Source organism: Croceicoccus bisphenolivorans (genome assembly GCF_001634625.1).
GTDB classification, from domain to species: domain Bacteria; phylum Pseudomonadota; class Alphaproteobacteria; order Sphingomonadales; family Sphingomonadaceae; genus Croceicoccus; species Croceicoccus bisphenolivorans.
On sequence record NZ_LRSE01000007.1, the window covers coordinates 1 to 55,457 of the forward strand.

General features: G+C 62.4%; 59 protein-coding genes and 1 tRNA gene (1 of these 60 running past the window's edge). 31 read left to right on the plus strand and 29 right to left on the minus strand.

All coding sequences use genetic code 11. The annotated features are described in order from the left end of the window. Positions 1–26: 26 nt before the first annotated feature. The gene (locus tag A7A77_RS09130) at positions 27–863 is read right to left on the minus strand and encodes an IS110 family transposase (protein WP_066556606.1); all 837 of its coding nucleotides are present in this window, start codon (positions 861–863) and stop codon (positions 27–29) included. A gap of 119 nt (positions 864–982) precedes the next feature. Here A7A77_RS09130 and A7A77_RS09135 point away from each other — a divergent pair, with 119 nt between their 5' ends. Beyond that, positions 983–1,594: a S24 family peptidase gene (locus A7A77_RS09135; protein ID WP_066556608.1), complete on the plus strand. Its 612-nt coding sequence runs from the start codon at positions 983–985 to the stop codon at positions 1,592–1,594. A 380-nt stretch (positions 1,595–1,974) separates the two neighbouring features. On the opposite strand, the gene cueR is transcribed toward A7A77_RS09135, so the two are convergent. The 5 genes from cueR to copC all read right to left on the minus strand — a co-directional run bounded on the left by cueR (position 1,975) and on the right by copC (position 6,291). Then, positions 1,975–2,364 carry a Cu(I)-responsive transcriptional regulator gene (cueR, locus tag A7A77_RS09140; protein ID WP_011445792.1) on the minus strand — a complete coding sequence of 130 codons (390 nt, stop codon included), beginning with the start codon at positions 2,362–2,364 and terminating at the stop codon, positions 1,975–1,977. Further along, entirely contained in the window at positions 2,361–2,564 is a 204-nt protein-coding gene (locus A7A77_RS09145) for a DUF2933 domain-containing protein (protein WP_066556611.1), read from the minus strand. The genes cueR and A7A77_RS09145 overlap by 4 nt, the downstream gene beginning before the upstream one ends. After that, on the minus strand, positions 2,561–4,906 hold the full coding sequence (locus tag A7A77_RS09150) for a heavy metal translocating P-type ATPase (RefSeq protein WP_066556612.1): 2,346 nt from the start codon (positions 4,904–4,906) through the stop codon (positions 2,561–2,563). The genes A7A77_RS09145 and A7A77_RS09150 overlap by 4 nt, the downstream gene beginning before the upstream one ends. A gap of 64 nt (positions 4,907–4,970) precedes the next feature. Continuing rightward, the gene (gene copD, locus A7A77_RS09155; RefSeq protein ID WP_066556613.1) at positions 4,971–5,903 is read right to left on the minus strand and encodes a copper homeostasis membrane protein CopD; all 933 of its coding nucleotides are present in this window, start codon (positions 5,901–5,903) and stop codon (positions 4,971–4,973) included. 4 nt (positions 5,904–5,907) lie between these two features. Next, positions 5,908–6,291, minus strand: coding sequence for a copper homeostasis periplasmic binding protein CopC (gene copC / locus A7A77_RS09160; RefSeq protein WP_066556615.1), 384 nt, complete (start codon positions 6,289–6,291; stop codon positions 5,908–5,910). A gap of 138 nt (positions 6,292–6,429) precedes the next feature. Between copC and A7A77_RS09165 the strand changes: the two genes are divergently transcribed. The 8 genes from A7A77_RS09165 (at position 6,430) to A7A77_RS09195 (ending at position 11,754) form a co-directional block, all read left to right on the plus strand. Continuing rightward, positions 6,430–6,708 (plus strand): hypothetical protein, encoded by a 279-nt coding sequence (locus tag A7A77_RS09165; protein ID WP_066556616.1) that lies wholly within the window; start codon positions 6,430–6,432, stop codon positions 6,706–6,708. Further along, positions 6,705–7,145, plus strand: coding sequence for a periplasmic heavy metal sensor (locus A7A77_RS09170; RefSeq protein ID WP_066556618.1), 441 nt, complete (start codon positions 6,705–6,707; stop codon positions 7,143–7,145). The genes A7A77_RS09165 and A7A77_RS09170 overlap by 4 nt, the downstream gene beginning before the upstream one ends. Beyond that, positions 7,142–7,711: an RNA polymerase sigma factor gene (locus A7A77_RS09175; protein WP_066556621.1), complete on the plus strand. Its 570-nt coding sequence runs from the start codon at positions 7,142–7,144 to the stop codon at positions 7,709–7,711. Before A7A77_RS09170 ends, A7A77_RS09175 begins: the two co-directional genes overlap by 4 nt. A 61-nt stretch (positions 7,712–7,772) precedes the next feature. Next, positions 7,773–9,527 (plus strand): copper resistance system multicopper oxidase, encoded by a 1,755-nt coding sequence (locus A7A77_RS09180; RefSeq protein WP_066556623.1) that lies wholly within the window; start codon positions 7,773–7,775, stop codon positions 9,525–9,527. Continuing rightward, a complete protein-coding gene (locus A7A77_RS09185) occupies positions 9,524–10,579 on the plus strand; it encodes a copper resistance protein B (RefSeq protein WP_066556625.1) in 1,056 nt (351 codons plus the stop codon). Before A7A77_RS09180 ends, A7A77_RS09185 begins: the two co-directional genes overlap by 4 nt. A gap of 66 nt (positions 10,580–10,645) precedes the next feature. Continuing rightward, the gene (locus A7A77_RS17820; protein WP_144901092.1) at positions 10,646–11,002 is read left to right on the plus strand and encodes a hypothetical protein; all 357 of its coding nucleotides are present in this window, start codon (positions 10,646–10,648) and stop codon (positions 11,000–11,002) included. After that, on the plus strand, positions 10,999–11,199 hold the full coding sequence (locus A7A77_RS09190) for a hypothetical protein (RefSeq protein ID WP_066556628.1): 201 nt from the start codon (positions 10,999–11,001) through the stop codon (positions 11,197–11,199). The genes A7A77_RS17820 and A7A77_RS09190 overlap by 4 nt, the downstream gene beginning before the upstream one ends. Before the next feature lie 126 nt (positions 11,200–11,325). Beyond that, positions 11,326–11,754, plus strand: coding sequence for a DUF411 domain-containing protein (locus A7A77_RS09195; RefSeq protein WP_066556631.1), 429 nt, complete (start codon positions 11,326–11,328; stop codon positions 11,752–11,754). 216 nt (positions 11,755–11,970) lie between these two features. Here A7A77_RS09195 and A7A77_RS09200 read toward each other — a convergent pair whose 3' ends face one another. Together A7A77_RS09200 and A7A77_RS09205 are read right to left on the minus strand one after the other, a co-directional pair. Next, a complete protein-coding gene (locus A7A77_RS09200; RefSeq protein WP_066556635.1) occupies positions 11,971–12,321 on the minus strand; it encodes a DUF3147 family protein in 351 nt (116 codons plus the stop codon). Continuing rightward, positions 12,318–12,731, minus strand: a complete 414-nt coding sequence (locus A7A77_RS09205; RefSeq protein ID WP_066556650.1) for a MerR family transcriptional regulator — start codon at positions 12,729–12,731, stop codon at positions 12,318–12,320. Before A7A77_RS09205 ends, A7A77_RS09200 begins: the two co-directional genes overlap by 4 nt. Positions 12,732–12,800: 69 nt before the next feature. Here A7A77_RS09205 and A7A77_RS09210 point away from each other — a divergent pair, with 69 nt between their 5' ends. From A7A77_RS09210 to A7A77_RS09245, 8 genes are all read left to right on the plus strand, one after another. Beyond that, a complete protein-coding gene (locus tag A7A77_RS09210) occupies positions 12,801–13,433 on the plus strand; it encodes a cation efflux transmembrane domain-containing protein (RefSeq protein WP_027443900.1) in 633 nt (210 codons plus the stop codon). Next, positions 13,430–13,780 (plus strand): DUF3703 domain-containing protein, encoded by a 351-nt coding sequence (locus A7A77_RS09215; RefSeq protein WP_066556653.1) that lies wholly within the window; start codon positions 13,430–13,432, stop codon positions 13,778–13,780. Before A7A77_RS09210 ends, A7A77_RS09215 begins: the two co-directional genes overlap by 4 nt. 40 nt (positions 13,781–13,820) lie before the next feature. Further along, a complete protein-coding gene (locus A7A77_RS09220; protein WP_066556655.1) occupies positions 13,821–14,153 on the plus strand; it encodes a hypothetical protein in 333 nt (110 codons plus the stop codon). A 65-nt stretch (positions 14,154–14,218) separates the two neighbouring features. Continuing rightward, a complete protein-coding gene (locus A7A77_RS09225) occupies positions 14,219–14,677 on the plus strand; it encodes a hypothetical protein (protein WP_144901090.1) in 459 nt (152 codons plus the stop codon). Between the two features lie 162 nt (positions 14,678–14,839). Beyond that, positions 14,840–16,075: a TolC family protein gene (locus A7A77_RS09230; RefSeq protein WP_066556660.1), complete on the plus strand. Its 1,236-nt coding sequence runs from the start codon at positions 14,840–14,842 to the stop codon at positions 16,073–16,075. Beyond that, positions 16,072–17,310 carry an efflux RND transporter periplasmic adaptor subunit gene (locus tag A7A77_RS09235; protein WP_066556664.1) on the plus strand — a complete coding sequence of 413 codons (1,239 nt, stop codon included), beginning with the start codon at positions 16,072–16,074 and terminating at the stop codon, positions 17,308–17,310. The genes A7A77_RS09230 and A7A77_RS09235 overlap by 4 nt, the downstream gene beginning before the upstream one ends. A gap of 17 nt (positions 17,311–17,327) precedes the next feature. After that, the gene (locus tag A7A77_RS09240; protein ID WP_066556667.1) at positions 17,328–20,489 is read left to right on the plus strand and encodes an efflux RND transporter permease subunit; all 3,162 of its coding nucleotides are present in this window, start codon (positions 17,328–17,330) and stop codon (positions 20,487–20,489) included. A gap of 183 nt (positions 20,490–20,672) precedes the next feature. Further along, positions 20,673–21,110 (plus strand): DUF302 domain-containing protein, encoded by a 438-nt coding sequence (locus A7A77_RS09245; RefSeq protein ID WP_245638441.1) that lies wholly within the window; start codon positions 20,673–20,675, stop codon positions 21,108–21,110. 79 nt (positions 21,111–21,189) lie between these two features. On the opposite strand, the gene trxC is transcribed toward A7A77_RS09245, so the two are convergent. The 7 genes from trxC to A7A77_RS09280 form a co-directional block, all read right to left on the minus strand. Further along, positions 21,190–21,636 carry a thioredoxin TrxC gene (trxC, locus tag A7A77_RS09250; RefSeq protein ID WP_066557096.1) on the minus strand — a complete coding sequence of 149 codons (447 nt, stop codon included), beginning with the start codon at positions 21,634–21,636 and terminating at the stop codon, positions 21,190–21,192. A gap of 264 nt (positions 21,637–21,900) precedes the next feature. Next, a tRNA-Lys gene (locus A7A77_RS09255) sits at positions 21,901–21,976 on the minus strand. A gap of 100 nt (positions 21,977–22,076) precedes the next feature. Further along, positions 22,077–23,198 carry a rod shape-determining protein RodA gene (gene rodA, locus A7A77_RS09260; RefSeq protein ID WP_425388562.1) on the minus strand — a complete coding sequence of 374 codons (1,122 nt, stop codon included), beginning with the start codon at positions 23,196–23,198 and terminating at the stop codon, positions 22,077–22,079. 2 nt (positions 23,199–23,200) lie between these two features. Then, the gene (gene mrdA / locus A7A77_RS09265; RefSeq protein WP_066556678.1) at positions 23,201–25,324 is read right to left on the minus strand and encodes a penicillin-binding protein 2; all 2,124 of its coding nucleotides are present in this window, start codon (positions 25,322–25,324) and stop codon (positions 23,201–23,203) included. Next, a complete protein-coding gene (gene mreD, locus A7A77_RS09270) occupies positions 25,324–25,881 on the minus strand; it encodes a rod shape-determining protein MreD (protein ID WP_066556679.1) in 558 nt (185 codons plus the stop codon). The genes mrdA and mreD overlap by 1 nt, the downstream gene beginning before the upstream one ends. 10 nt (positions 25,882–25,891) lie before the next feature. Next, complete coding sequence (gene mreC / locus A7A77_RS09275) at positions 25,892–26,785, minus strand: rod shape-determining protein MreC (RefSeq protein ID WP_066556680.1); 894 nt, start codon at positions 26,783–26,785, stop codon at positions 25,892–25,894. Positions 26,786–26,817: 32 nt separating this feature from the next. Further along, a complete protein-coding gene (locus A7A77_RS09280; protein ID WP_066556681.1) occupies positions 26,818–27,864 on the minus strand; it encodes a rod shape-determining protein in 1,047 nt (348 codons plus the stop codon). A 168-nt stretch (positions 27,865–28,032) separates the two neighbouring features. Here A7A77_RS09280 and mutL point away from each other — a divergent pair, with 168 nt between their 5' ends. Next, a complete protein-coding gene (gene mutL / locus A7A77_RS09285) occupies positions 28,033–29,883 on the plus strand; it encodes a DNA mismatch repair endonuclease MutL (protein WP_066557099.1) in 1,851 nt (616 codons plus the stop codon). A 19-nt stretch (positions 29,884–29,902) separates the two neighbouring features. Next, positions 29,903–30,412 carry a hypothetical protein gene (locus A7A77_RS09290; protein ID WP_066556682.1) on the plus strand — a complete coding sequence of 170 codons (510 nt, stop codon included), beginning with the start codon at positions 29,903–29,905 and terminating at the stop codon, positions 30,410–30,412. 10 nt (positions 30,413–30,422) lie between these two features. Here the strand turns inward: A7A77_RS09290 and A7A77_RS09295 are convergent, their stop codons facing one another. From A7A77_RS09295 to A7A77_RS09305, 3 genes are all read right to left on the minus strand, one after another. Then, a complete protein-coding gene (locus tag A7A77_RS09295) occupies positions 30,423–30,881 on the minus strand; it encodes a MaoC family dehydratase (protein WP_066556687.1) in 459 nt (152 codons plus the stop codon). 46 nt (positions 30,882–30,927) lie between these two features. Then, complete coding sequence (locus A7A77_RS09300) at positions 30,928–31,728, minus strand: DUF1206 domain-containing protein (RefSeq protein ID WP_066556690.1); 801 nt, start codon at positions 31,726–31,728, stop codon at positions 30,928–30,930. 62 nt (positions 31,729–31,790) lie between these two features. Continuing rightward, a complete protein-coding gene (locus A7A77_RS09305; protein ID WP_066556692.1) occupies positions 31,791–32,543 on the minus strand; it encodes a MauE/DoxX family redox-associated membrane protein in 753 nt (250 codons plus the stop codon). A 24-nt stretch (positions 32,544–32,567) separates the two neighbouring features. Between A7A77_RS09305 and A7A77_RS09310 the strand changes: the two genes are divergently transcribed. Next, positions 32,568–32,993, plus strand: coding sequence for a MerR family transcriptional regulator (locus A7A77_RS09310; protein ID WP_066556694.1), 426 nt, complete (start codon positions 32,568–32,570; stop codon positions 32,991–32,993). Between the two features lie 21 nt (positions 32,994–33,014). On the opposite strand, the gene ychF is transcribed toward A7A77_RS09310, so the two are convergent. Then, positions 33,015–34,115, minus strand: a complete 1,101-nt coding sequence (gene ychF, locus A7A77_RS09315; RefSeq protein WP_066556697.1) for a redox-regulated ATPase YchF — start codon at positions 34,113–34,115, stop codon at positions 33,015–33,017. A gap of 238 nt (positions 34,116–34,353) precedes the next feature. On the opposite strand from ychF, the gene A7A77_RS09320 reads away from it, so the two are divergent. Both A7A77_RS09320 and A7A77_RS09325 read left to right on the plus strand, forming a co-directional pair. Beyond that, a complete protein-coding gene (locus A7A77_RS09320) occupies positions 34,354–34,878 on the plus strand; it encodes a helix-turn-helix domain-containing protein (protein ID WP_066556701.1) in 525 nt (174 codons plus the stop codon). A 273-nt stretch (positions 34,879–35,151) separates the two neighbouring features. Then, positions 35,152–35,724 carry a hypothetical protein gene (locus A7A77_RS09325; protein WP_066556702.1) on the plus strand — a complete coding sequence of 191 codons (573 nt, stop codon included), beginning with the start codon at positions 35,152–35,154 and terminating at the stop codon, positions 35,722–35,724. 238 nt (positions 35,725–35,962) lie between these two features. Here A7A77_RS09325 and pth read toward each other — a convergent pair whose 3' ends face one another. The 4 genes from pth to A7A77_RS09345 form a co-directional block, all read right to left on the minus strand. Then, positions 35,963–36,532 carry an aminoacyl-tRNA hydrolase gene (pth, locus tag A7A77_RS09330; RefSeq protein WP_066556705.1) on the minus strand — a complete coding sequence of 190 codons (570 nt, stop codon included), beginning with the start codon at positions 36,530–36,532 and terminating at the stop codon, positions 35,963–35,965. A 110-nt stretch (positions 36,533–36,642) separates the two neighbouring features. Then, entirely contained in the window at positions 36,643–37,284 is a 642-nt protein-coding gene (locus A7A77_RS09335; protein ID WP_066556708.1) for a 50S ribosomal protein L25/general stress protein Ctc, read from the minus strand. Positions 37,285–37,407: 123 nt separating this feature from the next. After that, a complete protein-coding gene (locus tag A7A77_RS09340) occupies positions 37,408–38,283 on the minus strand; it encodes a TraB/GumN family protein (RefSeq protein ID WP_066556718.1) in 876 nt (291 codons plus the stop codon). A 13-nt stretch (positions 38,284–38,296) separates the two neighbouring features. Then, complete coding sequence (locus A7A77_RS09345; protein ID WP_066556722.1) at positions 38,297–39,202, minus strand: TraB/GumN family protein; 906 nt, start codon at positions 39,200–39,202, stop codon at positions 38,297–38,299. Between the two features lie 161 nt (positions 39,203–39,363). On the opposite strand from A7A77_RS09345, the gene A7A77_RS09350 reads away from it, so the two are divergent. The 3 genes from A7A77_RS09350 (at position 39,364) to ppdK (ending at position 45,327) form a co-directional block, all read left to right on the plus strand. Continuing rightward, positions 39,364–40,284: a glycine--tRNA ligase subunit alpha gene (locus A7A77_RS09350; RefSeq protein WP_066556725.1), complete on the plus strand. Its 921-nt coding sequence runs from the start codon at positions 39,364–39,366 to the stop codon at positions 40,282–40,284. Further along, complete coding sequence (gene glyS / locus A7A77_RS09355; protein WP_066557102.1) at positions 40,281–42,554, plus strand: glycine--tRNA ligase subunit beta; 2,274 nt, start codon at positions 40,281–40,283, stop codon at positions 42,552–42,554. Before A7A77_RS09350 ends, glyS begins: the two co-directional genes overlap by 4 nt. Positions 42,555–42,660: 106 nt before the next feature. Then, complete coding sequence (ppdK, locus tag A7A77_RS09360) at positions 42,661–45,327, plus strand: pyruvate, phosphate dikinase (protein ID WP_066557105.1); 2,667 nt, start codon at positions 42,661–42,663, stop codon at positions 45,325–45,327. 2 nt (positions 45,328–45,329) lie between these two features. Here the strand turns inward: ppdK and A7A77_RS09365 are convergent, their stop codons facing one another. Further along, on the minus strand, positions 45,330–46,127 hold the full coding sequence (locus A7A77_RS09365; protein WP_066556729.1) for a methyltransferase domain-containing protein: 798 nt from the start codon (positions 46,125–46,127) through the stop codon (positions 45,330–45,332). A gap of 74 nt (positions 46,128–46,201) precedes the next feature. Between A7A77_RS09365 and A7A77_RS09370 the strand changes: the two genes are divergently transcribed. The 4 genes from A7A77_RS09370 to A7A77_RS09385 all read left to right on the plus strand — a co-directional run bounded on the left by A7A77_RS09370 (position 46,202) and on the right by A7A77_RS09385 (position 49,958). After that, a complete protein-coding gene (locus tag A7A77_RS09370; protein WP_066556732.1) occupies positions 46,202–46,978 on the plus strand; it encodes a ComF family protein in 777 nt (258 codons plus the stop codon). A 358-nt stretch (positions 46,979–47,336) separates the two neighbouring features. Next, positions 47,337–47,702, plus strand: a complete 366-nt coding sequence (gene hisI, locus A7A77_RS09375; protein ID WP_066556734.1) for a phosphoribosyl-AMP cyclohydrolase — start codon at positions 47,337–47,339, stop codon at positions 47,700–47,702. A 32-nt stretch (positions 47,703–47,734) separates the two neighbouring features. Further along, the gene (locus A7A77_RS09380) at positions 47,735–48,151 is read left to right on the plus strand and encodes a MerR family transcriptional regulator (protein ID WP_066556737.1); all 417 of its coding nucleotides are present in this window, start codon (positions 47,735–47,737) and stop codon (positions 48,149–48,151) included. A 1-nt stretch (position 48,152) separates the two neighbouring features. Then, positions 48,153–49,958 (plus strand): acyl-CoA dehydrogenase C-terminal domain-containing protein, encoded by a 1,806-nt coding sequence (locus tag A7A77_RS09385; protein ID WP_066556743.1) that lies wholly within the window; start codon positions 48,153–48,155, stop codon positions 49,956–49,958. A gap of 4 nt (positions 49,959–49,962) precedes the next feature. Here the strand turns inward: A7A77_RS09385 and A7A77_RS09390 are convergent, their stop codons facing one another. From A7A77_RS09390 to A7A77_RS09405, 4 genes are read right to left on the minus strand one after another with little or no spacing between them, the layout of a single operon-like run. Further along, on the minus strand, positions 49,963–50,670 hold the full coding sequence (locus A7A77_RS09390) for a dienelactone hydrolase family protein (RefSeq protein WP_066556746.1): 708 nt from the start codon (positions 50,668–50,670) through the stop codon (positions 49,963–49,965). Beyond that, the gene (cysK, locus tag A7A77_RS09395; protein WP_066556748.1) at positions 50,667–51,584 is read right to left on the minus strand and encodes a cysteine synthase A; all 918 of its coding nucleotides are present in this window, start codon (positions 51,582–51,584) and stop codon (positions 50,667–50,669) included. Before cysK ends, A7A77_RS09390 begins: the two co-directional genes overlap by 4 nt. Before the next feature lie 24 nt (positions 51,585–51,608). Continuing rightward, positions 51,609–52,892 (minus strand): MFS transporter, encoded by a 1,284-nt coding sequence (locus A7A77_RS09400; protein ID WP_066556751.1) that lies wholly within the window; start codon positions 52,890–52,892, stop codon positions 51,609–51,611. Positions 52,893–52,902: 10 nt separating this feature from the next. Next, positions 52,903–53,553 carry a carbonic anhydrase gene (locus A7A77_RS09405; RefSeq protein WP_066556753.1) on the minus strand — a complete coding sequence of 217 codons (651 nt, stop codon included), beginning with the start codon at positions 53,551–53,553 and terminating at the stop codon, positions 52,903–52,905. Positions 53,554–53,611: 58 nt separating this feature from the next. Here A7A77_RS09405 and lipA point away from each other — a divergent pair, with 58 nt between their 5' ends. Both lipA and A7A77_RS09415 read left to right on the plus strand, forming a co-directional pair. After that, entirely contained in the window at positions 53,612–54,562 is a 951-nt protein-coding gene (lipA, locus tag A7A77_RS09410) for a lipoyl synthase (protein ID WP_066556755.1), read from the plus strand. Between the two features lie 13 nt (positions 54,563–54,575). Then, the gene (locus tag A7A77_RS09415) at positions 54,576–55,016 is read left to right on the plus strand and encodes a type II toxin-antitoxin system RatA family toxin (protein WP_066556757.1); all 441 of its coding nucleotides are present in this window, start codon (positions 54,576–54,578) and stop codon (positions 55,014–55,016) included. Here A7A77_RS09415 and A7A77_RS09420 read toward each other — a convergent pair whose 3' ends face one another. After that, positions 55,017–55,457, minus strand: partial view of a CinA family protein gene (locus A7A77_RS09420; RefSeq protein ID WP_066556760.1) — the 3' portion only. 81 nt of this gene lie beyond the right edge of the window; only the last 441 of its 522 coding nucleotides appear in the window; its start codon lies off the right edge, out of view; its stop codon occupies positions 55,017–55,019.

Consider the following 55,457-nt stretch of genomic DNA (forward strand, 5'->3'; position numbering starts at 1 on the left):
CGTGGTCTAATTTTGCACCGCCGTTCTCAGATCCGGCCGCGGCGCGCGGTGACGCCGGACTGATAGAGAGTTGGCGTGAGGCCGAGATAAGGCCCAACATCCCTGTTGTGCTTGAAACGGTATGGGTCTCCGACAGCGCTGTAAAACGACAGCGACGTGATTGGACCAACGCCGGGAATTGTCTGAAATACAGCGCATGCGGGGATTGTAGCGGCCATCGTGCGCATCTCGCGGTCCATATCCGCAATATGTGATCGCAGGGTTTCGCCCATGCTGACCAAGGATTCCAGGTCGATACCAATGGTCACACCACTCATGCGTAAGAGCCTCTGTTGGTTCGCGACCTCAGCCGCGAGCGAGCCTCGTCCGTTCAGCAGCTTGAGGCTGCCGCCATGTAATCTGAATATGGACTGGAGCAGGGCATCTATCTTGGCTCGGTGCTTCAGCAGGGTTCGACGGATGTTGATCATGATCCGAATGTCCTGATGCTCGATCGGCTTGACGTAAACCTGAGTGCCAGTTGCTTGGGCCAGTCGGCCAAGGTCAGCGAGACCTTTGGCGTCATTTGCATCAGTCTTCTGCCGTCGGATCGCAAGGAACTTGCTTGATTTGCGTACGTCCACGACTTGAACAGGAAAGCCGTACGAACGGAGATCCCGAACCATCTGAGTGCCGACACCGGCCTCAATTGTAACGGACTGGACTGGCTCGACGCCAAACCGCCGAAGGATATCCCGGATAGGAGCGGCGCGGGTTTCAGTCTTAGCCTCGAAGAAGGCGTGGCCATCGGAATTAACAAGGCAGATGGCGGTCTCGAGGTGTCCGGCGTCGAGGCCGACCCAGTAGCGCTGGTACCGAGGCATTCTATTCCAATGCGACTTTCGTTTCTCTCGTTACTCGTAATGAGCTTCCGTGCGCTGGCCGACTAGGAATCGTCCTCAGGGCCGTGATAGACAGGTAGGAAATCGCAGGAGATGATAGGATGGAGCCGCGTGAGGCGTTGGATGGCTTGATTGTCGAGCGAGGCGAGACCTACGCGTCGATTTCGCGTCTTCTCGGAAGAAACTCGGCATACATCCAACAGTTCATCAAACGAGGCTCACCGGCCCGCCTTGACCAAAGTGATATAGCTCTGCTGGCATTGCATTTCGACGTTCCCCCGGAAGTGCTGGGTGGAAAGGAAGGGCCGACAGTCGGGCAGCGCTCCATCGTCAAAGTCCCTATGCTGGACGGGACGGGCAGTGGCTCACGCCCATCGTGGCGCCTAGTCGATGCGGCTTGGTTAGCTCAGTTAAGTGATCAACCAGCCAGCGTCGCAATCCTTCCAATCGTCGGCGAGGCTATGGAGCCCGCTCTCTGCAATGGTGACGAGGTGATGATTGGACGAATGCGCAACCAGGAGGGCTTGCGTGAAGGTCTTTATGCCATCCGTGGCTCCTCTGAAATCTTCGTGAGGCGAATAGCGATCGACCCGATGAAGAACCGTCTGACCGTTCTCACCGACCACCCGGCATATCCGAACTGGCCCGGCATCCAGCGTAAGAGCGTCGACATCGTCGGTCGGGTGATCTGGATCGGAGCTCGAGTGCCCTAGCGGCTCCTACACACCTTCGAAGCCAGCAGCTGGTGTGGAGGAAAGTGGAATTAGCCGTCGCAATGGTCGGCAGGTCTGGCCACGACTCGCTTAAGACCTGACGTCCTCCTCGTTCGTCCGCGTGGCGGCTCCTGAATCGCCAGAGCGTAGCGCTTGACCATGCTCGATGGTGGGTTCGCGTGCTGCTACCTAGAGAGCTACCTAGCACGCGCATGCCTGGATCCGCCAAACTTTGCGATCTTTGTAACGCATTGAAAAATGGGGAGAAAGTGGTGGACGCACTAGGGCTCGAACCTAGGACCCGCTGATTAAGAGCAATCTTTCCGTCCGGATGTGTTCGCGAGCGACCGCATCGATGTGCAGGTGTCCAGAGGATCTGGTCAACTGACTGCGATCCCGTCGAGGATCGGACAATCGGGTCTGCTGTCGCCGCTGCACCCTTCGGCCAGTTCCAGCAAGGCGCGCCGCATGGCTTCAAGTGCTGCGGCCTTGCGACCAAGGTCATCGGCATGCGCCAGGGCAACGGCCTTCACTTCACTGCTCGTCCGCTCGCGGTTGTCCCATAGGCCGAGGAGAGTGGTGATCTCCTCAAGCGAGAAGCCAAGGCCGCGGGCGTTGGCAATGAAGCGCAGGCGCTCGATCGATTGCGGCGAATAATCCCTGTAACCATTGTCGCGTCGGTCAGGGGGCGGCATCAACCCTACGCGCTCATAGTGCCGGATCATCCGCTCCGACACGCCAGTGGTCTTCGATGCCTGTCCGATGTTCATGGCCGCTGTTCGCCGAACTTCGGGTAGCGTCCTTGGTGGTGGCCGCCATGGAAGAAGTGCAGCAGCGGGCAGGCGAACAGGAATGCGTAAGGGATCAGCCCGAAGAAGTGCTGCCGGTGTTCCGGATAGAGCAGGAAAGCGGCGATCAGCGCGCCCGATGCCGCGGCCAGCAACCACGCGCGCTTGCTGGAAAGGCTCATAGCGCAATCCTCCTGAGACGCAGCGAATTACCGATGACGCTGACCGAGGAAAGCGCCATTGCCGCCGCTGCGATGATCGGTGAAAGCATGATGCCGAACAGTGGGTAGAGCGCGCCTGCAGCCACCGGGATACCAGCGACGTTGTAGGCAAAGGCGAAGAACAGGTTCTGCCGGATGTTGGTCATGGTTGCATGACTGAGGTGCCGGGCACGCGCTATCCCCGTCAAATCGCCCTTGAGCAGGGTGATCCCTGCGCTTTCAATCGCAACGTCTGTGCCGGTGCCCATGGCGATGCCGACATCGGCAGCGGCAAGCGCAGGGGCGTCGTTCACACCGTCGCCTGCCATCGCCACGATCCTGCCTTCGTCCCTCAAGCGCTTCACGATCGCGCTCTTCTGGTCGGGCAGGACATCGGCTTCGATGTCGTCGATACCAAGGCGCCGGGCGATGGCGTCTGCCGTGACGCGGTTGTCTCCGGTCAACATGATGACATGGATGCCCGCTTCGGCCAGTGCCTTGAGCGCGCCAGGCGTAGTCTGCTTAACCGGATCGGCAATGCCGATAGCACCCGCAACACGGCCATCGATGCCAAGGAAAATTGCGGTCGCCCCGTCAGCGCGCAGGGCGTCGGCACGTTGCGCCAGTTGGGCAGTCGAGATCCCTTGCTCCTCAAGAAAGCGGGCATTGCCAGCAACAAGCCGATGTCCATCGACGATTCCGGTGATGCCTTTGCCGACTGGCTGATCGACGTCGCCCGGTTCGCTGATTGCCAGTCCTTTGGCTTCGGCATCCCTGACAATGGCGAGAGCCAGCGGATGCTCGCTGCTGCGTTCGAGGCTGGCGGCAAGGCGCAACACCTCGCGGCTGTCGAACCCCTCGGCCGTCTCAATCGCGACCACCGCAGGCTTGCCTTCCGTAAGCGTGCCGGTCTTGTCCACGACAAGCGTATCGACCTTCTCCATGCGTTCGAGCGCCTCGGCATTCTTGATGAGAATACCGGCCTGGGCACCGCGTCCGACCCCCACCATGATCGACATCGGGGTTGCGAGGCCAAGCGCACAGGGGCAGGCGATGATCAGCACGGCCACCGCGGCAATCAGGCCATAGCCCATTGCCGGCGATGGGCCGACCAGGGACCAGACGACGAACGCGATCGCTGAGACCGCGATCACCGCCGGCACGAACCAGCCCGACACGGTGTCGGCAAGCCGCTGGATCGGCGCACGACTGCGCTGGGCTTCTGCTACCATCTGGACGATGCGCGCCAGCATGGTATCGCGCCCGATCTTCTCGGCGCGCATCACGAGGCCGCCGGTCTGGTTTATCGTGCCACCGATCAGCTTCGACGATGCCTCCTTGGTCACCGGCATGGACTCGCCAGTCACCATCGATTCATCGACGGTGCCGCGGCCCTCCAGCACCACGCCATCAACCGGAACTTTCTCGCCAGGGCGAACGCGTAGCGTGTCGCCGACCAGAACCTGGTCGAGTGTGATCTCCTCGTCACTACCATCGGGACGAACCCGGCGGGCGAGCTTGGGCGAAAGGTCGAGCAATGCGCGGATCGCACCGCTGGTTGTTTCCCGGGCACGCAGTTCAAGCAGTTGGCCAAGCAAGACCAGCACGGTAATGACCGCCGCTGCCTCGAAATAGACCGCGACTGAGCCGTCTATTGCGCGAAACGCGGCCGGGAAAATGCCGGGCGCGAGCGTCGCCGCCATGCTGTAGATCCAGGCGACGCCCGTTCCCATTGCGATCAGGGTGAACATGTTGAGGTGACCGCTTTTCACCGAGGCCCAGCCGCGTTCGAAAAATGGCCAACCCGCCCACAGGACCACCGGCGTCGCCAGAACCATCTGGATCAGGTTGGCGATGTTTCCATCCAGATAATGGCGCAGTCCAGTCAGATGCCCGCCCATTTCGAGTGCAACCACCGGCAAAGCGAGGATGAGGCCGATTACAAAGCGCCGCTTCATGTCGGCATATTCGGGCGACGGTCCATCGTTGAGCGTCGGCGTCATCGGTTCCAAGGCCATGCCGCAGATCGGGCAGCTTCCCGGCCCGGACTGCTGGACCTCCGGATGCATCGGGCAGGTCCAGATCGCGCCTTCTGGCACCGGTTCTGTCGGGCGCGGCGCATCGCTCATATAGCGCTCTGGATCAGCCCTGAACTTGGTTAGACAGGCAGCGCTGCAAAAGTAGTGATGGACGCCGCCGTGGGTCGTGACATGCGGCGTGGTCGCCGGGTCGACGCTCATTCCGCAAACGGGGTCGATAGCCGTTCCCGGGGTTTCCGGTCCGGAATGGGCGCAATGCGCGTGGTTGTGTTGCGACTCGGTCATGCCTCATGCTCCTCTGGTCGCCAGCTTCATCAACCCTGACATCATGTCAGGGTCAAGCAGTAATTCATCCTTTCGCGATGGCAAGCTCCAGCGTACCCAGCCAGGCCACCAAGGCGAGGATCGTAAGGGCAGCAGACGACTCCAGAACCAGGCTTTGCCGAAGACCGCGTAACGCGTGGGCGAGGTCGTCTTGTTCGATTGCTGCACCTAGTGTGGGCGTTAGGCGCCAACAGTTGGCACTCGCCAACACCAGCATGGCAGCGAACAGTCCGAGCTTGATGAGCAGGAGTTTTCCGTAGCGCGAAGCGAACAAGGTGTCCGGATGAGGCAAGCCCATCAGGCTCAGGCTGTTGATGAGGCCCGTGAGAACGATCAACCCGACCGCAAGCGTCCCAACCCGCGAAAATTGTTCAAGAGCCCGATGCGCTATCCTGATCTGCGCATCGGATTGGTGCGCCATTGGCTGAAAGAGCAGCCAGGCGAACGCGGCAATTCCGCCGATCCAAACAGCCGCCGCCAGCATGTGGACGATGTCGCTCAGCCGGTGGAGAGTTCCGGTCCACCCTTCGGTTGCGCCGGCATGGCCCGTCCAGACCAGCGTGGCGATAGCCACCGCCGTCGAAGCAAGCAGCCAGTATCTTGCAAGGTGTGGGCTTCGGCCAAGCGCGAGGGCGGCAACCAAGGCAATTGCAACTGCCACCATACGCACGACCCAGGCGCTGCCAATGGCGCTCTGTGTGACGATTTCCCCGATGACCGAGGCATCGGCTGCCCAGAGGCTTGTCCCCATCATGGCTGCGACAAGCGCAATCATGCCGGCGCCAGACAGCAGCAGTCCGAGCAGCGAAAGGATGAGGGCAGGTTTGGCCAGCGGCAGCAAGGCAGTGCCTCGCTCCTCGGGTTTCAGCGCGTAAAGCGTGAAGGCCGTCACACCTGCCAGCACCATCAGATCGGCGTAAAGCGCGAACCGGATGGCGATGACAGGCAGGTTGTCCATGTCTTCAGCGCACGGTGAAGCTGAAGTTGCCGCCCATGCGATGTGTGTCGGCTCCGGCCGCGCTCCAGGTCACGCGGTAAGTCCCGCTGGCCAGCGGCCGACGGAGCAGCAAAGTCATCGATTTCCTGTCATTGCCGAGCCGGGCGGTGAAACCCGTGATCGGCATCGGCGCATGGTTTGGCATACCCGGCATTCCGGTCATTGCGATCTCGGCCCTTGCCGTTGCGCCGATCACGGCCTCATTGAAGCGCAGTTCGACCTTTGTCGGCGCTGCGACCGTGGCATTGGCTGTCGGGGTCGAAGACACGAGCTGCGTATGCGCGCTGGCAACCTGCGGCACGATGAGCCCCAGAGTCGCAACGGCAAAGGCAAGGCTGGGCAAACGCATCAGTTATCTCCTTGGAAATGGCTATCAGGTTGAGATACGCGGCCCGGAACAGCATCCCTCAAATTGGGCTGGTTCAATTTTTCTGAGGGATCGGGGATATGGCTGCGTATAGGATCACAAGACCTCGGGAGACCCACCATGTCCGACCTTGATCAGGCGCTCCGCCGCCTGGGCACACTTCCGGCTCCTTCGGGGCTGGCGACTATCGACGATGCTGTGCTTGCCGGACTGGCTGCGAGCCGCCGTGAGGCTGCGGCTGGGTCGCGGCTGATGGGTTTTGCCGCAGCCCTGGCGCTGGTGGTCGGCGTAGCCGGTGGCGGACTAGCGGGCGGCGAACCCGCCACGGCTCAGCCCATCTCTCCCTTTGCGCCTGACAATCCCCTCGCACCTTCGACCTTGCTGGATGTCCACCCGTGAATTGGACCACGCGGCTGATCCTGATCGCGCTTGTCGCATTTGCAGCGGCGCTGGGCGGCACTTATGCTGGCCGCGTCCTGTTCGCACCGGAAAGGCAGAGCGAGACCGAACTCCACGCCTTGCTGCACAGCGAGCTCGAACTCGATGCCGCACAGGAAGCAAAGATCGAGGCAATCGAGCAGCGTTTTGCCACACGCCGCAAGGCGCTCGAACTCGAGATGCGGGCCGCCAATGCCCATCTGGCCGAAGCGATGGAATTGGAGCACGGCTATGGTCCGCAAGTCACCACCGCCATCGACCACACCCACAAGGTCATGGGTGAAATGCAGAAGGAAACGCTTGAGCATCTCTTTGCCATGCGCGCCGTCCTGAGGCCTGATCAGGCGGCCAAATTCGACAGGTCGGTTACCAGAGCCCTTACCCCAGAAGTGCGGTGAGCCTTCCGCTGTCCGAGGGGAGCGACGGCGAGCTCGCGGCACTGGCGCTCGCGGGCCGGCAGGACGCTTATCGCGAATTGCTGGCGCGCCACCGTGACGCTGTGTTTCGCTTGGTGCGAGCGTCAGTCGGCGATCCGCACGAGGCCATCGACGTCACCCAGGAAACCTTCATTGCCGCGTTCTCGGCCCTTGGGCGTTACGACCATGGGCGACCGTTTCTGGCATGGCTCAAGCACATTGCGCTCAACAAGTGCCGGGACTGGGGACGAAGGCGCAAGGTGCGCGCCTTCTTCACGCGCGCAGTGCCGCTCGAGATGGCTTTCGATGTTTCAGACGATGCCATTCCCGCCGATGTGCAAGCGGCAGACCGGGCCGAGCTGGCGCGCGTGACCACTGCCATATCCCGCTTGCCATCCCGTCTGCGCGAGGCCCTGGTCCTCCGCACGATCGATGGCCTCGGCCAGGCCGAAGCTGCCGAGGTGCTCGGTGTCAGCGAGAAGACGGTCGAGACCCGCCTCTACCGGGCCAGGGCGAAATTAAAGGCGATGATTGGCGACCAGATCTGAGGGCTAGGGAAAGCGGCTGCGTAAAGGACGATGAAGCCGTCAATCTTACCGGATACCACTCATGCATTCTTTTGCGCTCGATCGCCGTACCCTCATTCGTTCGGCTGCTTTGGGGGGCGGGGGCCTCGCGCTTTCGGCAGCGCTCCCCGCGTGGGCGCGCAGTGGAACTCCTGGCCTCGCAGGCCCGATGTCCGTGGTGTCCGGGGAGCAAATCGCACTATCCATCGGTCATGCCTCGCTCCGGGTCGGCGGACGTGATGGGCATGCCATCGGCATCAACGGTGCGACACCGGGCCCGGTCATCCGGTTAAAGGAGGGCCAGAAGGTTCGCCTCGCGGTGAACAACACGCTGAACGAGGAAACCTCAATTCATTGGCACGGGCTGCTCGTGCCCTTCCAGATGGACGGCGTGCCGGGGGTGAGCTTTCCGGGGATCAAGGTCGGCCAGACCTTCGTGTACGAGTTCCCCGTCAAGCAGTCTGGCACCTATTGGTATCACAGCCACTCCGGCATGCAGGAAGCGATGGGCATGTATGGCGCGATCGTCATCGATCCCGCCGCGCCCGATCCGGTCGCCTATGACCGTGAACATGTAATCATGCTCGCCGACTGGAGCTTCATGCATCCGCATACCCAGCTGCGGAAGCTGAAGGCGCAGCCTGGCTACTTCAACATGCAGAAGCAGACCCTCTCAGGCCTGCTCGCGGGCAAGGACCAGTCGGCCTCCGAACGCCGCATATGGGCCGGGATGCGGATGGACCCGACCGACATTTCCGACGTCACCGGCGCAACCTATCATTTCATGGTCAACGGCCATGACAGTGCCGCGAACTGGACCGGACTGTTCGCACCTGGCGAGCGGGTGCGCCTGCGCATCATCAATGCAGCCGCCATGACGAATTTCAATGTCCGGATTCCGGGTCTCGCGATGACGGTGGTCGCCGCAGATGGGCAAAACGTGCAGCCGGTCGAGACCGACGAATTCCAGATCGGCATCGCGGAGACCTATGACGTGATCGTCGAACCCAGGGCCGACGAGGCCTATGGCTTCATTGCCGAGGCCATCGATCGCTCCGGTCAGGTGCGCGCGACGCTTGCTCCGCGCCTCGGCATGGTCGCGCCGATTCCGCCAATCCGCGAACGTCCGCTGCTCACCATGAAGGACATGGGCATGGGCGATATGGCTGCACCCGGTGCCGATGCGAGTACAGCTGATCACGCAGCCATGGGCCACGCCATGCCCGGGATGGATCACGGCTCGATGAAGATGCGCGATCCCGCGGTCGCGCCGCAGGTCAAAATGGGACCAGGCGTTGCGACGCTTTCGCCAATGCCCATGGACCGCACGGGCGAACGTCCGACCGGTCTTGAGAAGGTCGGGCACCGGGTGCTGACCTACCGCGACCTCAAATCGCTCGCGCCCAATCCAGACAAGCGCACGCCGTCACGCGAGATCGATCTGCACCTGACCGCCAACATGGAGCGCTACATGTGGTCCTTCGACGGCGAGAAGTTCAGCGAAAATACGGAGCCAATCCCGTTCCGCCACATGGAGCGGGTGCGCATCAATCTCATTAACGACACCATGATGCCCCATCCGATTCACTTGCACGGACACTTCTTCGAACTGGTTACTGGGAGTCCCGGCCATCATCCGCTGAAACACACGGTCAACGTCCTGCCCGGCGGCAGGGTCTCGTTCGATCTGACTGCCGATGAGCTCGGCGACTGGGCATTCCACTGTCACATGCTGCTGCATATGATGTCGGGGATGTTCCGGGTCGTGACCGTGCGCCATGAGGAGGACGCGGCATGAAGGCGACCCTTCTCATCAGCGCTGCTGTCTTGTTGGCAACGCCCGGCTTTGCGGTGGCCCAATCCTCCATGCCAGGCATGGAAATGAAGGATGCGCCCGGCACAGTTGCTCGAGGCGAGGCAGCGCCGGCTGCAATGGACCATTCCGGCCATAGTCAGCCCGAAGCTGCAGTTCCCGCGCCTGTCGCAGTCGATCCCCATGCCGGACACGCTGCCGAGCCTAAGCCAGCCGGTCCGCCACGGCCTGAAGCCATCGATCACTCCGGCCATGATATGAATGCCATGACGGGCATGTCCGAGGGTGATCCGGCTATCGGAACTGCTCCCGCCCCTGCGCCGCCAGGCGACCATGCCGCGGATACCGTGTTCGATCCCGCTGAGATGGCGCGCGCGCGCGAAGCTTTACGGCGAGAGAATGGAGCCTTCAGCGGGTCGATGGTGCTCTTCGATCTCGCCGAATTCCAGGCGCGCAAGGGTAGGGACGGTTATCGTTGGGCAGGCGAGGCCTGGTTCGGCGGTGACGTCGAGCGCCTCCTGATCAAAACAGAGGGCGAGGGCGCATTCGGCGAGCCGATCGAGGATCTGGAAATCCAGGCACTCTATTCACGTGCCATCTCGCCGTTCTGGAATGCCCATGTCGGCTTGCGGCACGATATAGTGCCCAATCCCTCGCGGACTTATGCCGTGCTCGGGGTAGAGGGAATCGCGCCTTACTGGTTCCATTTGACGGGGCAGATGTTCCTCTCCGACAAGGGTGACATCCGGGCTCGCCTTGAGGGAAGCTACGATGAGCGGATCACCCAGCGCCTGATCTTCCAGCCTCGAGCGGAACTTAATTTCTCCGCTCAGGACATGCCCGTGATCGGGGTGGGATCAGGACTCACCGACTTCGAACTGGGTGCGCGCTTGCGCTATGAGATCCGACGCGAGCTCGCGCCCTATGTTGGCGTGGAATGGAGCCGGAAGGCGGGTGACACCGCGCGTTTGGCACGGCTCGCAGGAGAAGATCCAGATGCGGTCAGTTTTGTCGCTGGCGTCAGGGTTTGGTTCTGATTCTGATGGCAATGCACAAAGACTTTGGCTGGACCGACGGGTCGCAACGGAGCAGGACTTGATGCTATGAAATCGGTCGTCGCTCTCATTGTTGCGCTAGCATTGGCGTTCGGCGCAGGACCGCTTTGTGCCGCCCCGGCAGCGGCTTCGATGCAGACTGCTAACATGGAATGCGGCGACATGCCGGGAAGCGGCGACCGCTCACATCATCATGGCGCACCGGACGTGGCGCGGGTCTGTCATGCGTGCCTCTTTGCTGCGCCTGCCATCGGCACCAATCTGAATGCCATACGATGGGACTGGATCGGCCCGGAGATCCGGGCGCCCCAAAGCCTGTCCGGATTGAAGTCCGAGCCACCGACACCGCCCCCGCGCCAGCCGGTTTCCCGATCCGTTTCAATCTTATCTGGAGAATACACATGAAATCCAAGTATCTTCTGGGCGCCCTGGTGCTCTCGCTTTCTACAGCCGCGTTTGCAGCCGAGCCTGCACCGACGCCAGAGAAGTCGTGCTGTTGCTGCAAGAAGGACGAGCTCGGCCAAATGGCCTGCTGCAAGGAGCATGGCGAGCAGGCTGGTGAGCATGCTGGTCACGACATGAGCGGCATGGATCACAAGTAAGCAATGGTGCGCGGAGGGTGGTCCGCTACCCTCCGCGTATTGCCATGTGAGTACTGGCAAATGCGGACTGGACCTTAGTTTACACCGGAGCGGTTCAGCGGCCACCCGCGGATAAGGAGATCACATATGCGAAAGCTCGTTTTGGCACTGGCGCTGTTTTCGACCCCCGCGCTAGCGGCAGGCGACATCCTGATGCATCGCGATCCGGGGTGTGGGTGCTGCGAACAATGGGCTGCGCGGGTTCGGCAGGCCTTCGGCAGAAATGTGCGAATCGTCGATGACGCGAACCGTACCGCGTTCCAGCGGCAGGTGGGTCTTCCCGCAAACCTGGTGTCATGCCACACCGCGATCGTGGACGGGATCGCCTTCGAGGGACACGTTCCTATTGCGGACATGCGCCGCGTACTGGCGAGCCGCCCGAAAGGTGTTCGTGGGCTTGCAGTTGCGGGAATGCCCATCGGATCGCCGGGCATGGAGGTGCCGGGTGTTCGCGCGCAACGGTATAACGTCATTGCCTTCGGGGCCGCGCGCACCAGCGTATACGCACAGCATTAGTCGTCGCATTAAAAGCGAGCGTCTTAATCTCCGCTCCCGCGAAACCCGGAGCACATCCGGGCAAATCGAATGAGAGCGGGGCAAGATGCTTCCGCGAGTTGTGTTACGTTTGGAGCGGGGGCGTTTTCGCCTTGATCGCGATGAAGGCCGCGCCTGCAGTCGTCCTTCGCCCAAGCCAGCCCGCTCGGACGTACCACGCAATTCGGAGAGGCGCTTTCACAGCCGAACATCCCAACGAGCGAGTAACGCCGCCATGCCGACGTACAGGACGATGGTGAGAGCGCAGCCGGCCGCGAGTGCGGGCCAGAACGCGAAGCCGCGCTTGAGCAGAACCGGGATCAGCAGGAAGATCGGCAGGCTCGGAAGAACGTACCAGAACGTGGCTTGCGAATAGCTGGCCGTACGCGCTGCGTCGCCAGTGTCGCGCCAGAGCCAGATCATGCTGAGCACGGCGACAAGCGGGAGCGATGCCAGCAATGCGCCAAGTCCAGCGCTCCGGCGGGCGACTTCGGAAACCACAACAATGATGATCGCCGAGATAGCGGTTTTGACGACCAGATAGATCATTCGTGGTCTCCGTTGCACATGGTGTGATCCCCCAGCGCCTCGATCACGCGACAATCGGCGGCAAGTCCGCCCCGGCAGCGACCGATAATGCGCGATAGTTCGTCGCGCAGGGTAACGAGTTGGCCGATCTTCTCTTCGACCTGCGCCAGATGCCGGGTGGCGATCCGGTCGGCCTCGCAGCACTCGCGCTCGGGATGGTCGGCCAGATCGAGCAGCGAGCGCACTTCCTCGATGGTGAAGCCCAACTCGCGTGAATGACGGACGAAAGCGAGCCGCGTGCGATGCGCTTCGCCATAGGAGCGATAATTGCCCGCAGTCCGGGCCGGTTCGGGCAACAAACCGATCCGCTCGTAATAGCGGATCGTCTCGATGTTGGTGCCGGTCGCCCTGGACAGTTCGCCGATTTTCATCGCTTGACCCTGTAGTTGCTACAGGGTGCATATAGAGGGCCGACTCGAACGAACCAAGGAGTTTCGGCCATGGCGGACAGTTGCTGCGCCAGTTCCTGCAGTGACGACACCGCGCGCAATGATCCTGCGTGGCGCAGGGCGTTGTGGATCGCGCTCGTCGTCAATGCCGTGATGTTTTTCGTCGAGATCATCGCGGGTGCCGCATCGGGATCCCGCTCGCTACAGGCTGACGCGCTCGATTTTCTGGGCGATGCCGCAAACTACGCGATCAGCCTTGGCGTCGCCGGAATGGCGCTTGTCTGGCGGGCGCGGACCGCGCTGGTCAAAGGGCTGACCATTCTGGCCTTTGCACTCGGGGTGATGGTCTCGGCGGTCTGGGGCCTTGTTGCTGGAACCCAGCCCGATCCTTGGGCGATGACAGGCATCGGCGCTCTCGCGCTGGTGACGAACATCTCGGTGGCGCTCCTGCTCTATCGTTTCCGGTCGGGTGACGCCAACATGCGATCAGTCTGGGTCTGCTCGCGCAACGATGCGATCAACAACCTGCTGGTGATTGGCGCGGGCTTCGTGGTGCTGTGGACGGGCAGCGGCCTCCCCGACCTCGTCGTCGCGCTCATCATGGCGCTTCTCGGGCTTCAAGGTGGATGGCAGGTGGTTCGGCAGGCTCGATATGAACTTGCGGCAAGAGGGGTTCCGGTATGAAGCAGCTCGAAACCGCATATTGGGCGGAGATCGGTGCTTTCCGGCAAGCGAGGGCTGGCCAGGACGCGGCCGATGCCTGGCACTATCTGGAACGCGCGCATATCCTTTCTCAGCAGATCCTGCGGCTCCACCTCCATGCCCATGCCGTCATGCTGATCTTTGCCATTTCCCGGCGCGAATGGCGCGAAGCGCGCGGACAAGTTCTGCGTCTGATGCTTGCACCCCTCGGCGCGCTGCTGGGCCGCATTCCTCTGGGGAACACTGGTCGAGCATCGGTCAGCGCCTTCGTGCCCATGTCGATCCCAGAGGAGCTTCGTCATGTTCTGGGCCAGGAACAGTGCAAGTGATGCGTTTGCTGCTGCTGTATTGCTCTGCTAGGTGGAAACGATGAGGGGCATTGTTCTCCAGTTCCTGATTCTGTTCTCGGTGCTTTGCGCCGGTTTTCATGCGCCTGCCGCTGCCCATGACGACCACGGTCAGGCCACAGTTCTTGTGGCTGATGCGCACCATGCTGACGCCCACGAAGATTTCTCCGACGATTCTTCCTCGGATCCCTCGCAGGAACTCTATCATCATCACCATTGCCCCATGACGACGGTATTTGATGGCAGCGACGGCGCGATGCTGGCCTTCGCAAACAAAGAGTTGCTCTGGCCGAGCAAGGCTGCGGCGCTCGCCTCGCTGATGCCAACTCCGCCAACCGAGCCCCCAGCAGCCTGAGATCCCAGCTTTGCGCGCGCCGGGCAGCCCGGCGTTGAATCTGGTATTTTCAGGATTATTTCCACATGCGATACTTGCTTATGGGCGCAATTGCGCCTGCGGCGCTCATGGCCGCTACCCCCGTCGATGCGCGCCCGGCCCGTGTTGATATCCCCATTCAGATTGACCCGAATTCATCGGTCTATGTGCTTTGGGTCAAAGTAAAGGCTGAAGGCGACCACACGATTGTCAGTGGCTACGTTCGCCAAAAGCGCTGGTTCGCCCGAAGCCGCGGCCATCTTCACATCGCGTTCATGAGGCAAGGCCAGCAGGTCGCCTGTCAGGAAAGCGACTGGAAGAAGTACCGATATCGTTCCCGGGGGCAGTGGCGTTTCACAAGTTCGGTGCAGATTGCCGCCTCTACAATCGATAGTGTGCAAATCTCGCACGTTGACCATGAACGGGTGCCCGACAGCACCCCGATATCCATGACAGTCTGCCCGGGATCGACTGTAGACACCGAACATCATGCCGGCGGTGCATAAGATGGCATCCCGATTGTTGATGGCTTCAACCATTCGAATGAGTGATTTGCCGGTCGGGGGTGCCGAGGTTTCCCTGATTGGCTGGCTTTCCCGACGTGCCCTGAATGCCCCGCGTGTCGAAGACACGCGCGAGCAAACTGAAAGCGTTTCAGGAGTGTTCCCATGACTTTGACATTGCGCGCCGGCCTATTGGCCGGCTTGGCGCTGGCCTTGCCCATAGCGGCAAGTGCGGAACCCGTAAGTCTGGACGAGGCCGTCCGCCGCGCCATTGCGGCATCGCCCGCGATCCAGGCCCAGGAGGCAGGCATCCGGTCTGCAAGGGCGGGGCGCAGCCAGGCCGATGTTCGTCCCAATCCCGTCCTGTCAGTCGAAGCCGAAAACATCGCCGGCACCGGCGCCTATGACGTCTATCGGCAGGCCGAGACGACCGTCAATTATGCCCAGACCATCGAACGCGGGGGCAAGCGCGATGCGCGGATCGCCTATGCCGAACGTGACATCGGTGTCGCGGAGGCTTCGGCGCGCCTCACCCGGCTCGACCTCGCCGAAGCAGTGCAACGCACATTCATCGACCTGCAGATCGCCGAAGAAGTTGTCTGGCTTGCCGAACGACGCCTCGAAACCGAGCGCGCCATGCAGACCGAAGCGCTGCGCCGGGTACGCGGCTACAAGGATCCGCTCTTCGTCGAAACCCGCGCCGAAGCTCGCGTAGCCCAGGCACGGCTTGCGCTCGACGAGGCCCGGTCACGCCGCAATGCCGCCCGCGCGAGGCTGGCCTCGTTCTGGGGCGGCAAGGCAGAAGATGTCGAGGTGCCGCGCGGGATCGAGAAGCCGGACGATCACCTGCACCAGTTGGCCGCTGCCGACAGTGCGCTTGCATCTGCCACGGTGGAACGGGCGCAGGCGGCGGTCGTGGTCGAACAGACGCGCGGCGTGCAGGATTACACGGTGAGCGGCGGCGTGCGGCATCTGCGCGAGACGGGCGATGTCGCACTGGTGGCCGGGATCTCGATCCCGCTGGGCCGTTTCGACCGCAATCGGGGCAACATCGAGCGCGCGCAGGCCGAGCGGCAACGGATCGAACTGCTGGCCGAAGCGGCCCGCCTTGACCGTCTGCGCCAGTTGGCCTCGCTCAGGGCCGAGGCTGATGCCGCCCGGATGCGCGCCGACGGGATCATGCAGGATGTCTATCCCAAGGCGGTCCGCACACTCCAGCAGGTCCGCGAAGGCTACAATCGCGGCGGTTTCCGTTTCAGCGATGTGCAGGACGGTGCCGACGCCATCATCGAGGTTCAGTCGCAGTGGGTCGAAGCAATGACCCGCTACCGCGACATCCTGTCCCAGATCGACCGGCTGACCGGACGCTTCGACGTCGTCGCCGGGGAGGAAGTACAATGAAAAACATCCGTTTCACCGCCGCTATCGCGGCACTCGCTCTTGCCCTCCCGCTTGCCGCCTGTGGTTCCGGTCCGGCACCCGCGGAACATGGCGAGGAGGGGGCCGAAGCCGAGCAAGGCCCCAACGGCGGGCGTCTCCTGAAGGATGGCGATTTTGCCGTTGAGGTCACAGTGTTCGAAACCGGGCAGGAACCGCAGTTCAGGGTCTATGCCAGCCGAGGTGGCCAACCGGTCGATCCGGGGTCCGTGCAGCTGACCATGACGCTCCGGCGACTGGGGGGCGAGGTCAACACTTTTGCTTTCAAGCCCGAAGGCAAGTTCCTTGCCGGTCAGGGCGTGGTCGAGGAACCCCACAGCTTCGACGTCGAGGTGGTCGCGGTCGAAAACGGCAAGCGGCACGTCTGGAAATACGCCAGTCCCGAAGGCCGCACGCATATCACGGCAGAGGCGGCCAAGGCGGGCGGCATCGAGATACTGACCGCAGGTCCGGCGTTAATCGGCGAGACACGCGAACTCTTCGGCACTGTCGCACTCGACCCATCTGCCCGTTCGGAAATCCGTGGCCAGTTTCCGGGCCGCGTCGTCAGCGTGACCAAGGCCGTGGGCGACTATGTCCAGCGGGGGCAATTGCTGGCGCGCATCGAGTCGAGCGAGAGCCTGCAAGTCTATCCGGTCTATGCGACCGTCAGCGGCGTGGTCGCCGAGCGTAACGGCAACCCCGGTAACGTGACCGGTGATCGCGCGCTCTATGTCATCACCGACCCCGCCCAGACCTCGGTCGTCTTCAACATCTTCCCCAAGGATCTGGCGGTGATCCAGCCCGGCATGCGGGTAGAAATCGAAGCCATGGACGGCACGCCCGTCGCGGCCAGCCAGCTCGGGGGCTATTTGCCCGAAGGTAATGCCGAGGCCGGAACGGCGCTGGTGCGAACCTCTGTCCCCAATCGGGGGGGGCGGCTCCGTGCCGGCATGGCATTGCGCGGCAAGGTGGTGGTGAATGCCGTCACCGTGCCACTGGCCGTGCGGACCGAAGCCATCCAGCCGTTCCGCGACTTCAAGGTCGTCTTTGCCAATTTCGGCCAGGACTACGAAGTTCGCATGCTCGAGCTGGGGCGCTCATCGCCCGAGTGGACCGAAGTGCTGAGCGGCATCAAGCCGGGCACGCCTTATGCCGCCAAGGGCTCCTTCCTCATCCGCGCCGACATCGAGAAGTCGGGCGCGAGCCATGATCATTGAGCGGGAGAGATAGCGCCATGCTTGCCCGCATCATCGGCTTTTCCATTCGCCAGCGCTGGTTCGTCCTCGCGGTTGTCGCCCTTTTATCTGCCATCGGCGTGTGGAGCGCGACCAAGCTGCCCATCGACGCCGTACCCGACATCACTAACGTCCAGGTCCAGATCAACACGGAGGCCGAAGGCTATTCCCCGCTCGAATCCGAGCAGCGCATCACATTTCCCATCGAGACGGCGATCGCCGGCGTTCCGGGTCTTTCCTACACGCGCTCGATCTCGCGCTATGGCCTGAGCCAGGTCACGGTGGTGTTCGAGGACGGCACCGACACCTATTTCGCCCGCCAGCAGGTCAACGAGCGCCTGCAAGCGGTCAGGTCGCAACTGCCGGCCGGGATCGAGCCGGAAATGGGGCCGATCGCCACCGGGCTCGGCGAAATCTTCATGTTCGCGATCGAACCAAAGCCCGGCGCAACCAAACCCGATGGCAGTCCCTGGACGGCAACCGATCTCAGGACCCTGTCCGATTGGGTGGTGCGGCCGCAGATGCGCACCATTCCCGGCGTGGCCGAGGTGAACACTATCGGCGGCTACGAACGGCAATACCATGTCACGCCCAACCCGGCGCAGTTGGCCGCGCTCAATCTGTCGCTGAACGATCTTGTCGAGGCACTGGAACGCAACAACGCCAATCGCGGCGCGGGCTATGTCGAGCGCGGCGGCGAGCAGATCCTGATCCGCGTTCCCGGGCAGGCGGCCAATGAAGCAGACCTCTCGCAGATCCTCGTTGCGACGCGCGGCGGCGTGCCGATCCGCGTCGGTGACGTGGCCGAAGTTGTGATCGGGTCCGAACTGCGCACAGGTGCCGCAACCGAAAATGCGAAGGAGATCGTGCTCGGAACCATCTTCATGCGGACTGGCGAAAACCCCCGGATTGTTGCCCAGGCTGCTGCGGAGAAGCTCAAGCAGGCGACAGCTTCGCTACCCGCAGGCGTGGTGGCGCACCCGCTCTATGACCGTACCGAACTGGTCGACCGCACGATCGCCACTGTCGAGAAGAACCTCGCCGAGGGGGCATTGCTCGTGATTGTGGTCCTGTTCCTGCTGCTCGGCAATTTCCGGGCGGCTCTGATCACGGCTGCGGTGATCCCGATCGCCATGCTCATGACGCTGACCGGCATGCTGGCGACCCGAACCTCTGCGAACCTGATGAGCCTGGGTGCGCTCGATTTCGGCCTGATCGTCGACGGAGCGGTCATCATCGTCGAGAACTGCCTGCGACGATTGGGCGAAGCCCAGCATCGAATGGGCCGCTTGCTCGATCGCGACGAGCGGTTTGGCCTCGTGGCCAAGGCGAGCGCCGAAGTCATCCGCCCCTCGATCTTCGGCATCGTCATCATTACCGCGGTGTATCTGCCGATTTTCGCGCTTGAAGGCATTGAGGGCAAAACCTTCCATCCCATGGCGACCACCGTCGTGCTGGCCTTGACGGCGGCGCTGATCCTCTCGCTGACGCTTGTGCCCGCTGCCGTTGCCCTCTTCGTCACCGGCAAGGTGGAGGAAAAGGAAAACCGCGTCATGCGCTGGATGAGCGAGCGGTACGCGCCGCTCCTCGACAAGGCCTTGGCTCGGCCGAAGCTCGCTGTTGCCTTTGCCGTCCTGCTTGTCACCCTCAGCGCTGCGGGAGCAACACGGTTAGGGTCGGAGTTCATCCCCAACCTCGATGAAGGCGACATCGCGATGCACGCGCTGCGTATTCCGGGCACCAGTCTTGGCCAGGCAGTGCAGATGCAGGAGTCACTGGAGAAACGTATCCGGCAGTTCCCGGAGGTGGAGCGCGTCTTTGCGAAGATCGGTACGGCCGATGTCGCGACCGACCCCATGCCACCATCGGTCGCGGACAATTTCATCATGCTCAAGGACAGGAGCGAATGGCCCGACCCGCGCAAGCCGCGTGACCAGCTTGTGGCCGAACTGAACAAGGCGGTGTCGGAGATTCCCGGGAACAACTACGAGTTCACCCAGCCGGTGCAGATGCGCATGAACGAGTTGATCGCGGGCGTGCGCGCCGATGTGGCGATCAAGCTGTTCGGCGACGACCTCGAGCAGCTGCTAAAGAGCGGCGATGCCATCAACGACGTGGCGGCGTCTATCCCCGGGGCTGAGGATGTGAAGCTCGAGCAGGTCACGGGCCTGCCGATGCTCTCGGTCACACCGCGCCGTGACATGCTCGCACGCTATGGCATCAGCATGGCCGAGGTTCAGGATGCCGTGGCCACGGCAACTGGCGGCCGCAAGGCGGGCGAGGTGTTCGAGGGCGACCGGCGCTTTGCCGTCGTCGTGCGCCTGCCCGAAGCGCTGCGGACGGACTTACCGGCACTCGGCAATCTGCCCGTTCGGCTTGCAGCCGGCGGGACAGTACCGCTGTCACAACTGGCTGACATCTCACTCTCGGCCGGACCCAATCAGATCAGCCGTGAGAACGGCAAGCGCCGCGCCGTGATCACCGCCAACGTGCGCGGCCGGGATCTGGGATCCTTCATCACCGAACTGCGGGAGAAGGTCGGCGCCGAAGTCGAACTGCCGACCGGCTACTACGTTGAATACGGCGGCACGTTCGAACAGCTCCAGTCGGCCAAGACCCGGCTGCAGGTGGTCGTGCCGCTTGTGCTGCTGTTGATCTTCGGGCTGCTGTTCACGCTGTTCGGATCGACGAAGGATGCGGCTATCGTCTTCTCGGGCGTGCCGCTCGCATTGACTGGCGGGGTGGCGGCCCTGGCATTGCGCGGGATCCCGATGTCGATCTCCGCCGGGATCGGGTTCATCGCCTTGTCGGGTGTTGCGGTGCTCAACGGTGTCGTCATGCTGTCCTTCATACGCGACCTGCGCGAACGCGGCCTGGGAGCACTAGAGGCGGTGCGCGAGGGCGCGCTGACACGCCTGCGCCCGGTGATGATGACGGCTCTCGTGGCATCGCTCGGCTTCGTACCGATGGCGCTGAACGTCGGTGCCGGTTCCGAAGTGCAGCGGCCGCTCGCGACTGTCGTGATCGGCGGGATCATTTCCTCGACGATACTCACATTGCTCGTTCTTCCAGCGCTCTATGCTCTGGTTCATCGGAAAAAGGACGAAGAAAATCTCACGGACGTGGGACCAATGGAGCCTCAACCGGCCAGCGGGGGATGACGCACGGCATCAAGGTGCTGACGATGAACAACGCAGACGACTGCATTCGGGTGCAGTTTGACAGCAGTTCTTGTTGGCACCTTGAAGCTGTGAAGCGCACACTCGATGGAACGCCAATCAGTCACTGCGCGTGCGGTGGTTTGATTGCCGCAAACAGCTGGCGAGTCGGCGTGATAGGCTGATTTGGCCGAACTGCTGAATTTGAGAGGATCAAAGATGACGTACTATATGGCCGCCAAGCTTCAGGGTCCGTTCGATGATGCCATTGCGCGCACCGAAGCTGCCCTTAAAACCGAAGGGTTTGGTGTCATCAGCCGGATCGATATCCAGCAGACACTCAAGTCGAAGATCGACGTCGATTTCCGGCCTTACACAATTCTTGGGGCGTGCAATCCAGGCCTGGCCCATGAGGCGTTGCAGGTGGAAGACAAGGTCGGGCTGATGCTGCCCTGTAATGTCATTGTCCAACAGTACGGCTCCGGCGAGGTCGAAGTTGCCGCGATTGATCCGGTGGCCTCAATGCAGGCAATCGATAATCCAGAATTGACGAAGGCTGCGCAGGTAGTTCGTGACAAGCTCTCGCGGGTTATCGAACTTTTGCGTCAAGGCGCATCTGAATAATGTCTCGGTCCCATGCCAGAGACGGTGCCGCTGGCAGCGCCAGCTTCTCGCATACGGACGCCGCATTTAGCACCATATTCTATGCAGGAAGGGCCTGCCGCACCCAGGTGACAATGGCAGTAGCTGACATCGCGCCAGATTGGCGGGCAACCTCACGCCCCTTTGAAAATAGGATCAGGGTCGGGATCGAGCGGATTCCATAGCGGGCAGCAACGGCCTGATCGGCTTCCGTGTCCAGCATTCCTAGACGCACTCTGGGTTCGAGTTGGCCGGCGGCCGCAGTGAAGGCGGGAGCCATCTGCTGGCAAGGACCGCACCAGGTTGCCCAGAAATCAACGAGCAGCGGAATGTCGCTTTTGGTAGCGTGTGCACCAAAGTTGGCTGCGGTGAGAACCAAGGGCTGCTTTAGGAATAGCAGCGATCCGCATCGGCCGCACTTGCCTCCCGCGAGAAGCTTATCCTTCGGCACCCGATTTGCAGTCGAGCACGACGGGCAGATCACGATCATCGCACCCGAATTTGTCATTTGGTCACCTCGTACCGCAGGGATGGGATCGCGGAACTCAAATATAAGCCGCAGGCCTGACGACTTTGAGAATGCCGATTCGTGCCAGCCTTGGAAAGCGAGCTTGATCTGGGCCGGAAAACAACCAGCGTTACGGCTCTCTTGCACTTTCGCTCAGAAAATCTGTTTCCAGGAGCGCGCTACCTAGAGAGCTACCTAGCCACTCAAGAGGATGGAATTCCCAATCCCGGAGATAGTCTAACTATCTGTAAGTATTTGGAAAGTTGGTGGACGCACTAGGGCTCGAACCTAGGACCCGCTGATTAAGAGTCAGCTGCTCTACCAACTGAGCTATGCGTCCACATCGCCGCTTTTGAGCCGCGATACGGTGGTTGGCCGGTGGGCCTGTCCGCCGTGGAGCGCCCCCAATAGTGTCTGACGCGATTCGCGCAAGGGGGTTTTTAGCTGTCCTCGAAACTTCCGCGCATATCGCGCTTGCCCCACCGGTCGACCGCCATGATCAGGCCGACGCAGATCATGATCGTCATCATCGATGAGCCGCCGTGGCTCATGAAGGGCAGGGGAATGCCGACCACGGGTGCCAGCCCCATTACCATCATCAGGTTGACCGCGGCGTAGAAGAAGATCGTTGCCGTCAGCCCTGCCGCCATCAGGCGGGAAAAGCGGCCCGGCGCATCACGCGCCACGCGCAGTCCGTATCGCAGCAGCAGGCCGAACACGAACAGCACGAACAGTCCGCCCATCATCCCCCACTCCTCCGCCATTGTCGCAAACACGAAATCGGTGTGCGGTTCGGGCAGGTAGTTCAGGTGGCTTTGCGTGCCGTTGCCGAACCCCTTGCCGAACATGCCGCCAGACCCGATCGCGATCTTGGACTGCGTAATGTGGTATCCGGTGCCCAGCGGATCGCTTTCCGGATCGAGGAAGGTGAAAACCCGCTGCCGCTGATAGTCATGCAGCGCGACGAAAAACAGGATGGGAACCGCGATCGCGCCGGCAACGCCCGCGCCGATAAACCAGATGAGCGGCAGACCGGCGAGGAACATCACGACGACCGCGCCGAACACGATGGCAAGGCTGGTGCCAAGGTCGGGCTGCATGAGGACAAGGCCGGTCGGCAAGCCGATCAAAAACCCCGGCACCAGCAGAGAGCGGAATTCGCGCGTCGCGCCGGGGGGCAGCATGTCGTAAAACCGGGCGAGGATGATGACGATGCCCGGCTTCATCAGTTCCGACGGCTGCAACGTCATGAAGCCGAGATTGAGCCATCGCTGGCTGCCCCCGCCGACAAAGCCCAGAGCTTCCACCGCCATCAGCAGCAGCACCAGCATGACATAGATGGGCAGTGCCATCATCTTCACGAAGTCGCGGCTGAAGCGGGCGATCACCATCGCCATGATCAGGAAGACGAGATAGCGCACGACATGCAGCGCGGACCACGGCATCCAGTGCCCGCCAGCCGCCGAATAAAGCACCGCCGCGCCGAAACAGACCAGCGCGGTCAACGGCACGATCACGCCCCATGGCTGGCGGCCCAGCGTTGTGGGAAGGGTAGTCAGCATGTTCATCGGCGCGGCCCCGGACGGTTGAATGTGGGGCTGGGCGACGGCGTCGGGCTCGCCGTGGGTGTGGGCGAAGGGGCGGGATCGGCTGCCGGTGCGTCCCCTTCGGCCGGGCGTTGTTCTTCCGCGTTATTGACCGGTTGCGGCGCTGGCGCATTTTCCGACCGGGCGACCGCGTTCTCGATCTCTCCGCTTTCCGGTTTCGGCGCGCCGCCGCCATAGGCTGCTTCGTACGACCGGTACTTGCGGGCAAGCCGTTCCTGCGCCGTGCCGCCCCATTCCTCTTCATACCGGTGCAGCACCTCCAGCGCCTTCACCGGATCGAACAGGTACGTCATCACGTCACGCGCGACCGGATAGGCCGAAGAAGAGCCCGCGCCATGTTCGATGGCGACGGCGCAGGCGTATTTCGGATTGTCGTAGGGCGCGAAACAGATGAAGTGGCCGTGATCGCGATATTTCCACGGCACACCCTTGCCGCCCTTGCCATAGGCGAGCGAAACGACCTGAGCGGTGCCGGTCTTGCCGGACAGTTCGATGCCGTCGAGCGGAAGGCGCGCGCGCCCCGCTGTGCCCGCACCGTTCACCACTTCCCACATGGCATGGCGCACGATTTCCAGATGCTCGTCCGGCACATCCAGTTTCGGGGCAGGGCGGGCGCGCGCGGTCATCAGCAGGCGCGGCTGCAACCGCTTCCCGCTGGCAATGCGCGATGCCATAACGGCCTGCTGCAACGGGTTCACGAGGAAATAGCCCTGCCCGATGGTGGCGTTGACGGTATCGTAAGTCTGCCATTCCTGCCCGTACTTGCGCTCTTTCCAGGCAGGATCAGGCACGGTGCCGTAAGACTGGCTGGCGACGGGGAGCGGGTATTTGTAGCCGAGCCCCAGCTTGCGAGCCATGTCGGATATTACCTGCATGCCGACACGCTGGGCCATGGCGTAGAAATAGACGTCGCAAGACTGGTAGATGCCCTTGGCCATGTTCGTCGTGCCATGGCCCCGCCGGTTCCAGCAGCCGAAAACGCGGTTGCCGACGCGCAACCCGCCGCCACAGAACACGGTTTCATCGGGATCGATGCCCGCGTGCAACAGCGCGAGGCTGACGAAGGGCTTGACGGTAGAACCGGGAGGATAGAGGCCCGACAGTACCTTGTTGCGAAGGGGAACGTGGTCGTCCTCCGACAGCATCTTCCATTCGACGCGGCCAATCCCGTCGGAAAAGCTGTTGGGATCGAAACTGGGCATCGATGCCATGCACAGCAGGTCGCCCTGTTCCAGATCCATCACCACGACCGAGCCGGATTCAAGACCGATGCGGCGTGCGGCATAGTCCTGCAACTTGGCGTTGATCGTCAGCTTGACGGGATCGCCCTGCACGTCCTCGCGCGTTTCGAGGTCGCGCACGATCTTGCCGCTGGCGGTCACTTCGGCGCGCCGCGCGCCGGGCTGGCCGCGCAGGTCCTTCTCGAAGTATTTCTCGACCCCGTCCTTGCCGATCTTGAAGCCGGGAGTGATGAGAAGGGGGTTCTTTTCTTCCTCGTACTCCTCCGCCGAAACGGTGCCGACATAGCCGAGCAGGTGACCCACCGAAGGGCCGGTGGGATAGTTGCGGGTGAAGCCGCGCTGGGGCACGACGCCGGGAAGATCGGGCAGGCGCACGGAAAGCGCGGCGAACTGTTCCCAGCCAACGCCGGTGGCGACTTCCACAGGGCGGAAGCCGCGGGTGCCGTCCAGCTTGTCGCGAAGGTCGGTGATGGCTGCGGGCGTCAGTTCAAGGATCTCGCCAAGCGTTGCCAGCGTACGTTCCTTGTCGATCACGCGTTCGGGCACCAGATCGACGCGGAAATCGGCGCGGTTCGATGCCATCGGAATATTGTTGCGATCAAGGATCCAGCCGCGGCGGGGCGGGATCAGGGTCAGGTCCACGCGGTTGGATTCGGACGCGAGATTGTACTTCTCGTTTTCCGCGACTGCGAGATAGCCCATCCGCACCGCGAGCAGAACGCCGATGCCGCCCTGCACGGAGCCGAGGACGAAGCTGCGCCGGTCGAACCGGTTGCGCAGTTCGCCGCTGCTGACCCGCTGGACAAGGCGCGGGCCGCGTCGTTTCAACTTGAACAGCATCAGCCCAGCACCCGCACGCGGGCGAGTCTCAAGAGGTCGAGGATCGCGATCACGCGCGTCAGTAACGGAAATGCGATGAACGAAAGCAGAAGCTGCGGCACGATCACGGCGGGATGGAACGTGCCGCCCGCGAAAACCGCGAAGATATGGGCCAGGAACAGGTAGATCGCGATGACGACGCTGGCGACCAGCCAGTCTTGCCAGAACCCGCGCCAGCGCAGCCAGCCGTCCACCTGTTCAAGCCCGATCATTGTTATCGAGAACAGCAAGACGCCGCTGCCGAAGGGTTGGCCGGAGTAGAGATCGTCGATCAACCCGAGCGGGGCACCAGCCCAAAGCGGCAGCAGCCCGGGGCGCAGCAGACGCCATGCGACAAGGAACATGAACGCCAGTGGCGGCAGGACAGGCGCGGACGCTATAACCGGCGAGAGCGGCAGCAGCGAGGCCCATGCGATTGTAATCCACGGAACCGCCGTTGCCAGCAGGGGCGAGGGCGCACGGTTGATCCGGCGGGTAAACAGGTCCGATCCGGGAAGCCGGTCGCCTTTCAAGGGCATGGCAAACAGCTCATTCGGCGGCTTGCGCGGCGGGCGCGCGCAGTTCGGTGATCGGTTGCCATATCGGTTCGACCACGACGAATTCGCTGGCCGCGGGGTCGGAAACGATACGCGCCACAGCACCATCGCGCGTGACGTTGGCGACGGTGGCGACAGGCACGTTCGGGCGATAGAGTCCGCCGGAACCGGAAGTGACCAGAACATCGCCCTTGCGCAGCGGATTGATGCCCAGATCGATCAGGCGAATGATCAGTGTTCCGTCCGCCTGTCCCTGCGCGAAGCCCGAAATGTCGCCGTTCACGCGGCGCACCGGAACGACGCTTTCGCCATCGGTGATAAGCAGCACCCGCGCGGTACGGTTGCCCACTTCAAGCACGCGCCCGACAAGGCCGGTGGCCGAACGCACCGGTTGGCCAACCTGCACCCCGTCGCGCTTGCCGGCGCTGAGCAGCGCGAAACGCCGCGTGCTGCTGGCGGTGGAGCCGATCAGGCGCGCCGCCGTTACCGCCTTGCCATCGGTTTCCCGCACGCCCAGTAGCGCCTTCAGCCGCACGTTTTCCGACCGGATTGCCTCCGCCTCTGCCAGGCGGGAGCGGGCAATGGCCAGTTCTTCCTTCAGCCGCGCGTTCTTGCTCCCCGCCTCGATATAGCCGGAGATCACGTCGATCACCGACTTGCCGGTGGAGCGGGATGCCGCCGAAAGCTGACCGGCAGGGGCGGCGACGTCGGCTGCCGCGTTGCGGGCGAAGGTAAAACTGCTGGGGCTGACGAGCGAGATGACGAGCAGCACGAAACCCAGCGCGGCGCCCGAAATCGCCGCGACATAGCTCGTGAACAGTCCGAACTGGGCCTTTTTCGAAAAGCCGGACCGTGAAACGCCCGGCCGGTTTTGCGGCGGCGCCATGGCCTCGCCCCCTTCAGGTCAGATCGATTGCCTCATGCCGTCATCAGCACGCCGCGATAGACGGGTTCTTCCAGTGCGCGTCCGGTGCCCAGCGCCACGCAGGACAGCGGATCTTCGGCGACGGTGACCGGAAGGCCGGTTTCCTCGCGCAAGTACTCATCCAGCCCCTTGATCAGCGCGCCGCCGCCGGTCAGCACGATGCCCTGGTCGACGATGTCGGCAGCCAGTTCCGGCGCAGTGTTTTCCAGCGCGATGCGCACCGCTTCTACAATGGCGCCGATCGGCTCGGCCAGCGCTTCGGCGATGTTCGCCTGCGTGATGGTGATTTCCTTGGGCACGCCGTTCACAAGGTCGCGGCCGCGGATATGGATCGTCTCGCCTTCGCCGTCTTCGGGCACGGTGGCGACGGCATAGTCCTGCTTGATGCGCTCCGCCGTGGCTTCGCCGATCAGCAGGTTGTGGTGGCGGCGGACGTAGGAGACGATCGCCTCGTCCATCTTGTCACCGCCGACGCGCACGCTGGTGGTATAGGCAAGGCCGCGCAGCGACAGCACGGCAACTTCGGTCGTGCCGCCGCCGATGTCGACCACCATGGAACCGACAGGTTCGGTAACCGGCATGTCCGCGCCGATCGCGGCGGCCATCGGTTCAAGGATCAGGTAGACCTGCGAGGCACCCGCGTTGCTGGCCGCATCGCGGATCGCGCGGCGTTCGACAGAGGTGGAGCCGGAAGGCACGCAGATCACGATTTCGGGATAGCGCAGCAGGCTCTTCTTACCGTGCACCTTCTTGATGAAGTACTTGATCATCTCTTCCGCCACTTCGATGTCGGCGATGACACCGTCGCGCAAGGGGCGGATCGCCTCGATGGAATCGGGCGTCTTGCCCATCATCATCTTGGCATCGTCGCCCACGGCCTTCACCTTCTTGATGCCATTCAGCGTTTCGATCGCGACGACGGACGGTTCGTTCAGCACGATGCCGCGCCCTTCGACGTAGACGAGCGTGTTCGCGGTGCCGAGATCGATCGCCATGTTCTGCGAACCGAACTGGAAAAGGCGAGAGAAGAAAGAAGCCATTGGGTGTGCGGATCCCTCGTAGGTGGCGCTTGACGCGCGTCTGATTGCAAAGTTGCGGCCTGACTAGCGCAAAATAGTAGACGGATGGAAAATTTTTCGCGCGCGTTTGAGGGCTTTTCCACACCGTCTATCTCGAAAAAGTCGGGCTTCGTCGCTATCGCCGCCGATATGCCGCAAATTCGCCGCCTTCCCGATAATCTCGTCAACCGGATCGCGGCGGGCGAAGTCGTGGAACGGCCCGCTGCCGCGCTGAAGGAACTGGTCGAAAACGCAATCGATGCCGGCGCGACGCGGATCGATATCGCGCTGAAACTGGGCGGGCTCGACGGGATTGAGGTTACCGACGACGGCTGCGGGATGACTGCGGACGACATGGCGCTGGCGCTGGAGCGGCACGCGACATCGAAACTGCCGGATGAAGAGATCGAACTGGTCACCACCCTCGGCTTTCGTGGGGAAGCGCTGCCCTCGATCGCCAGCGTCGCGCGGCTGACCATCGAAAGCCGCCCGCGAGAGTGCGAGGAAGGCTGGCGCCGCGTGGTCGACCATGGCCGGCTGGTGGAGGAGGGACCCGCCGCCCTGCCACCCGGAACCCGCATCAAGGTCGAGCAGGTGTTCGCGAACGTGCCCGCGCGGCGCAAGTTTCTGCGCAGCCCGCGCAGCGAATATGCCGCGTGCCACGATGTCGTGCGCCGTCTTGCCATGGCACGGCCCGACGTGGGCTTTTCCCTGTCGAATGACGGGCGGCGCATCTTCCAGGTTCAGCCGGGGGAGGAACTGCCCACCCGCGTCAGCCGCCTGATCGCGCGGGAACTGGCCGACAATGCCGTTCTTGTCGACGTGATGCGCGGCCCGGCCGAAGCGCCGATCCGCATGACCGGCGTTGCGGGCCTGCCCACCTACAACCGCGGGGTGGCCGATCACCAGTACCTGTTCGTCAACGGCAGGCCGGTGAAGGACAGGCTGCTGATCGGCGCGGTGCGCGGCGCCTATTCCGACATGCTGGCGCGGGACAGGCACGCGGTGCTGGCGCTGTTTCTTGACGTTCCGCCCGGTGAAGTCGACGTCAATGTGCATCCGGCCAAGACCGAGGTGCGTTTCCGCGATCCGGCACTGGTGCGCGGGTTGATCGTATCCGGCCTGCGCGAAGCCTTGTCGAGCGGGGACAAGCGCAGCGCCCAATCGCCCGATCCCGCCGCGATGGGCGCGTGGCAGAGGGAAGGGGACTTGCCGTTCCAGTCCGACGCACCGCCTCGCCAGCCCGATGTTGCCCGCGATAACCGCAGCATTTTCGCCGGACTTGGCTGGGAGCGGCGCGAACGCCCGACGATCCCCCCTGTGTGGCGAGAGACGGAAGGCTCGATCCTTGCCGACAAGGGCCTTGCCCCCCACGCCCCTGCCGAAGAGGCCGTGGACGAGCCGGGCGATGCCGATACCTATCCGCTGGGCGCGGCACGCGGACAGATCGCGCAGACCTATATCGTGGCAGAGGCAGCCGACGGGCTGGTCATCGTGGACCAGCACGCCGCGCACGAACGGCTGACGCTGGAACGGTTGAAGGCGGCGGGGGCTGATGATGCCGTGGCACGTTCCCAAGCGCTCCTGCTGCCCGAAGTGGTGGAGATGGACGAAAGCGACTGCGACAGGATCGAGGATGCCGCCGAAAAGCTGGCGACGTTCGGGCTGGCGGTCGAACGCTTCGGGCCGGACGCGATGCTGGTGCGCGCCATGCCCGCCGCGCTGAAGGGTGCCGATGCGCAAAAGCTGCTGCGCGACATCGCTGACGACATTGCCCAGAACGGCGATGCGATCCTGCTGGGTGAGAGGCTGGACCACGTGCTGGCCACGATGGCCTGCCATGGGTCGGTAAGGGCAGGGCGGCGCCTCAACGTAACCGAAATGAACGCGCTGCTGCGCGAAATGGAACGCACACCGCGTTCAGGACAATGCAACCATGGCCGCCCGACATGGGTGAAGCTTTCGATGACGGACGTCGAAAAGCTGTTCGGCCGGAAATAGCGACAGGAGAATATCGAAGATGCGTTTGGCCTTCACCGGACTGGCGATGCTCACCCTGCTGGCAGGATGCGGCGGCGAGGCATCGAGCCCGGCCGAGGACGCCGCCGACGTGGCCGAGATCGAGGCGATCCACGATATGCCCGCGATCCAGCCGATCGATCCGGAACGCATCAGTTATACCGATATCGAGAAGAACAACCTGTTCGGCATGGGCTGCGGCTTTGCGCCCGATGGCAGTATGGCGATCATGTTCCTTGCGCAGGAAAACTACGGCTTCCTGAAGCTGGACGGCAAGATCCGCACTCTCGCGCCGGACAAGGGCAGCGCAGAGCTGCCGATGAAGGCTTATTCGGGGTACGACGGCAAGGAATACACCGTCACGCTGACAATGGGGAAAAGCGGGAATGAAGACGCGGACGGTGCCGGCGAAGGGATCGAGAGCAGCAAGTTCCCCGGTAAGATGGTCATCCGCGACATGAAGGACCGCATCGTCTACGACGCGACAGGGACCATCGGCTGCGGTAGCTGAACCAGCGTCGTCAGTCGGTACCACCCGGATCGCGGGTGCCTATCATCGCGTTCGATATCATCGACATGACGACTTTGCTTTCGGCGTCCAGCGTTTCAATAAACACGCGGACGAAGCCGATTTCAGGGCGGGAAGCACTGCGCCGTTTCGATAGCAGTGTCTGGCGAACGCTTAATACATCGCCGGGGTAGACCGGACGGGTCCAGCGCAGTTCATCCATCCCTGCGCCGCCCTTCCCGACAAAGCCTGTTTTCTTCCAGCTTTCGACCATCAGGCGCATGGTCAGCCCCGCGGTCATCCAGCCGCTGGCGGTCAGCTTTCCAAAGGGGCCTTTCGCCGCAGCCTCGTCATCGAGGTGAAAGTCCTGCGGATCGTAGCGGCTGGCGAATTCGATGATCTCCTCGCGAGTCACTTCGCAACTGCCGTGCAGGTCGACGGTGCCGACCTCGTAATCTTCGTAATAACGCATTTCGCCCGCCTATCACGAAGGCGGGCGAAAGCAATTGCAGATCGGATCAGGCGCGGAAGGCGGGCTTCATGCCAGACACGTCCATGTCCGGAATGATGCGGTACTGGGCCAGGATGAGGCTGAACAAACCGAACATCAACAGACCGATGGCCACCAGCGTGAACCATATGCCTTCACCGCTAAGCGAAGCGACCGCATCGCCCAGCGTCTTGATCTGGTCCGCGCCGCCCGACATCAGCCCGGCCTTGAACAGGGACCAGCCGATGATGGCGAAAACCACCGCGCGCGCAACATAGCCCGCGCCGCCCAGCCAGCGGGTGAACTGCGGCGCCTGTGCACTGATGCGGTGCATGAATTCTCCGGAGATACCCTTCTTCGCCTGCATGATGGCGGCCACGAAGAACGCGATGCCCAGCAATCCCAGCACTACTCCGCCAAGGGTCATGGAAAGCACGCCCGATGCCGCTTCCTGCGCACCGCCGCTTGACGGTTCAGCCTCGTACGTGGCGAACTTGTAGGCGGACCAAGCCAACGCGATATGCCCGATCGCGCTACCCGCATGGCCGATGCGCTTGGCGATGCCCTTCTTGTCCGAACCGTTATGTTCGATATCGAAAAAGGTGGAGGCGAAACGGAACAGGGCATAAGCGAGCAGCCCCACCACCATGATCCACAGAATGACGGTGCCTGCGGGGAAATCCTCGATCGCCTTGAATATGCCGTTCGTGCCTTCTGCAATCTTGCCTGCGCTGGTGAGGGCGATCAGGCCCAGCACCGAGTATAGAATGGCGCGGGACAGGTATCCGACCCGTACCGCCCAATTGAACTTTTCCGATTTGTCGACCATTTGTCAGCTGTCCCCTTTGTTGCAAAAGGGAACGGCCGAACATCGAAATGGTGCCCGCGTGGTCAATATGGCGAGACGAGCATCCAGATCGCCATCGCGATCATGAACAGGTTCTCCGTCAACGAAACGAAGCCCAGCGGCACGCGGCCCGTTCCGCCGACACAAGCGCACTTCAGCTCCCGCTTCTGGACATAGACGGCGTAATAGACGCTGGTCGCGCCGACCGTGCCGATGAACAACGCCAGCGGGATGGAAAGCCAGGACAACAGGTGTCCGGCCATCAGCACGCCCGCCGTTGCCTCCGCAAAGGGATATATCCGCGCATAAGGCACCCAGCGGCGGGCCAGCAGGTCATAGCCAAGGAACATCGTCGCGAACTTGTTCACGTCCTGCAGCTTCAGCATGGCAAGGATCGCCATGGAAAAAGCGACGAACCATTCGGCAGCGCGCACTGTCAGCGGAGAGCCGAAGACCATCCAGCTGACGGCAAGGGCAAGCCCCGCGGCAATCGCGAATACGGCGATGACCGGCTGGTAACTGACGGCGTCCGGGTCCTGAACCTTCAGGCCGAAGTGACGGCGCAAGTCGTCGTACCCGCCGATCCGCACGCCGCCGATGAACGTCTGCGGCGTTGTCTTGACGCCGTGTTCGGCCTTGAATGCCTCGGTCTGATCCTTGGTCGTTAGGTGATGATCCTGCACCGTAAAGCCACGGCTTTCGAGGAGGTGCTTCGCCTTCAGCCCGTAAGGACAGATGTGTTTGTCCATCACCATGCGGTAAAGGGCGGCGGTTTTGCGGGTGTCTTGTTTGCTCATGCAGCGAGTTCTACATTGCGTACCATGGTACGGAGTCAACAACAAAACACATCACCGCGCCGCCCTTTCCGTATCTCGGAACTGGCCGCAGCCGCCGACGTGGGTGTGGAGACGGTGCGTTTCTACCAACGCAAGGGGTTGCTGGAGGTGCCGACGGGGCCGGCAACGGGCGGCAGGCACTATGGCGATGGAGATGTGAAACGCCTGCGCTTCATCCGCCAGTCGCAGGCAGCCGGTTTCACCCTGCGCGAGATCAGGCACTTGCTGGAACTGGACCGGATGGACGACCGCGCGCAGGCCCGCGCGATGGCGAAGGAGCGTATCGAAGCGCTGGATGCGGAAATCGAACGGCTGGAACAGGCCCGCGCCTCTTTGCGCAAGCTCGCTACCGAATGTGCGAAGGGCGGGGCAGGGCCTTGCCCGATCCTGTCGGCGTTCGATCCGGCCTGAGCGACCGGATCTTGCGCTGCTTCAGACGTTGAACTTGAACATCATGACGTCGCCATCCCTGACGACGTATTCCTTGCCTTCCTGCCGCAGCTTGCCTGCCTCGCGCGCGCCGCTTTCGCCGCCCAGCGAGACGTAGTCTTCAAAGGCGATCGTTTCGGCACGGATGAAGCCGCGTTCGAAATCGGTGTGGATCTCACCGGCAGCCTGCGGGGCCTTTGCGCCATTGGGGAAAGTCCACGCGCGGGCTTCCTTCGGTCCGGCGGTGAAGAAGGTCTTGAGGCCGAGCAGGTCGTATCCGGCGCGGATCACGCGGGCGAGGCCCGATTCCTCAAGGCCCATCTCGGCAAGGAATTCCTTGCGGTCCTCCGGCTCCATCGCAACGATCTCGCTCTCGATCGCGGCGGAGACGACAACGGCCTGCGCGCCCTCTGCCTTGGCCTTTTCGAAAACCCTGGCCGAAAGTTCGTTGCCGTCTGCCGCATCTTCCTCTGCCACGTTGCAGACATAGAGCACGGGCTTTGCCGTTAACAATTGCGCCTGTGCGAAGACGCGGGCTTCTTCGTCGTCTTTCGGTTCGGTCAGCCGCGCGGGCTTGCCCTCTCGCAGCAGTTCCAGCGACTGGCCCAGTACGCTGGCGATGATCTTCGATTCCTTGTCGCCGCTCGTCGCACGCTTGGCAGCGGCGGGAACGCGCTTTTCAAGGCTTTCGAGATCGGCGAGCAGCAGCTCGGTTTCCACGACATCGGCATCGGCCAGCGGATCGACCTTGTTGGCGACATGCTGGATGTCGTCATCCTCGAAACAACGCAGCACGTGCACGATGGCGTCGACTTCGCGGATATTGCCGAGGAACTGGTTACCAAGGCCTTCGCCCTTCGACGCGCCCTTCACCAGGCCCGCAATGTCCACGAAGGCCAGCTGCGTCGGCACGATCTTGGCAGAGCCGGCGATCTTCGCGATTTCGTCAAGGCGCGGGTCGGGCACGCCGACCTGCCCCACGTTTGGTTCGATCGTGCAGAACGGATAGTTCGCCGCCTGCGCCGCCTGAGTCTCGGTCAGTGCGTTGAACAGTGTCGACTTGCCGACATTGGGAAGGCCGACGATCCCGCAACGAAAACCCATGAAATACTCCGTAAGAAATTTACCGCGCCCGATTAGGTGCCCTTGGCGGCAAATGCCAGCACGTTCTGAAAACGGCGTATCCGCGCGGTTTTTGAAGTTAAGGTGCGGTTTACGGCTGGATACGTGTATCTCTGACTAGGGTGTTCTGGTCAAAATATTAACCGGGAATATTAACGCATCGAATGAACGAAGGCCGCTATCAGCACCTTGTCAACACGGTCACAAAAGGGTCGCACCAGTGGTCATCAAGCACGATCATCCGCGTTACGAATTGGCGAAAAAGTTTCTCGAACTTCGCACGGCAAGGGCATGTTATTTCGATAACAATCTTTTCGGGGAACCTGCTTGGGACATGTTACTCGATCTCTACGTATCGCGGCACGATCAAAGGGCAGTTTCCGCGACCAGCTTGTGTATCGCATCGGGTGCGCCCCAGACGACCGCACTGCGGTACGTAAACCTCCTCACCGACGCAAAACTGATCGTTAGCAGAAAGAGCGATCATGATGGCCGCGTCCGAATAATCGAGCTGTCGGAAAAGGCTCTGGCGCTGCTGGAGGATTTCCTCTCCAGGGCGCTGAAGGGTTCGTCCGGCAACAATGCGGCTATCCCCATGCGAAGCGACGAACCGGCATCCCCGGATCGGATGGTGCATGTTTCCGATATGGCAAGCTTGTTCGAAACGTTCATACGGCAGAACCTCGGGCAATCCGGGGGCGGGATTTTGATTTCGTCGGATGAAACTGCAAGCATGCTGCAATAGCCAGCGACAAAACTGGCGATTGCGACGTGGATCGATGCCAGGACGAGCGTCGCGAACGCGCCGGATTCGGGGGCGAGCGGTATAGACCGGCATGGCGCGAGCCGTCGGTTGCAGCAATAAACCCTGATAGGATCGAAAATCTGCGGTACGAAATAATAATTACAAATGCTTCTTATTTATAGTTATTTATCATTGTACCGCGGTTGATGAAAACCCTATCAATATAAACGGGTCGTATGAGGGTCGCTACTTCAAACGACCGGGAGGGTTTTGATGAAGGTACTTATCGCCGGGATTGCGGCGTTTTGCATGGTTGCGCCGGCTGCTGCTCGGGAAGGGACGGCAGCCCAGCAAGCTGAAGCGGTGACCAGAGTTGTTGCCGAACCCGTTGGCGGAGACGTCGCGGAAACTGTACCGGAAAGCGAAGCGGTCGCGCCTGACGTCGTGCCGGCTCGCACACTCCCCAGTTCGACCTTGATCACGATCGCCTCGGACAGCGAAATTTCATCCAAGAAGATCGAACTCGGCGATGTCTTCACGTTTTCCGTAGTGGAGGACGTTTCCGAAAACGGCGAAGTCGTCATCCCGCGCGGGTCGAAGGCCGATGCGGAAGTTACGTTCAAGACGGGAAGGGCCATCGGCGGCAAGTCCGGCAAGTTCGAACTCACGTTCGCAAAATTGCACATCGGCGAGACGGAATATGCCCTTTCGGGAACCCACCGGCAGGAAGGCAAGGGCAACACGGCAGCGGCGGTACTGGCAAGCTGGCTGATCAGCGGACGCTCGGCCGTGATGCTCGAAGGGCAGACGGTGACCGCTCTGACTGCCGAGCCGATCCCGTATTGATTCCGGACCGGCCTGTCGCAAGCTGAGCGGCAGGCCGGTCCGCCCCAGGTGAGCACGTTATTTTCCTACACCTGGTTCGGGTGTCAGGATCGCTGCGGCTCTTTCAAAACGTATGGAATTGGGGAAGGCACACTGCGAAGTGTCAACTTATCCGCTGGCGCTGAAGCCACTGGTAATGCGCTATTAATTCGGGATTCCGGCGGGTGACAGGGTGTAACCTTTGTCACCCGACGCACCATCAATCCTGCAAGCGACGGGCAAGATCGCTCATGAAGCGGGCGTCGTCGCCCTTGGCCAGCCATTCCGCTTCCGCCGCGATGCCGCCCAGCATGGCGATCAGTTCGTCCTGCTCCCCCTTGGCATAGTTGCCCAGCACGTGGCCGGTCACGCGGTCCTTGCTGCCGGGATGGCCGATGCCGATCCGCACGCGGCGGAAATCGGGGCCGAGATGCTTGTCGATGGAGCGCAACCCGTTGTGGCCGGCAAGTCCGCCGCCCATGCGCACTTTCACCTTGAACGGGGCAAGATCGAGTTCGTCATGAAAGACGGTGAGCGCGTCCATGCCCAGCTTGAAGAAGCGCATCGCCTCTCCCACGCTGACGCCGCTTTCGTTCATGAACGTACCGGGTTTCAGCAACAGGACCTTCTGCCCGCCGATGCGCCCTTCCTGCAGCCAGCCGGAAAACTTCTTCTGCACCGGGCCGAAACCATGCACCTCGGCAATGGTGTCGAGCGCCATGAACCCGATGTTATGACGGTTGAGCGCGTATTTCGCGCCCGGATTTCCAAGGCCGACCCAAAGCTGCATGGCCGCTCCCTAGCCAAAGCGGGCCAGAAAGCAAACGGACACAAAGGAAAACGCCGGCCCCGCAAGGGACCGGCGTTTCCATAAATTCCGCTTGAAAGGGAGGGGGAGGATCAGTCCTCGCCGCCTTCCGCTTCTTCGCTTGCTTCTTCGCCTTCAGCCGCTGCAGCGCCTTCGGCCTTCTTCAGGGCCGAGGGAGCGACGAGGGTGGCGATGGTGAAGTCGCGATCGGTGATCGCGCTCTCGCTACCGGCCGGCAGGGAGACTTCGCTGATGTGGATCGAATCGCCGACATCCTTGCCGGTGACGTCGATCGCGATCTCGCCGGGGATCTTGTCCGCTTCGCAGACGAGTTCCAGTTCGTGACGGACGATGTTCAGCACGCCGCCCTTCTTGAGGCCGGGCGAGGCATCTTCGTTGGTGAAAACGACCGGAACGGCGACTTCAACCTTGGCGTTCTTCGAAAGACGCAGGAAATCGACGTGGGTCGGACGGTCGGTAACCGGGTGGAACGCGACGTCCTTGGGCAGGGTGCGGACGGCCTTGCCGCCAACTTCGACCATGATGATCGAGTTGGAGAAGTGGCCGGTACCCAGCAGCTTGACGAGAGCACGTTCTTCGACGTGGATCGGCTGGGGTTCTTCCTTGCCGCCATAGATGACTGCGGGGACGCGACCGTCGCGGCGCAGGGCACGGGAGGCTCCCTTGCCTGCCCGCTCACGCGCCTCGGCCGTCAGGGTAAGCTGATCGCTCATGGTTCTGACCTTCGAAACTGGTTGATACAATAACGCCTGTCCCAGCGCCTCCAGGGATGACCGACAGGGCAAGCGAAGGCGCCCCTAAGGGCAAATGCGCGGAAAAGCAAGCCCGCAACGGGCCTACTGGATGCGGGTCGCCTTGTACCCGCGCGCGGCCAGAAGCGCGATCAGCCCGTCATCGCCGCCCATATGTCCTGCGCCGACGGCAACGAACGGCTTCTTGCCGCTCTGCACCTGATTGAGGATCGGGCCGACCCAGCGCTGGTTTCGCCGGCCAAGGATCGCGGCGCGCAGACCGGTATTGGATTCAAACCCAAGCTCCATCAGCCCGCTCATCGCATCGGCATCGCCCGCGCTCCACGCCTTGGCCAGAGCATCGGGCTCCATCTCGTCGGCCTGCCTGACCATCGATTCGAGGAGGGCCTGTTGTTCGTTGCCGCTCAACTGGTCGAAGATGCGGAACTGCTCTTCCGCCGTTTCCAGTCCGATGATCGGCCGGCCTTGCCAGTCGGCGATGAGCGACTGGTCCACACTGTTGTCGGGGTCCATGCTCGACCGCGCCTGCAGCATTGTCGACAAGGTAAGCGCGGTTGCCCAGGTTTCGACGAAGTGGAAGTTTTCGGGGTCGGCGCCCGCCCGGTCCATCACTTCGTCCAGTTCGTCGCGGTACATCGGAGACACCCGCTCATCGATCGGCGGGAGCGATGCATCCAGCGCGAGTTCCTGAAAGATCCGCTGCGCATCCCCCTTGTCGAGATTCTTGATCTCCACCATCAGGACGCCTGCGTCCGCCAGCGCGGCATCCAGCGTTTCGCCATGCCAATCCGTCCCGCGGGGCAGGGCGTGGATCGTACCGAACAGATATCCTGCCGGCGCGGCATCCGCGCCCGCGCCTTCCTTGTCGATCCGCCATAGCGCAGGTTCCGCCGTGCTGCCGCAGGCCGCAAGAAGCAGCACGAACGGGGCGAGGAGGAGGGGCAGCAAGCGGGTCGGCATGGGTTTGTCGCGATCAATACTCGATACGGGTGGCGGTCAGGCCTTTCTCGGCCAAGCGTACCTGAACGGAGTCGTCACCGGCAAGATGCCCCGCGCCCACCGCGATGAATACGGTGCCGGGCTGGGTCATGCGTTCCCCGATCCATTCCGCCCACGCGGCGTTCCGCTTGGCGAGGAGGACATCGTAAAGGACCGGTGTTTCATCCATGCCTTCGTTCAGCAGTCGCGCCGCGGCAGCGGTGTCTCCGGTGGCCCAGGCCTGCTCCATCTCCGCGAAAGTCTGCGCCATGTCCGGCAGATCGTCCACGCCCGACATCAGAAAGGCGACCTGGTCTTCCTCGCTAAGGCCCGAAAAGAAGCCCATCTGCTGGGCGAACGTTTCCAGCCCGATCTGCGTCATCCCGCGCTCGGCGGCTGCGTTCTGGAGAATCTGTTCGGCCCCGCTGTCGGGCAGGTAGCCAAGCCTTGCCAGCGGTGCGGTAGCCAGTGTGACGCCAGCAAACCATGGCTTGAGCTGTTCAAGCGCCTGCGGAGGAATGCCAAGCCCCGTCGCTGCCGCCGAAAACCGTCCGTACTGTTCGGGCGTCAGTGTCTTCGAAAGCCCGCCGCCGGTCGCATACATCGCCTCGCGCCGCAGGACGGGTGCGATCTCCATCTCGTCCGGCTCCAGCATTTCGAGGACGAGTTCGTCGGATTCGGCAAATGCACCGGCAACCGCATCGTCGAACCAGACAAGGTCCGGCTTCAGGGCATGCATCGTGCCGAACAGGTAGATTTTGGTGTCATCGTCGGAAACGACCCACAAGGCGGGATCGGCATCACCGCGATCGAACCCGACTTCTTCGGCAAGCGCAGGCGATCCGAAGCCCAGCAGGGCCGCGGCGGGCGCGAACAACTTGAGTAATTTCTTGAAAGCCATGGTTTCCTCGTCAACTTGAGGGCATAGATATGCCGCAGAGGCGTGAACGGAAGGTGACTTCCGGAAAATCGACAGAAACCTGTGTCTTGTGTGCATCGGCAGGGGGCTGCGAGCCGCTGAATTGTTGACGCCTTTGCACCCTTCGGCCATGGGCGCTGCCCATGTCGAGCCCGAATTCCAGCGTCGTCCGCGATCCCGCGAAGTCCTTTCAGGACATGATCCTCTGTCTCCACGATTTCTGGAGCGCGAAGGGATGCCTTGTCCTGCAGCCTTATGACATGCGCATGGGGGCGGGCACGTTCCATCCGGCGACAACTCTGCGCGCGCTTGGCCCCGAGCCGTGGAACGCTGCCTTCGTACAGCCATGCCGCCGCCCGACCGACGGCCGCTATGGCGAAAACCCGAACCGCCTGCAGCACTACTACCAGTATCAGGTGATCCTGAAGCCTAGCCCGCCACAGATTCAGGAATGGTATCTCGACAGCCTGAAGGTCATCGGCATCGACCCTCTGAAGCACGACATCCGCTTCGTCGAGGATGACTGGGAGAGCCCGACGCTGGGTGCATGGGGCTTGGGCTGGGAAGTCTGGTGCGACGGGATGGAAGTCACCCAGTTCACCTATTTCCAGCAAATGGGCGGTTTCGACTGCAAGCCCGTTGCCGGGGAGCTGACCTACGGCCTCGAACGGCTCGCGATGTATATTCAGGGCGTCGACAATGTTTATGACCTTGCGTTCAATACACAGGGTGTGAGCTATGGCGACGTATTCCTTGAAAACGAACGACAAATGTCGACATGGAATTTCGAGGTCGCAGACACCGATGCGCTGTTCGACCTGTTCCGCAAGGCTTCGGCCGAATGCAGGCTGTGCCTTGAAAAAGGTCTGCCGATCCCGGCCTACGAACAGGCGATCGAGGCGAGCCACGTCTTCAATCTCCTTCAGGCGCGCGGCGTGATCTCGGTTCAGGAACGCGCCAGCTACATGGCGCAGGTGCGCGATCTCGCGCGCGGATCATGCGAGGCATACATGGCGAAATATTCCGTCCAATGGGCCGCCGCTTATCCGGAGTGGGTGGCATGACGGACTTTCTGCTCGAACTCCGCTCGGAAGAAATTCCCGCCCGCATGCAGGCGGGTGCCCGCACCGATCTGGAGCGGCTGTTCCGCGAACAGATGAAGGCTGCCGGCGTCGAACACGGTGATGTGTCCGTCTGGTCGACCCCGCGCCGTCTCGCTCTGATCGCAAAGGCCATGCCGGAACGGACCGAAGCTGTCAGCGAAGAGGCCAAGGGCCCGCCCGAAGGTGCGCCGGATCAGGCGGTTGACGGTTTCTGCAACAAGAACGGCGTCACGCGCGACCAGCTTGAGGTGCGCGACGTAAAGGGGCGTCCGACCTATTTCGCGGTGAAGAACATTCCGGGCCGCGACGTGAAGGACGTTCTGGCCGAAGCGATTCCGGCGATCATCCGCGCGTTTCCGTGGCCGAAATCGATGCGCTGGGGCGATGCCTCGATCAGCACGGAAAGCCTGCGCTGGGTCCGCCCGCTGTCGGGCATCGTCGCGATCCTTGGCGAAGACCTTGTCGAATGCGAAGTGCATGGCGTGGCGTCGGGATTTGCCACGCTGGGCCATCGCTTCCACCACCCCGGTGAAATCACGATCGGCGGTTCCGATGACTACATCGAGAAGCTTCGCGCCTGTCATGTCATCGTCGATCACGAAGAGCGGCAGGGCATGGTTCGCCAGCAGGCGGAAACCGCCGCCAGCGCCGCTGGCCTCAACCTTGTTGCCGACGAAGGTCTGGTGATCGAGAATGCGGGGCTGACCGAATGGCCGGTGCCGCTGCTGGGCCGCTTTGACGAAAGCTATCTCGACGTGCCGCCAGAGGTTATCCAGCTGACTGCGCGCACCAACCAGAAGTACTTCGTGTGCAACGACGCTGCTGGCAAACTTGCCAATGCCTTCATCTGCACCGCGAACATCACGGCCGACGATCCGGCGGTAATCGTTGACGGCAACCGCAAGGTCCTCGCCGCCCGCCTGTCGGACGCGCGTTTCTTCTGGGAAGTCGACCAGAAGACGAAGCTGGCCGAACATGCCAAGAAGCTGGAGCGGATCACGTTCCACGAAAAGCTGGGCACCGTCGCGGACAAGGTCCAGCGCATTGCCAAGCTGGCCCGCTGGCTTGCCGAGGAAGGCGTGGTGCCCGGTGCCGATCCGGACATGACCGAGATGGCGGCGCTCCTGTGCAAGGCCGACCTCGTCACAGAAATGGTCGGCGAATTCCCCGAACTGCAGGGCCTGATGGGCGGCTACTACGCCCGCGCAGAGGGTCTGCCCGATGCGGTCGCCGATGCCATTCGCGATCACTACAAGCCTGTGGGGCAGGGGGATGATGTCCCGACTGCTCCGGTGACGGTTGCGGTGAGTTTGGCGGATAAGTTGGATACGCTGGTCGGATTTTTTCTGATCGGAGAGTTCCCGACCGGATCAAAAGATCCGTTTGCACTTCGCCGAGCGACACTAGCGATAATCGCGTTAAGCGCATCGTGTCACAATTTGAGATTGCAAAAAGCAATTTCGATTTCGGTTGGTACGCATCTCGGAGAAGAGATTGTTGCCGATGAATTTCGCCAACACTTTATCATTTATGCGTGTGACTTTGAATGGACCGAAAAGCTTATTGCTGAAGCTCGCAACATCGCTGAAAATTTGTCTGGGCAATTGGCAGCAACGCGAGCAAATTGGTTTTACGGTCTTGCGAAGATACCGGAATTCTTCGCAGACCGCCTCAAGGTCCAGCAGAAGGAAGCTGGCGTTCGCCACGACCTGATCGATGCGGTCTTTGCGCTTGGCGGCGAGGACGATCTCGTTCGACTGCTCGCCCGCGTGAAGGCTCTACAGTCGTTCATGGAAACCGGAGACGGCACGAATCTGCTCGCCGGCTACAAGCGCGCGGCCAATATCCTCAAGAAAGAAGGGTTCGAAGGCACGGACCGCATTGCCCGGACGGGTGAGGAAGACCCGCTGTCGCTGGTGGACGATCCCGATGTCGGCTCGATCGTCGCCGAACGCGGCAAGGGTGGGGATTACGAGCGCGAGCCTGCCGAACAGGCGCTCGTAGACGCGCTCGATAAGGCCGAACCTGCGGCCAACGCGGCAATCGAAGACGAGAATTTCGGCTCTGCCATGGCCGCGCTCGCCTCGCTTCGCGTGCCGATCGACACCTTTTTCGACGATGTGACGGTCAACGACGAGAACCGCATGAAACGCACCGCGCGCCTTGCACTTTTGGCCCGCTTCGTTGCTGCAGTGCACAAAGTAGCGGACTTTTCTCGGATCGAGGGCTGACTCTTTGCGTTTGTGACTCTACAGGGGCGCAGCAGAGGGAGACTTTGTCCTTGCCGCGCACTGTTTGCTGCACTGCAAGGCGTTTCTAGAAGAGGTCAATGCAATCATGACGCAATATGTCTACACCTTCGGGGGTGACGCGGTTTCGGACGATCCGCGCGCGAAGGACAAGACGATTACCGGTGGCAAGGGCGCGAACCTTGCCGAAATGGCCTCGATCGGCCTGCCGGTGCCTCCTGGTTTCACGATCACGACCGAGATGTGCGTCAAGTATCTCGCGGAAGGCGCGAACTTTTCCGACGACCTTCGCGCACAGGTCAAGACGGCGCTTGGCCATATCGAACAGACGGTGGGCAAGACCTTCGGCGATCCCGCCGACCCGCTGCTCGTATCCGTGCGTTCGGGCGCGCGCGTATCGATGCCGGGCATGATGGACACCGTCCTGAACCTTGGCCTCAACGACGAAACGGTGAAGGGCCTGTCCGCCGTTTCCGGCGATGACCGTTTCGCATGGGACTCCTACCGCCGCTTCATCCAGATGTATGCCGACGTCGTGCTCGGCCTCGATCACGGTCTGTTCGAGGAAGCTCTGGAAATCGCGAAGGAGGACAAGGGCTACTTCAACGACATCGAGCTGACCGCCGATGACTGGAAGGCGCTGGTCGCCGAATACAAGCAGATTGCAGAGCGCGAACTGGGTCATCCGTTCCCGCAGGACCCGTCGGAACAGCTGTGGGGCGCGATCGAAGCCGTTTTCGCCAGCTGGGATTCGGACCGCGCGAAAGTCTATCGCCGCCTGAACGACATTCCCGGCGGCTGGGGCACGGCAGTGAACGTGCAGGCGATGGTCTTCGGCAACATGGGCGATACCTCTGCCACCGGCGTTGCGTTCACGCGCGATCCGGCGACGGGTGAAAAGGCCTATTACGGCGAATACCTGATCAACGCGCAGGGCGAGGACGTCGTCGCCGGCATCCGCACGCCGCAGTACCTGACGAAGGACGCGCGCGAGGCAGCCGGCGCCGCGCCGGCATCGATGGAAGAAGCCATGCCCGAAGCCTACGGTCAGCTCGCCACGGTCTTCGATCTGCTCGAAAAGCACTACAAGGACATGCAGGACATCGAATTCACGGTGCAGCAGGGCACCTTGTGGATGCTGCAGACCCGTAGCGGCAAGCGCACGGCCAAGGCTGCGCTGAAGATGGCCGTCGACATGGTCCACGAAGGGCTGATCGACGAAGCGACCGCAATTCGCCGCGTCGATCCGATGGCGCTCGACCAGTTGCTGCACCCGACGCTGGATCCGGAAGCCGAACGCCATGTGCTGACCAACGGCCTACCCGCATCGCCTGGCGCGGCTTCGGGCAAGGCGGTGTTCGATGCCGATACGGCGGAAAGCTGGGCCGAGAAGGGGGAGGACGTGATCCTCGTCCGTGTCGAAACCTCTCCCGAAGACATTCATGGCATGCACGCGGCAAAGGGCATCCTGACCGCGCGCGGCGGCATGACCAGCCACGCGGCGGTGGTCGCCCGCGGCATGGGCCGCCCCTGCGTTTCGGGTGCATCGGCGCTGTCGATCGACCGCAAGACGAAGACCGCCCGCATCGGTTCGAACGAGATCAGGGAGGGCGATGTCCTCACTCTCGACGGTTCGACCGGCGAAGTCATGCTAGGTGCGGTGGCGACCATCGAGCCGGAACTGGTCGGCGATTTCGCAACGCTCATGGAGTGGGCCGATGCAAAGCGCCGCATGAAGGTGCGCACCAACGCCGAAACGCCCGCCGACTGCAAGATGGCGCGCCAGTTCGGTGCCGAGGGTATCGGCCTTTGCCGTACGGAGCACATGTTCTTCGACGCGGGCCGCATTTCCAGCGTTCGCCAGATGATCCTGGCCGAGGACAAGAAAGGCCGCGAGGCCGCTCTTGCCAAGCTGCTTCCCGAACAGCGCAGCGACTTCAAGGCGATTTTTACAGAGATGGCGGGCCTTCCGGTCACTATCCGCCTGCTCGATCCACCGCTGCACGAGTTCCTGCCGCAGGGCGATGCAGAGTTCGAGGAACTGGCCGAAATCACCGGCTACGGCATCGATCATCTGAAGCGCCGTGCTGACGAACTGCACGAGTTCAACCCGATGCTCGGTCACCGTGGCTGCCGCCTAGGCATCACGTTCCCCGAGATTTACGAGATGCAGGCGCAGGCCATTTTCGAAGCGGCGATCGAAGTCGCGGTCGAAAGCGGTGAAGCTCCAGTGCCGGAGATCATGATCCCGCTGGTAGCCACCAAGCGCGAGCTGGAAATCCTGAAGGCGCTGGTGAACACGGTCGCTGGCGAAGTGTTTGCGGCGAAGGGCACGACGCTCGACTATCTCGTCGGCACGATGATCGAATTGCCGCGCGCCGCGCTGATGGCGGGCGAGATCGCGGAAGAGGGTACTTTCTTCTCGTTCGGCACCAACGACCTGACACAGACGACGCTCGGCGTAAGCCGCGACGATGCCGCCCGCTTCCTCGGCCCCTACGTCGACAAGGGCATCTACCCGCGCGACCCATTCGTCAGCCTCGACATCGAAGGCGTCGGCCAACTGGTCGAACTGGCTGCGGAGCGTGGTCGTGCAACGCGGCCCGACATCAAGCTGGGCATCTGCGGCGAACATGGCGGCGATCCGGCATCGATCGCCTTCTGCGAGAAGGTCGGGCTCGATTACGTGTCGGCCTCGCCCTATCGCGTGCCGATTGCGCGCCTTGCGGCGGCCCAGGCAGCGCTGAACGCCTGACCCTACGTGCGCGAGGCGGGGCTCCACCCGCTCAGTGTGACAACTTCAAAACGTTCGCGGACGAGGCCATCTTCACCGGCTTCGTCCGCGAATGCGTTTCGCGCCCTTTGCATTGCCGCCTTGCCGAAAGCCGGGCCGGGATCTGCCAGCACATTGCACGATGCCTGCGCGCGCAAGTCCGCCACCAGCTGGCCGAGGTCTTCGAACCCCACATCGAAGCTCCACCCGTCAACCACCGGGCTGGCAAAGCCGATGCGCGTCATCAGCTGGCCTGCGGCGCGAACATCGACCTGCGGATGGATACGCGGTGCCGGACGCTCGCCGTCAGCCGCGATCATCACCTTGCGCAGCGCGGGCAATGAACCGGCACCGATGAAGCTTGCAATCATCAGGCCGTCAGCGGCGAGCGCCCGCTTCATGAGCGTCAATGCCCCGGGGAGGTCGTTGACGCTATCGAGCAGGCCCAGCGAAACGATGAGATCGTAGGGCCCGCCGGGAAGCGGGCGCTCCTCGTCGATCGACTCTCCCAGCGCGGCGCAAGGATCGGCAACGGTAATGCTTTCGGCGCCGCCAATCCCCGCTGCAACAATCCCAGCAGCAAAGGCACCGGTGGTGTCGCCGATCACCAGCACGCGCGCGAATTGACGGTTCAGAAAGCCGAGCCGGTCCAGTGCATCTGCGGCAAGCTCTCGCGAAATCGTCGATACCGCCTCGCCCCGCTCACGCAGGCGGGCCATGCGCAGGCGCGCGGAAAGCCGGCGCTGCGGCGAAAAGATGCGGGGCGGGGGCGGCGTATCCATGAACGCCCCATTGCCGGTGAAGGACGTGATGCGCAAGCTTGCGCCCGGCGGCGGAGCAATGCACCACTCGCGACGTGAATTTTCGCCAAGCCCTTGCTCCGGTTATCGATTTCGTCTTTCCGCCGCGCTGTCCGTCGTGCGGCGATGCTATCGCGTCCGGCATAGCCGGCGACGATGCCCTTTGCGCAGAGTGCTGGGGCAAGCTTCAAATTCCCGGCGAACCGTGTTGCGCTACATGCCAGCATCCGTTCGGCGCCGATCACCTGGGCGTTGATGCGCAGTGCGGACGGTGCCTTGCCCAAGCGCCGGTGCATAACGGGATCGTCGCGGCCACGGTTTATGGCGACGTTTCGCGCCAGATGGTGCTGGACCTGAAACACGCGGGCAGGATCGCACTTGCCGGCCCAATGGGGCGAACGCTGGCGGCGCGGCTTTCGGGCAGGGTCGAGGGCGAGCCGCTGGTAATACCCGTCCCGCTGCATCGTGGCCGGTTGTGGAAACGCGGCTACAACCAGTCGGCATTGCTGGGCCGGTCTCTGGCACGGGCGCGTGGGTGGCAATTCGTGCCCGATGGGCTGACACGGCGCAAGGCGACCCCCAGCCTTGGCGGTCTCGACCCGAAAGAGCGGAAAGATGCGCTGAAAGGCGCGATTGCCATGGCAGCGAGCAAGGCAAGCTTGGTCAGCGGGCGCGATATCGTTCTCGTCGATGACGTGCTGACCAGCGGAGCGACAAGCGATGCCTGCGTCCGCACACTGAAGAAGGCGGGGGCACGGCGGGTGGTGATCGCCTGCTATGCGCGCGTGATCGCAGGAGATCCGGTTATGCCGGTGCCGGATTCGCAGACCTGAGCGACAGAAACGGAAACGCCCGGGATCGATGATCCCGGGCGTCCCGCGTGACTAATCGGGTGTTCGGCGCATCAGGGACCCCGTCGATCCCGAGCTGCCGCCCGATCCCCTCAATAAGCGGCGGCCCCCCCCGGCACCGCCAATCCCTGAACGTAGACCGCATCAGAGGACGTCTGCGATAACGTCTTTGCCCTTGCGGGCGTCCGGCTCCCTCAAGCCGTGAGGGTGTTGTGCACATCACCGAGGGCCGAGGAAAGAGTGCTTTCAGGTTTGGCATGGATATTATGCAACGGTGTGCCTATCGTGCAACAACCCGCTTGCCGGAACATCCCGGCAAGAACAATTCCGAAAGGTTCGCATGTCCGCCCCGACGATAGAGACGACTACCGCTTTCACGCCGAAATTCGACGCAAACGGGCTGATCACTGCCGTTTGCGTGGATGCCAAAGGCGGCGAGGTGCTGATGGTCGCGCATATGAATGCGGACGCCCTCGATCTGACGCGCACTACGGGTTTCGCGCATTTCTGGTCACGTTCGCGCGGCAAGCTCTGGAAGAAGGGAGAGACGTCGGGCCATGTCCTCTCGCTGGTCGAGATGCTGGTCGATTGCGATCAGGACTGCCTCGTTCTTCGCGTGGAGGCCCACGGGCCTGCGTGTCACACCAATGCGCGCAGCTGTTTTTATCGTCGGGTCACGCCCGACGGTCTCGCTCCGACTGCTTGACGTTAACGTAAACGTAATCTATATCTTCGGTCATGAAAGAGGCCGAAGGTTTCGAACAGGACTCGTCGCGCACGTGGTCGATTGCCGAACTCTCCGAGGAGTTCGGGATAACGCCGCGCGCCCTCCGCTTCTATGAGGAGCGGGGCCTTCTCGCACCAGAGCGGCAGGGCACGCAGCGGATCTATTCTGAACGTGATCGCGCCCGCTTGCACTGGATCGAACGCGCCAAGGGCGTCGGCTTCTCACTCAACGAAGTGGGCGAGATGCTGGACTTGTACGATCTTGACGACAACCGCGTCGTCCAGCGCCGGGTGACCATCGAACGCTGCCGCGAGCAGATCGCGAAACTGGAACGCCAGCAAAATGACATTGTTTGGGCCATAGGCGTCCTCAAGGATTTCATCGACGAAATCGAGGCCACGATGGACCCGGACAAGAAAGAGGACTGACATGCCCACCTATACCGCTCCCGTGCGCGATACTCGCTTCGTGCTCGAACAGGTCATCGGCCTTCCAGAACTGGCCGGACAGCCCGGATTCGAGGCTTTCGAGGCCGACATGATCGCGCCGATCCTTGAAGAGGCAGGCCGCTTCTTCGCCGAAGTTGTCGCTCCAACGAATCTCCCTGCGGACCGTGAAGGCTGCACGCGGAACGAGGATGGTTCTGTCACCACACCATCGGGTTTCCGCGAGATGTATCAGCAGGTGCGCGAAGCCGGCTGGAGCACGCTCGCGATGGATCCTGAGGTTGGGGGGCAGGGGCTTCCCGGTGTGCTGAGTTTTGCGGTCGAAGAGTTCATGACATCGGCGAACATGGCATTCGGGATGTATTTCGGCCTGACCGCCGGTGCGATCGAAGCAATCGAGGCACGCGCGTCACGGAAATTGCGGGACCTCTACGTTCCGAAAATGGCGAGCGGCGAGTGGACGGGGACCATGAACCTCACCGAACCGCACGCCGGCACTGACCTTGGCCTGCTGCGCACACGTGCCGAACCCAACGGCGATGGCAGCCATTCGATAACGGGCACGAAGATCTTCATCTCTTCCGGCGAGCATGATCTGACCGACAATATCGTCCATCTGGTCCTTGCCCGCACGCCCGATGCGCCAAAGGGCACCAAGGGCATATCGATGTTCATCGTGCCAAAGTTCATCCCCGACGCCGATGGCAATCCGGGTGAGCGGAACAGCCTGTCATGCGGCTCGATAGAAGAGAAGATGGGCATTCACGCCAATTCGACCTGCGTGATGAATTACGACGGAGCCAAAGGTTGGCTGGTCGGCGAGGAGAACAAGGGCCTTGCCGCGATGTTCATAATGATGAACGCCGCGCGCCTGTGGGTTGGCCTGCAGGGCTACTCTCAGGCCGAGAATGCCTACCAGAACGGCGCTGCCTATGCTCTCGACCGCCGTCAGGGCAGGGCGCTTACCGGTCCGGTCGATCCGAACGAGAGTGCCGACCCGCTGGTCGTCCACCCCGATGTCCGCCGCCTTCTGCTGGATTCGCGGGCGCGGGTGGAGGGAATGCGCGCCCTTGCGCTGTGGGTCGCGCTGCAGGCTGACCTCGCGAAAAATGCGACAAGCGAAGAGACGCGATCCGCCGCCGACGACATGGTCCAGCTGCTGACGCCGATCGTGAAGGCCATCGGCACCGACATCGGCATGCAGGTCGCGCGCGACATGCAGCAAGTGTGGGGCGGGCACGGCTACATTGCAGAAAACGGCATGGAGCAGTTCGTCCGCGATGCCCGCATTACGCAAATCTACGAAGGCGCCAATGGCGTTCAGGCAATGGATCTGGTCGGGCGAAAACTGCCGATGCACGGCGGCCGCGCGGTCCAGGCCCTGTTCGCAATGGTCGACAAGGACATCGAATCCGCTGGCGGTGACGAACGTCTGGCCGAACTGGCAAGTGCCCTCGGCAAGGCGAATGGCGAGTTGAAGGCCGCGTCGATGTGGCTGATGCAGAACGGTCCGGCCAACCCGAACAACGTGGGATCGGCGGCCTACCACTACATGGACATTCTCGGTCTCGTTTCGCTGGGCTGGATGTGGCTACGTTCGGCCATCGCGGCAGCCAAGTCGCTGGATGCGGGTGCGGAAGACGCGGGCTTCATGGAAGCGAAGCTGATCACCGCGCGCCATTTCGCGGAAAGCCTTCTGCCCGACGCCGGTGCCCTGCGGCGCAAGCTGCAGAACGGATCGGACACGATGATGGCCATGCCGGCGGAAGCGTTCGCCCGCACCGGCTGAGGCGTCAGGCGGGAAAAAGTTCGTCCAGCAGCAGCATTGCGGCCGACCAGCTCTGCCGGTCGGCCCGCGCGTTGTAGGCAACGGCGGGAAGGTCCCGCAGGTCCGAAGCCGGATCGGTGAAGCCGTGCTTGACCCCGCCGAATGCCATCAACTGCCACTGGGCATTGGCGGCATCCATTTCCTCTTCGAACGCCAGAACATGGTCGCGCGGAACCATCGGGTCGGCATCGCCATGGCACACAAGGACAACCGGCGCGATTGATCCTGTTGCAGGCGCACCGGTTGCCAGCAATCCGTGGAAGCTGACTATAGCGCAAAGGTCCGCACCGGCGCGCCCGAGTTCGAGCACTGCCATCCCGCCCATGCAGAAGCCGATGGCTGCAAACGTCAGGTCGGGAACGACCGATCGTGCAGCGGCAAGGTTGGCGTCCAGCACGCTGCGAAATCGCAATGTATCCTGCATCAGCAACCTGCCGGCGGCGAACACGTCCTCGATATCAGCCGGCATATCGCTACCGTAGAAGTCGCCGATCACGGCCACGAACCCTGCATCGGCCAGCATCCGCGCGCGAAGGTCCATCGCTTCGTTTCGATTAGCGATGGTCGGGCAGACGAGCACTGCTCCGCGCGGATTTTCGACCACCGGTCTGATCACGGCAGCGCGATAGGTCACGCCGTCGTGATCGAAGCAATGCTCCTCGAACCCGTTCATTCCGGCAGGAATTCCGGCACCGAGAGGTAACGCTCACCCGTATCGTAGTTGAAGCCTAAAATGCGCGAACCGCTTGGCAGGTCCGGCAATTTCTTGGCGATGGCAGCCAGCGTCGCGCCCGAACTGATGCCGACAAGCAACCCTTCGGTCCGCGCGCAATTGCGTGCCATTTCCTTGGCCTCTTCAGCACCGACCTGAATCGCGCCATCGATCGAACGGGTGTGCAGGTTGCCCGGAATGAACCCTGCGCCAATGCCCTGGATCGGGTGCGGACCGGGTTGGCCGCCGGAAATAACCGGCGAGAGTTCCGGCTCTACCGCATAGGCCTTCAACCCGCTCCACTTCTCCTTCAGCGCCTCCGCACAGCCGGTCAGGTGACCGCCGGTGCCGACGCCGGTGATCAGCACATCAACGGGATTCTCCATGAAGTCGGCCATGATCTCGCGCGCGGTAGTACGGGCGTGGACCGAGATATTGGCCGGGTTCTCGAACTGCTGCGGCATCCAGCTGTTCGGCGTTTCGGCGACCAGTTCCTGCGCGCGGGCGAGGGCACCCTTCATGCCAAGCTCGCGCGGGGTGAGATCGAAAGTCGCGCCATAGGCCAGCATCAGGCGGCGGCGTTCAAGCGACATCGATTCGGGCATGACCAGGACAAGGTTGTAGCCCTTTACCGCCGCCACCATGGCAAGGCCGATGCCGGTGTTGCCCGACGTCGGCTCGATAATCGTGCCGCCGGGCTTCAGGTGGCCGTCCGCCTCCGCCTGTTCGACCATGGCGAGGGCAATGCGATCCTTGATCGAGCCGCCGGGATTGGATCGTTCGGACTTGATCCACACCTCGTGGTCCGGAAACAGCCGTGACAGGCGGATGTGGGGCGTGTTTCCGATGGTTGCGAGTACGCTGTCGGCCTTCATTGTCGCGGCTCCTTGTCCCTATGCCTACTCCCGGTAGGTGGGAGCGAATGTGCGGGCGTTCTTCAATTCAGGAAATGCTAACGCCCAGATCAGGGTTACCAATATCGCCCCGGCACCGCCAAAGACAACCGCTCCCGTCGCGCCGAGGATCGCGGCAGCCACGCCGGACTGCAGTTCGCCCAGCTCGTTGGAGGCCGATATGGCGAGCCCGGACAGGGAAGATACCCGCCCACGCATGTTGTCAGGCGTGTTCAGTTGGATAAGCGAATTGCGCACGAAAACGGAAACCATGTCCGCCGCGCCAAGAATGACGAGCAGGGCGAGGCTGTAAAGCAGGGTGTGACTGAACCCGAAAACCGCCGTGGCCGCGCCGTAGATGCCGACGGCCCAGAGCATCTTGACGCCAACGTTGCGCTCCATCGGCTTTAACGCGAACCACAGTGCGACCAGACCTGCGCCGATGGCCGGGGCCGCACGCATCCAGCCAAGACCGACCGGGCCTACCTGCAGAATGTCGCGGGCGAACACCGGCAAAAGCGCAGTCACCCCGCCAAGCAGCACGGCAAAGAGATCGAGCGAGATCGCACCGAGCAGAAAGCGGTCGTGCCAGACGAAGCGCAGGCCTTCCTTGATCTGCACGACCGGGCGTACCGTGCGATCGATATCGGGCTGAGTGCGCGGCTTGATGAGCGAAATCAGGACCGCCGACACGCCGAGCAGGCCAACCGCCACAATATAGGGCAGCGACGGGAAGACCGCGTAAAGCATGCCGCCAACGGCGGGCCCCAGCACGCTTGCAAATTGCCATGCGATCGAATTGGTCGCGATCGCGCGTGGGATGACCGGTGCCGGCACGAGGTTGGGGGCAAGCGAGCTCATCGCAGGGCCAAAGAATATGCGCGCGATGCCATGCATTGCGGCCAGCCCGAACAGAATCGGCAACGACAACGCCCCCAGCCACGTGGCAAGGCCAAGGCCGGAGGCAACCACCATGTCGAGCATGACGGAAATGGTAGCGACCGTGCGCCGATCGTATCGGTCTGCCACGAGCCCCGACACAGGCGTCAGCAGGAACAGTGGCACGAATTGCACGAAGCCCAGAATGCCAAGTTGAAACGCAGCCGCGCTCCGGCTCATGCCATAGTCAGACCGCGCGACATCGTAAACCTGCCAGCCCAGCACAACGACCAGCGAAAGCGTGGCTATGACGCCGCAGAACCGGGCGACCCAGAAAAGGCGATAATCGCGATAGGCGAGCGGATGGCGCGGCCCGGAAAAATTGGCGCCGGCTTCTATCGTATCTTCCATGCCGGCCTGCTCAGGCCGCGGGCGAGAACTGGCCGGTTGCTTCGTCCAGCCAGTGCAGAACACCATCGGAGATAGCGAAGAACCCGCCGCGCAAGGTCAGTTTGCCCTTGGCTTCCTTCTGCTGGATGCAGGGGAAAGTGCGCAGGTTCTCGATCGAAACCTTCACTGCCGCCTGCTCCATGGCCCGTTCTGCCTTGCGCCCTTCGGTTCCGTGTTTGGCGGCGACTTCGTCGCGGGCATCGTCGAGAAGCTCGATCCAGTCGGCGATGAAACCGCCCCTGCCGGGTTCCGCGCCCTGCATCTTCTGGGTCAGCGCTGCCTGACAGCCGCCGCACATGCCGTGGCCCAGCACCACGATTTCCTCGACCTCAAGCACCTGAACGGCGAATTCAAGGGCTGCCGATACACCGTGATGCCCCGGCGTCGTTTCGAACGGGGGGACCATCGCGGCCACGTTGCGCACCACGAAAATCTCGCCGGGATCGACATCGAACACCTGCGCCGGATCGACGCGGCTGTCGGAACAGGAGATGACCATGACCTTCGGCGACTGCCCGTCTTTCAGGCGCATCCAGCGTTCGTGCTGGGGATGCCATAGCTTCTCGCGAAAGCGCATGTAGCCGGCGTTCAGGGCCTCGAAGGCGGAAGGAGAATCGGTCATGCGCTCCCTTTGCCGCCAACCATTGCGACTGGCAAGCGACGGGCCTATGTGGAGCCCCATGAACGAGATACCCGCAAGCGCCGACCTCAAGACCGAGCAGCAGGCAGAACGCCGCCGCAAGCCCGACTGGATTCGCGTAAAGGCACCGACCAGCAAGGGTTATGCCGAAACGCGCCGCCTGATGCGCGACCTGAAACTGAACACGGTCTGCGAGGAAGCGGCCTGCCCGAACATCGGCGAATGCTGGACCAAGAAGCATGCGACCGTGATGATTCTGGGTGATGTCTGCACCCGCGCCTGCCGCTTCTGCAACGTGAAGACCGGAATGCCGCGCGTGCTGGACCCGATGGAGCCGGTGAACGTCGCGACTGCCGCAGCCGAAATGGGGCTGGAGCATATCGTGATCACATCGGTCGACCGCGACGATCTGCCCGACGGCGGTGCCGGCCACTTCGTCAAGGTGATCGAGGAACTGCGCAAGCGCACGCCCAACACGACGATCGAGATCCTGACCCCCGACTTCCGCGGCAAGATGAAGAAGGCGGTAGCTGCCATCGTTGAGGCGCGGCCCGATGTCTATAACCACAATCTCGAAACCGTGCCGCGCCTTTACCCGACCGTGCGGCCCGGTGCGCGCTACTACGCATCGTTGCGGCTGCTGGAAGAGGTGAAGAACCTCGACCCGTCGATCTTTACCAAGAGCGGCATCATGCTCGGCCTTGGCGAACAGCGACTGGAAATCCATCAGGTGATGGACGACATGCGCAGTGCCGACATCGACTTCCTGACGATGGGCCAGTACCTGCAGCCCACACCCAAGCATCACAAGGTCATCGATTTCGTGACCCCGCAGCAGTTCGACGCGCTGGGTTCGATCGCGCGGGCCAAGGGCTTCCTGCAAGTGGCGTCCAGTCCGCTGACGCGTTCCAGCTATCACGCCGGTGACGACTTTGCCGAAATGCGCGCCGCGCGCGAGGCGAAGCTTGCGAAAGCCGCAACTGCGAAGTGAGCCTGCCCGACTGATGCCGAATATTCGCGAGTCGCGCGAGCTTCCCTATAGCGCCGGTCAGATGTTCGATCTGGTGGCGGATGTGGGCAAGTACCAGCAGTTCCTGCCATGGGTTGTCGCCACCCGGGTGAAATCCGACAGCGAGACCGAAATGGTCGCCGACATGATGGTCGGCTTCAAGGCGCTGCGCGAGAAGTTCACGTCGAAAGTCCACAAACAGCGCCCGACGCGGATCCTGGTGGAATATGTCGACGGGCCGCTCAGCCATCTGGAAAACAGCTGGCATTTCGAGCCGCTGACCGAAACGAACTGCCGGATCGACTTTTGCGTCGACTTCACGTTCCGGAACTCGGTTTTCGAAGCATTGGCCGGCCAATACCTCGACCGTGCCTTCCGCAAGATGGTGGGCGCTTTCGAAACGCGCGCCCACGAGCTTTACGGCGAGCCAGTCTGATCAGGCAGAGTTGGAAGGCTTCGGCAGCAACAGTTCAAGCGCGCAGATCGCCGCCTGATGGCGCACTTCGGCGCGGGTCTTGCAGTCGAATTTCTTGAGTTCGGCGGCCGGTTCCTTGTCATCAAGGTCCTTGCGGCGCGCCCTTGCGAAGACCACCGTGCCCACCGGCTTCAACTCACTGCCGCCTTCCGGTCCGGCGATACCGGTGATCGCCACGGCAAGGTCGGCCTTCGAATGGGCAAGCGCACCCTGCGCCATCGACCATGCAACGGCGATGGAAACGGCGCCGAAAGTCTCGATCAGATCGGACGGAACCGCCAGCATCTCCATCTTCGCGTCGTTCGAGTAAGAGACGAAGGCGCGGTCCAGAACGGCGGACGATCCGGGAATTTCCGTGAGCGCTGCAGCGACGAGGCCACCGGTGCAGCTTTCGGCCACGGA

Bases quoted from the DNA above. Each gene is read 5' to 3' on its own strand.
- A7A77_RS09130 (WP_066556606.1), bottom strand. From the start codon at position 863: ATGCCTCGGTACCAGCGCTACTGGGTCGGCCTCGACGCCGGACACCTC.
- A7A77_RS09135 (WP_066556608.1), top strand. From the start codon at position 983: ATGGAGCCGCGTGAGGCGTTGGATGGCTTGATTGTCGAGCGAGGCGAG.
- cueR (WP_011445792.1), bottom strand. From the start codon at position 2,364: ATGAACATCGGACAGGCATCGAAGACCACTGGCGTGTCGGAGCGGATG.
- A7A77_RS09145 (WP_066556611.1), bottom strand. From the start codon at position 2,564: ATGAGCCTTTCCAGCAAGCGCGCGTGGTTGCTGGCCGCGGCATCGGGC.
- A7A77_RS09150 (WP_066556612.1), bottom strand. From the start codon at position 4,906: ATGACCGAGTCGCAACACAACCACGCGCATTGCGCCCATTCCGGACCG.
- copD (WP_066556613.1), bottom strand. From the start codon at position 5,903: ATGGACAACCTGCCTGTCATCGCCATCCGGTTCGCGCTTTACGCCGAT.
- copC (WP_066556615.1), bottom strand. From the start codon at position 6,291: ATGCGTTTGCCCAGCCTTGCCTTTGCCGTTGCGACTCTGGGGCTCATC.
- A7A77_RS09165 (WP_066556616.1), top strand. From the start codon at position 6,430: ATGTCCGACCTTGATCAGGCGCTCCGCCGCCTGGGCACACTTCCGGCT.
- A7A77_RS09180 (WP_066556623.1), top strand. From the start codon at position 7,773: ATGCATTCTTTTGCGCTCGATCGCCGTACCCTCATTCGTTCGGCTGCT.
- A7A77_RS09185 (WP_066556625.1), top strand. From the start codon at position 9,524: ATGAAGGCGACCCTTCTCATCAGCGCTGCTGTCTTGTTGGCAACGCCC.
- A7A77_RS17820 (WP_144901092.1), top strand. From the start codon at position 10,646: ATGAAATCGGTCGTCGCTCTCATTGTTGCGCTAGCATTGGCGTTCGGC.
- A7A77_RS09190 (WP_066556628.1), top strand. From the start codon at position 10,999: ATGAAATCCAAGTATCTTCTGGGCGCCCTGGTGCTCTCGCTTTCTACA.
- A7A77_RS09195 (WP_066556631.1), top strand. From the start codon at position 11,326: ATGCGAAAGCTCGTTTTGGCACTGGCGCTGTTTTCGACCCCCGCGCTA.
- A7A77_RS09200 (WP_066556635.1), bottom strand. From the start codon at position 12,321: ATGATCTATCTGGTCGTCAAAACCGCTATCTCGGCGATCATCATTGTT.
- A7A77_RS09205 (WP_066556650.1), bottom strand. From the start codon at position 12,731: ATGAAAATCGGCGAACTGTCCAGGGCGACCGGCACCAACATCGAGACG.
- A7A77_RS09210 (WP_027443900.1), top strand. From the start codon at position 12,801: ATGGCGGACAGTTGCTGCGCCAGTTCCTGCAGTGACGACACCGCGCGC.
- A7A77_RS09215 (WP_066556653.1), top strand. From the start codon at position 13,430: ATGAAGCAGCTCGAAACCGCATATTGGGCGGAGATCGGTGCTTTCCGG.
- A7A77_RS09220 (WP_066556655.1), top strand. From the start codon at position 13,821: ATGAGGGGCATTGTTCTCCAGTTCCTGATTCTGTTCTCGGTGCTTTGC.
- A7A77_RS09225 (WP_144901090.1), top strand. From the start codon at position 14,219: ATGCGATACTTGCTTATGGGCGCAATTGCGCCTGCGGCGCTCATGGCC.
- A7A77_RS09230 (WP_066556660.1), top strand. From the start codon at position 14,840: ATGACTTTGACATTGCGCGCCGGCCTATTGGCCGGCTTGGCGCTGGCC.
- A7A77_RS09235 (WP_066556664.1), top strand. From the start codon at position 16,072: ATGAAAAACATCCGTTTCACCGCCGCTATCGCGGCACTCGCTCTTGCC.
- A7A77_RS09240 (WP_066556667.1), top strand. From the start codon at position 17,328: ATGCTTGCCCGCATCATCGGCTTTTCCATTCGCCAGCGCTGGTTCGTC.
- trxC (WP_066557096.1), bottom strand. From the start codon at position 21,636: ATGACAAATTCGGGTGCGATGATCGTGATCTGCCCGTCGTGCTCGACT.
- rodA (WP_425388562.1), bottom strand. From the start codon at position 23,198: ATGCTGACTACCCTTCCCACAACGCTGGGCCGCCAGCCATGGGGCGTG.
- mrdA (WP_066556678.1), bottom strand. From the start codon at position 25,324: ATGCTGTTCAAGTTGAAACGACGCGGCCCGCGCCTTGTCCAGCGGGTC.
- mreD (WP_066556679.1), bottom strand. From the start codon at position 25,881: ATGCCCTTGAAAGGCGACCGGCTTCCCGGATCGGACCTGTTTACCCGC.
- mreC (WP_066556680.1), bottom strand. From the start codon at position 26,785: ATGGCGCCGCCGCAAAACCGGCCGGGCGTTTCACGGTCCGGCTTTTCG.
- A7A77_RS09280 (WP_066556681.1), bottom strand. From the start codon at position 27,864: ATGGCTTCTTTCTTCTCTCGCCTTTTCCAGTTCGGTTCGCAGAACATG.
- mutL (WP_066557099.1), top strand. From the start codon at position 28,033: ATGCCGCAAATTCGCCGCCTTCCCGATAATCTCGTCAACCGGATCGCG.
- A7A77_RS09290 (WP_066556682.1), top strand. From the start codon at position 29,903: ATGCGTTTGGCCTTCACCGGACTGGCGATGCTCACCCTGCTGGCAGGA.
- A7A77_RS09295 (WP_066556687.1), bottom strand. From the start codon at position 30,881: ATGCGTTATTACGAAGATTACGAGGTCGGCACCGTCGACCTGCACGGC.
- A7A77_RS09300 (WP_066556690.1), bottom strand. From the start codon at position 31,728: ATGGTCGACAAATCGGAAAAGTTCAATTGGGCGGTACGGGTCGGATAC.
- A7A77_RS09305 (WP_066556692.1), bottom strand. From the start codon at position 32,543: ATGAGCAAACAAGACACCCGCAAAACCGCCGCCCTTTACCGCATGGTG.
- A7A77_RS09310 (WP_066556694.1), top strand. From the start codon at position 32,568: ATGGTACGGAGTCAACAACAAAACACATCACCGCGCCGCCCTTTCCGT.
- ychF (WP_066556697.1), bottom strand. From the start codon at position 34,115: ATGGGTTTTCGTTGCGGGATCGTCGGCCTTCCCAATGTCGGCAAGTCG.
- A7A77_RS09325 (WP_066556702.1), top strand. From the start codon at position 35,152: ATGAAGGTACTTATCGCCGGGATTGCGGCGTTTTGCATGGTTGCGCCG.
- pth (WP_066556705.1), bottom strand. From the start codon at position 36,532: ATGCAGCTTTGGGTCGGCCTTGGAAATCCGGGCGCGAAATACGCGCTC.
- A7A77_RS09335 (WP_066556708.1), bottom strand. From the start codon at position 37,284: ATGAGCGATCAGCTTACCCTGACGGCCGAGGCGCGTGAGCGGGCAGGC.
- A7A77_RS09340 (WP_066556718.1), bottom strand. From the start codon at position 38,283: ATGCCGACCCGCTTGCTGCCCCTCCTCCTCGCCCCGTTCGTGCTGCTT.
- A7A77_RS09345 (WP_066556722.1), bottom strand. From the start codon at position 39,202: ATGGCTTTCAAGAAATTACTCAAGTTGTTCGCGCCCGCCGCGGCCCTG.
- A7A77_RS09350 (WP_066556725.1), top strand. From the start codon at position 39,364: ATGTCGAGCCCGAATTCCAGCGTCGTCCGCGATCCCGCGAAGTCCTTT.
- glyS (WP_066557102.1), top strand. From the start codon at position 40,281: ATGACGGACTTTCTGCTCGAACTCCGCTCGGAAGAAATTCCCGCCCGC.
- ppdK (WP_066557105.1), top strand. From the start codon at position 42,661: ATGACGCAATATGTCTACACCTTCGGGGGTGACGCGGTTTCGGACGAT.
- A7A77_RS09365 (WP_066556729.1), bottom strand. From the start codon at position 46,127: ATGGATACGCCGCCCCCGCCCCGCATCTTTTCGCCGCAGCGCCGGCTT.
- hisI (WP_066556734.1), top strand. From the start codon at position 47,337: ATGTCCGCCCCGACGATAGAGACGACTACCGCTTTCACGCCGAAATTC.
- A7A77_RS09380 (WP_066556737.1), top strand. From the start codon at position 47,735: ATGAAAGAGGCCGAAGGTTTCGAACAGGACTCGTCGCGCACGTGGTCG.
- A7A77_RS09385 (WP_066556743.1), top strand. From the start codon at position 48,153: ATGCCCACCTATACCGCTCCCGTGCGCGATACTCGCTTCGTGCTCGAA.
- A7A77_RS09390 (WP_066556746.1), bottom strand. From the start codon at position 50,670: ATGAACGGGTTCGAGGAGCATTGCTTCGATCACGACGGCGTGACCTAT.
- cysK (WP_066556748.1), bottom strand. From the start codon at position 51,584: ATGAAGGCCGACAGCGTACTCGCAACCATCGGAAACACGCCCCACATC.
- A7A77_RS09400 (WP_066556751.1), bottom strand. From the start codon at position 52,892: ATGGAAGATACGATAGAAGCCGGCGCCAATTTTTCCGGGCCGCGCCAT.
- A7A77_RS09405 (WP_066556753.1), bottom strand. From the start codon at position 53,553: ATGACCGATTCTCCTTCCGCCTTCGAGGCCCTGAACGCCGGCTACATG.
- lipA (WP_066556755.1), top strand. From the start codon at position 53,612: ATGAACGAGATACCCGCAAGCGCCGACCTCAAGACCGAGCAGCAGGCA.
- A7A77_RS09415 (WP_066556757.1), top strand. From the start codon at position 54,576: ATGCCGAATATTCGCGAGTCGCGCGAGCTTCCCTATAGCGCCGGTCAG.